Raw genomic sequence first — 51,414 nt, 5'->3', positions numbered from 1 at the left:
CTTCGGTGGCCGACCGGTGGCCCGGAGCGGCCGTCCGTCCGCCGCACGCCGGACCGGCCCGCCCGGGGGTCGCCCCGGCCGCCGCGGCGGCCCCCGCGCCGCAGCCGGGTGCGGTCGCCCCGCCGGCCCCGCTCGCGCTGCTCGCCGCGCTGCCGGAAGGGGCGGCCGTCGTCGCCGCCCTGCCGCAGGGCGTGCTGCCGCAGGGGCTGCTCGCCCAGTACGGCACGCAGTTCGGTGCGAACGGGAGCCCGCTGGTCGGGTACCTGGTGCTGGTGCCCGCCGAGAGCTCGGCGGCGGGGGACCCGGGCCTGCCCGGTGTGCCCGTCACCCCGACCCCGCCCGGGCCCGGCGTCCAGGCCCAGGCGGGTGTCCGCCCGGTGCGTCCCGCGGGCCGCGGCATCAGCGTCGATACCGAGCGGCGCAACGCCTACGTCGACGGGCGGCTGCTCGACCTCACCTACCTGGAGTTCGAGCTGCTGGCCCACCTCACCGAGCACCCGCAGCGGGTGCACACCCGGGATCACCTGGTCTCCGCGGTCTGGGGTTACGGCCACGTCGGGGACGGCCGGACGGTCGACGTGCACGTGGCCCGGCTGCGCCGCAAGCTCGGATCCGTCTACCGCGACACGATCGTGACGGTCCGCCGGGTCGGCTACAAGTACACCCCGGCCGTCGTCTGATCGCTGCCGCCGACTCCAGTGGCCGGTCGCCCGTGCCCCCTGAAGGGGCGGGCGGCCGGCCGCTGTGCATTGTGTGACGAGTGACGAGTCGTCAGGCCCGCTGGCCGGGTGGCAGCAGGAGTACGGAGAGGGCGTCGGCGCAGGTGCGGGCGTGGCCCAGGAACCAGTCCAGCCGGTCGTCGGTGAGGTGCGCCGGGGTCGAGCGGACCGCGAGCGCGAAGCGGGCCTGCCCGGCGCCGTCCAGGACGGGGATGGCCACCGTCCGCACCCCGTCGGCCGACTCGCCGTCGTTGAGGGCGTACCCGGCCACCCGGACCCTCGCCAACTCCTCGTCCAGGACGGCTGGTTCGGTGATCGTCCGGTCGGTGAAGGGGCGTAGCGGACCGAGTGCCGAGGTCGCCGCCCGGCCCGGGCGCGGCCAGGCCAGCAGGACCTTGCCGAGCGCCGTGGAGTGCAGCGGGCGGCGCAGGCCCAGCCCGGTGTCGGGGCGGACCGATCCGCCGACCAGGATCACCGCGTGCGGGCCGCTGCGGATCGCGAGGTCCGCCGTCGCCTTGGTGCGCCGGGAGAGCAGCTCCAGCTCGGGCGCGGCCAGGTGCAGTCCGCGCTGGTGGAAGGTGAGTTGGCCGAGTTCGGCGACGGCCGGGCCGAGCCGGTAGCGGGCGTTCTGCCCGTCCTGCTCCAGGAACCCGGCGCTGACCAGCGTGCGGGCCAGCCGGTGCGCGGTGGAGACCGAGAGGCCCATCCGGCGGGCCAGGTCGGAGGCGCTCAGGTCGGGGCCGTTGTCGTGGAAGCAGTGCAGCAACCCCAGCGCGCGCTGGACCGCCTGCGCACCGGCCGGCGGGTTCTGGACGGCGGTGGCGGCCTCGGCCATGACACCTCGCGTTTCGGTTCGGGTTCCGGTCGGACCGCCGGAGGGAGTCTCAGCGTAGGGCAGCCGGTGCTGCGGGAACGTGTCGATGACGTTGCAATGGAATGGCATTGATGAACAACTGATCCCACCATGTGGCAAAGGCTTGATTCCGGATCGACGGCCGTGGAACGCTCCTCGCAACGCACCGAACGGCACCAAGGACCGGGCGGCGCGGATGGCCCGACTCGCGGGAAGGAGCAGTGCCGTGACGTTCCGCCGGTGTCTCCCCTCCCGTGCGTGTTGTCGCTGATCCGCTGACCGGCTGATCTGTCGACCCGGTGATCCGCTGACCGGCTGATCCGCTGACCGGTTGATCGGCCGACTCTGCGTCGCGCCACCACCGTTCCCGCGGTGCGCGATCCTTCCGCCTCCCGGCGGCGCGCTCGCCGGGGGCGTGCCCGGATCCGCTCCCTTTCGGCGGCCGTCGGAGTCTGCCGATCGCTTCCGTTGGCTGCCGTGCCTGCCGTGCCTGCCTCGCTCTCCTCGCCTCCATGACCTTCGTAGAGGACCAAGCCCCGTGTCCAGTCGTTCCACCGGCCCCTCCACCGGTCCCTCCGCCCTTCCCGACACCCTGTGGTTCACCCGCTGCCCGGTGCCCACCGCGACCGGGATCGCCGCCGACCGGGGGTGGCTCGCCCGTGAGTTCGCCGCCGACGGGATCGCCGTCCGCTCGCTCCAGGACGCCCCGCCCGAGGAGGCCGCCGACCACCACTACACGCACGCGCTCACCGGCCTCTTCCGGGAGGGCGGCAACGTGCCCGCGCTGTGGGCCCGTTCACGGGGTGCGGCGACCCGGCTGATCGGCCTCACCTGGATCGAGGAGCGCCAGGTGGTCCTGGTCCGGGCCGGCAGCGGCATCACCGGGCCCGGACAGTTGCGCGGGCTGCGGCTGGCTCTCCCACATCATGGAATAGGCATCGACTTCTGGCGGGCCATGGCCCTGGCCGGCTTCCGCGGCGCCCTCGCGCTCGCCGGACTCACCCTCGACGACGCCGTACCCGTCGACGTCCCGGCCGTGCCCGGCGGTGGGCAGTGGTCGGCCGAACTGGCCGCGCTGCGGGACGGCACGGTCGACGCGGTGTACGTGAAGGGGGCGCTCGCCGTCGAGGCGGCCCGCCGGATCGGCGCGGAGGTGGCCGTGGAGTTGGATGCGGCGCCGGACCGTCGGGCCAGGGTCAACAACGGGACGCCCCGGCCGGTCACCGTCCACCAGCGTCTGCTCGACGAACACCCCGAGCTGGTCGCTCGCTTCCTCGCCGTCCTGCTGGAGGCCGCCGACTGGGCGGCCGAGCGGCCGGCGGAGGTGGCCCGGATCCTCCGGGCCGAGACCGGGGCCGGCGCCGAGGGCGTCGCCGGGGCCTACGCGGCGGGCAGCCACCGCACCCTGCACCTGGACCTGTCGGCGGAACGGCTGGAGCTGTTGGCACTGCAGGAACGCTTCCTGCGGGAACGGGGCTTCCTCGTCGCGCCGGTGGACGTCCAGGCGTGGGCGGACCCGGAACCGCTGCGCGCGGCCCGTGAGCTGCTCGACCGGCGGCGGCGGGCGGGCGTGGCGGCGGGCCTCCGCGGTCCCCTCGACGTCCCCGCCCGCGCCGCCGGCCTTCAGTGAACGGCCCTCAGTGAACGGCTTTCAGTGAACCGCCTTCGGCGAACGACTTTCAGATGTCGACTTTCAGCTTTCAGATAACAGCTTTCAGATAACAGATTTCGAAAGTTGTCAGTTGTCATCCGGTACCCCATTGGAGATCCCCGTGAAGACCCACCGCCTGGCCCTCGCCGCCACCGCGCTGCTCGCCTCCACCACCCTGGCCGCCTGCGGCTCGTCCGCCGGCGGCACCGAGGCCTCCGCCGGTGGAGGGGCCGACGGCAATGCCGATGTGGTGCTCCGCCTGCCCGACCCGGGGAACAACGGGTTCCTCGCCCTGGGCAAGAAGGACGGCTCGCTGGACCGGGCCTTGGCCGCCGTCCACGCCAAGGTCGCCTGGACCGGCAGCGCCGGTCCCTTCGCTCCTGCCGCCCAGGCCCTCTCCGCCGACCAACTGGACGTCGCCCAGGGCTCGATCACCTCGGCCGTGGCCGCGCTCGCCCAGAAGCCCGGCTTCAAGCTGTTCGCCCAGACCGCGCCCGACGGCGTCGGCGAGGGGATCCTGGTGAAGAACGGCTCGCCCGTCACGTCCGTCCGGGACCTGGTGGGCCGGAAGGTCGCCGTCTCCCAGGGCGGAACCAGTGAGTACCTGCTGCTCAAGGCGTTGGCCGAGAACGGCGTCCCCGCGGACAAGGTGGAGCGGGTCTACCTGCGGGCCGACCAGACCTCCGGCGTGTTCAACTCCGGCCAGGTGGACGCCTGGGCGACCTGGAACACCTTCTCGACGCCCGCCGTCGCGAACGCCGGCGCGCACTTCCTGGTCAACGGCCGGGAGGTGGGCTCCGACAACTACGCCGTCTGGGCCGTGCGCAACGGCTTCGCCGACAAGCACCCCGGGGTGGTCAGGGCCTTCTACGCCTACCTGCGTGAGAACGGCCGGAAGGAGAAGGCCGATCCGGCCGCCTACCTCAACGTCTTCACCGACTCCGGCCCCACCGCCGTCACCCCCGCGGAGAAGGACGTCGCGGTGAACGTCGGCAAGCAGAGCGCCCCGGCCGACGCCATCTCCGACGCGGACACCGTCCGGTTCGGCACGGTCGCCCGGTTCTTCGCCGAGCAGAAGGTCACCAAGCAGCTCGTGGACGTCAAGCCGTACCTGATCGACATCGACACGCTCGGGGACGGTGCCAAGTGACCACCGCAGCATCGGACGTGGCCGCCGGCCGCGCAGGCGGACCCGAAGCCGGGCCCGCAACCGGCTCCCCCGCCTCGCCCGCAGCCGGGTCCCCAGCCTCGCCCGCAGCCGGACCCGCATCCGGCGGTGCGCCGGGAAACGTGCCCGGCGACACCCGGGCCGCACTGGACGCCGGCCTGGTTGCCCCGCGCGGCAGACGGCACCGGCCCCGCCCGCGGGCGCTCGCCGCCACCCTGCGCGCGCTCGGTCCGCTGGCCCTGCTCGGAGGTTGGGCACTCGCCTCCGCCACCGGCGCGCTGACCCAGGACGTGCTCGCCTCGCCGGCCCAGGTCGCGGAAGCGGTGGGGGAGTTGTGGAGCAACGGCCAGTTGGCCGACGCCCTGGCGGTCTCCCTCACCCGGGCCGGACTCGGCCTGCTCTTCGGGGCGTCCGCCGGTCTGGTGCTCGGGGTGATCACCGGATTCACCCGACTCGGAGAGGAGTTGCTCGACTCAGCCGTCCAAGTCCTGCGCACCGTACCGTTCCTGGCGCTCGTCCCGTTGTTCATGGTGTGGTTCGGCATCACCGAGACCGCGAAGGTCGCCCTGATCGCCGTCGCCACCAGCTTTCCGATGTACGTGTCCGCCTCCGGTGGGGTCCGCAGTACGGATCGCAAACTGGTCGAGGCGATGCGCAGTTTCGGCCTCGGCCGCTGGGCGATCGTCCGGACGGTCGTGTTGCCCGGCGCGCTGCCGTCCCTGCTCTCCGGGCTGCGCCTGTCCATGACGCTCAGCGTGATCGCCCTGATCGCTGCAGAGGAGATCAACTCCACCGAGGGGATCGGGTACTTGATGGCCCAGGCCCAGAACTACTCCCGCACCGACGTCCTCGCCGTCTGCATCCTGGTCTACGGGGTGCTCGGCCTCACCGCGGACGGCATCGTCCGGGTCCTGGAGCGGGTGCTGATGCCGTGGCGCCAGGCCGTCCAGGGGGCAGCCCGATGACCGTGACCGCAGCCCGTACGACGTCCGCCGCCACGGCCGACGGCGCACCCGCCGCCACGGCCGACGGCGCACCCGTCTCCGCACCCGCCGCCACGCCCGACGGCGCACCCGCAGTCGGCGCGTCCGGGGAGGCCGTCCCGGCGGTCCATCTGTGCGGCCTGCGCCGGGTGTTCGGCACCCGGGCGGTCCTCGACGGAGTCGACCTCTCCATCGCCCGCGGCGAGTTCGTCGCACTTCTGGGCGCCAGCGGCACCGGGAAGACCACGCTGCTGCGCATCCTCGGCGCGCTCGACCAGGCCGACGAGGGTACGGTGCTCGTCCCTCCGGCCCGTACGGTGGTGTTCCAGGAGCCCCGACTCGTCCCGTCCAAGCGGGTGTTGGCCAACGTCACGGTCGGTCTGCCGCGCGGCGCCGAGACCCGGGGCACCGGGCTGAAGGCGCTCGCAGAGGTCGGTCTGGACGGGCACGCCGACGCCTGGCCGGCCACCCTCTCGGGCGGCGAGGCGCAGCGCGTCGCACTCGCCAGGGCGCTCGTCCGTGAGCCCCGACTCCTGCTGCTGGACGAGCCGTTCGCCGCCCTGGACGCGCTCACCCGGCTGCGCATGCAGGACCTCGTCGGCGACCTGGTCCGCCGCCACCGCCCGGCCGTGCTCCTGGTCACCCATGACGTGGACGAGGCCGTCCGGCTCGCCGACCGTGTCGTGGTCCTGCGCGACGGTCTGGTGGCCCGGGACGAGGCGGTGGCCGTCGACCGCCCGCGCGACCCCGCCGACCCGGCCTTCGCCGAACTGCGCCGACGGCTGCTGGCCGACCTCGGCGTCCACTGACCACCCGACCTCCCCGCTCCCGTCACCCGACCTCCCCGCTCCCGTCGACCTCCCCGGCCGAACCGAGCCCGTACCACCGGAGTTGAACAGATGACCGTCACCCTCGGCGTCCACGCAAGCAACCCCTCGCTCTACTACCTCGCCCGGCTCCCCTACCTGGACGAGGAACTGGCGCCGCTCGGCGAGACCGGTGCCTTCCACCACTACGCCGACGGCACCCGCACCGGCGCACTGCTCGCCGACGGCACCATCGACTTCGGAGGCACCGGCTCCACCCCGCCGATCACCGCACAGGCGGCCGGCCACGACCTGGTCTACGCGGCGGTGTCCGCGCCGCGCCCGGACCACGGCGCCCTGCTGGTGTCGGCCGCGGGCCCGGTCCGGACGGTCGCGGACCTCAGGGGCGGCACCGTCGTCCTCGGCGTCGGCTCCTGGCAGACCCACCTGCTCGCCAAGGCCCTGCACGGGCAGGGGCTGACGTACGGCGGGGACGTCACCGCGGTGCGCCCGGCGGCGGGTGAGGACCAGGCCCGGAGGCTGCGCGAGGGCGAGATCGCCGGCTGGATCGCGCAGGGCGCCGAACTCGCCGCCGCCCGGCGCAGCGGGGACCTCCGCGAGCTGATCCGCACCGGTGACGTCATCACCGACCGCTCGGTGTTCTTCACCCGGCGCGAGTTCGCGACCGGGCGTCCCGAGGTGGTCGCCGCGATCACAGGCGCGCTGCGCCGCGCGGACGCCTGGGCGGCCGCGCACCCGGCCGAGGCCGCCGCGATCGCGGCCGGGGAACTGGGCGGCACGGTCGCCGACTGGCGGACGGCGCTGGCCGCACTGCCGTGGCGACTGGAGCCCGCCACCGCCGGGTTCGTCGCCGAGCAGCAGGAGGCCGCGGACATCTTCCGCACGGTGGGCTTCATCGACCGCGCGCTGACCGTAGCCGACGCCCACCTGCCCGCCCTGGAGGCCCCGGTGGCCGCCGCGCTCGCGAAGGCGGTCTGACGCGTGCCCTCCGAAGTCCTCTGGTACATCATCCCGCGCGAGGGTCACTACCCCTGGGAGCCGGCCGGCCGCCGCCCGGTGGACCTGCGTTACCTGCAGCAACTCGCCGGCAGTGTGGAGCGGTTGGGCTACACGGGTGCCCTGCTGGCGACCGACCTCCACGACGTCTGGACGCTCGGCAGCGCGCTCGCGGCGGCCACCACCCCGGCCTTCAAGCCGCTGCTGGCCGTTCACCCCGGGCTGATCTCGCCCACCCTGCTGGCCAAGATGGCGCTCAGCTTCGACCGGCTGCACGGCGGCCGGCTGCGCTTCAACGTGGTCAACGGCTCGACCGCGCAGCTGCGCGAGTACGGCCTGGACGTCGAGCACGACGACCGGTACCGGCTCAGCGGTGAGTACTGGTCGATCGTCAAGCGCCTCACGGCCGGTGAGGTCTTCGACCACAAGGGCGAGTTCTACGACCTGAAGAACGCCGGCGCGAGCCTGCGCGAGCTGATCCCGGAGCAGCCCGGTGGCATCCCGCTCTGGTTCGGCGGCAGTTCGGCGGCCGGGATCGAGATGGCCGCCGAGCACGTGGACGTGTACCTGACCTGGGGCGAGCCGCCGCACCTGCTGAAGGAGAAGCTGGACCTCGTGCGCGAGCGTGCCGCCGCGCACGGCCGGACCCTGCGGATCGGGCTGCGGCTGCACCTGATCGTGCGGGACACCGAGGACGAGGCCTGGGCGGCGGCCGACCGGCTGCTGAACGTCACGAGCGAGGCGACGTACGCGCGCCGACTGGGCGACGCGACGGGGGAGGACGGGGTCGGCTGGCAGCGGCAGTTCCGCCAGCACGGTGGCAGGGTGCCGGCCCGGGCGCGGGAGCTGGAGGCCCACCCCAACCTGTGGCCGGGGATGAGCCTGTTCCGGCCCGGTCCCGGAACGGCGGTGGTGGGCTCGACCGCCCAGGTGATCGAGCGGCTGCAGGAGTTCGAGGCGCTGGGCGTCGACACCTTCATCCTCTCGGGGAACCCGCTGCTGGAGGAGGCCCACCGGGTTGCAGAAACGGTTCTGCCCGGCTTGGGCATCGGCCGGAGCTGATGGGCCGACGGATGTCGGCCGACAGCTGACGGATCACAGCCGACAGCTGACAGACGACAGCTGACAGACGACAGCTGACAGACGACAGACGACAGCTGACAGATTTCGAAATCTGTCAGCTGTCATCTGTCACGTCGACACAGCCTGGTGAATCAGCAGCTCACCGGCTCAGTCGGTCGATCTCTGCCAGCTGCTCCGCCGTCAGCGGCCCGCCGGCCAGTGCGTCGAGGTTCTGGTCCAGCTGGGCCACACTGCTCGCACCGATGATCACCGACACCACCCGCGGGTCCCGGAGCACCCAGCTCAGCGCCAGCTGCGCCAGCGTCTGCCCGCGCTCCTCGGCGATCTTGTTCAGTGCCCGCAGCTGCTCCAGCTTCGGCCCGGTGAGCGCCTCCTCGGTCAGGAACTTCCCGACCGACATCCGGGAGCCCGCCGGCACGTCGCCGGAGAGGTAGCGGTCCGTCAACAGTCCCTGGGCGAGCGGCGAGTAGGCGATCAGGCTGGTCTGGGTGTCGCCCACCGCGTCCAGCACGCCGGCCTCCTCGACGTGCCGGTCGAGGATCGAGTACGCCGACTGGTTCATCAGCACCGGCGTCCCCAGCTCGCGCAGGATCCCCACCGCCTCCCGGTGCTGCTCCGCCGGGTAGTTGGAGATCGCGGCGTACAGCGCCCGGCCCGAGCGCACCGCGGTGTCCAGCGCCCCCATCGTCTCCTCGACCGGGGTGTCCGGGTCGTAGCGGTGCGAGTAGAAGACGTCGACGTAGTCCAGCCCCATCCGGTCGAGCGACTGGTCGAGGCTCGCCAGCAGGTACTTGCGGCTGCCGCCGTTGCCGTACGGGCCGGGCCACATGTCCCAGCCGGCCTTGGTGGCGATGAACAGCTCGTCCCGGTACGGCCGGAAGTCCTGGGCGAACAGGTAGCCGAAGTTGCGCTCGGCACTGCCGTACGGGGGGCCGTAGTTGTTCGCCAGGTCGAAGTGCGTGACGCCCCGGTCGAAGGCGCGGCGCAGCACCGCCCGCTGCACCTCCAGCGGCTGGGCGTCACCGAAGTTGTGCCAGAGCCCGAGCGAGACGGCGGGCAGCTGGACGCCACTGCGGCCGGCCTTCCGGTAGGTCATCGAGGCATAGCGGTCATCCGCGGCGAGGTAGCTCATGCCGGACATCCTGCCAGTCGGCACCGGCGGATCAAGCCCTTGCCCCGTTCCTTGGCCGGTGCCTACGCTTGCGGAGGATCGTGTGCGTGCGGGGTGGGGGGAGGCGTGATGGCAGTCCGGGGCGTGTCCGCCGGGTCCGCCGTGCCCGTTGCTCCCGGCTCGCCCGCGGTGCAGTCGGGGCTGCCGGCGCAGTCCGGGCCACCGACACGTGCCGTCCGTGTATCGCACGCCGTGCCCGTGGCGCGCGCCGTGTCCGTGGCGCGCGCCGTACCCCGCTGTTGTTGTCGCCCCCGCAGCAGCACCCGGCGCTGACGCCACGCCCGAGCGGTCCGCGGGCCCCGGGTTCCCGGTCCCGACCCCCGTCAGCGATTCCGTCGGTGCCGCCCGTGCGAGCGCAGCCCGGCCACCGCCTCACGCCCCTGCGCTCCGCGCGGCTCACCGGCCTCCTCCCCGCGAGCCCCGGGCCCTCCGGCCCGCCCCGAGCGCCCCAAGGAGATCACCGTGCGGTTCACCGTGTCGTCCCTCGTCGCCAACGCCCCCGACCCCGTCACCGGGGTCCGGCGCACCCCACAGCAGAAGCTGCGCAACGTGATCGACCAGGCGGTCCTCGCCGAGCAGCTTGGCTACGACGGCTACGGAGTGGGGGAGCGACATGGCGAGCCCTTCCTCTCCCCGGCGCCGCCCGTCCTGCTGAGCGCCGTCGCCGCCCGCACCTCCACCATCCGGCTGTTCACCACGGTGACGGTGCTCAGCATCCTCGACCCGGTCCGGGTCGCCGAGGACTACGCCATGCTCGACCAACTCTCGGGCGGCCGCGTCGAATTGATCATCGGCAAGGGCAACGACCCGCGCCACTTCGGCCTGTTCGGTCTCCCCGAGGAGCGTCAGTGGCAGGCACTGGCGGAGAACTACGAACTCCTGCGCCGCCTCTGGCGCGAGGAGAAGGTGACCTGGAAGGGCTCGACCCGCCCGCCGCTCGACGATGCCACCGTGTCGCCCCGCCCGCTGCAGAACCCGATCCCGGTCTGGCACGGCAGCGCGACCAGCCGGCAGTCCACCGACCTCGCGGCCCGTCACGGCGACCCGCTCTTCTCCGCGAACTCCTTCCACCCGCTGGAGAAGTACCGTTCGCTGGTCGAGCACTACCGCGAGCGCTGGGCGCACTACGGGCACGATCCGGAGCGGGCCCGGGTCGGCGCGGGCTTCGGCGGACTGTACGTCGCCAAGCGCTCGCAGGACGCCGTCGAGGGCTACCGCCCCTACTGGAACGCCCTGTTCGGCTCGGCAGCCGGCCGTCACAACAACTCCCCGTTCGGCTCGCTGGAGGACGCGCTGGACCGCGGATCGGCGCTGGTCGGCAGCCCGCAGCAGGTGATCGAGAAGATCCACCGCTACCACGAGGCCTTCGGCAACGAGGTGGTCGGTATCGGCGTGGACGCGCTCACCGAGGGGGCGCAGCGCGAGCAACTGGAGCTGTTCGCGGGTGAGGTGGCTCCTGTGATCCGGCGCGAACTCCGGTGACGGCCGGTCCGTCGCCCGCCCGCGCAGCGCGCCGTGCACCCCCTACGCGGTGTGACGCCGACAACCGTGCGTGACGTGACGCGCGCCACCGATCGCGCCGGAATGCCGCTCGGCGGCGCGGGGGATGACGAACCGTCGAGGGGCCGTGGCCGCCGGGGGGCGGCGCACGGCCCTCAGTCGGCCGGGCGACCGTCGAACGCCCCGGCCCCCGGCCCAGCTGACCGCCTGCTCACCTGCCCGCCTGCTCACCTGCCTGACTGCTCCCGGGCTCGTGTCCGCGTCGGCCGCCGGGCGCGTCTCAAGGCAACGGGATCCGGAAGACCACTGGCCTTCTGTACCTACTGGTATGTACAGTGATCTGCATGAGCACCCAGGACCGCCTCATCGAGAGCACCCAGGCCCTCCTCTGGGAACGCGGCTACGTCGGCACCAGCCCCAAGGCCATCCAGCAGCGCTCCGGGGTCGGCCAGGGCAGCATGTACCACCACTTCGCCGGCAAGCCCGACCTCGCAGCCGCCGCCCTGCGCCGCAGCGCCGAGCAGATGCGGGGCATCGCCGAGGCCGACCTCGCCGCCCCGGGCAGCGCCTACGACCGCATCGCCGCGTACCTGCGCCGCGACCGTGACGTCCTGCGCGGCTGCCGGATCGGCCGGATGGCCCAGGACCCGGACGTGGTCGCCGACCCCCAGCTGCGCGCCCCCGTCGAGGAGACCTTCGACTGGCTGCGCGGCCGGATCGCCGAACTGGTCGCCGAAGGCCGGGCCGACGGCGAGTTCGCCCCCGGCCTCGACCCGGACGACACCGCCGCCGCCGTGGTCGCCGTCGTCCAGGGCGGCTACGTCCTCGCCCGCGCCGCCGACAGCACCGAGCCCTTCGAACGCGCCGTCCGTGGCGCCCTCGGCCTGCTCGCGGCACACCGGGCGGCCTGAGGAACAGGACGGACCGGACGCGCAGGTCGGACCGGACGCGCAGGTCGGCCAGGCCGTGGGTGCGGACCGCACCGGACCCCACCCACGGCCCCCGCCGCCGGCACAGCCCGACGCCGCCCGGCACAGCCCGACGCCGCCCCACCGATCCCGAGGAGCCCCGCCGTGCACGCCATGCAGTACGAGATCACCCTCCCCGCCGACTACGACATGGGCATCATCCGCAAGCGCGTCGCCGACAAGGGCCACCTGCTCGACGCCCACCCGGGCCTCGGCCTCAAGGCGTACCTGATCAGGGAGCGCGGCCACCAGGGTGCGCCGGTCAACCAGTACGCGCCGTTCTACCTCTGGCGCACCGCCGAGGGCATGAACGGCTTCCTCTGGGGTCCGGGCTTCCGGAGTCTGAGCGCCGACTTCGGCCGTCCCGTCGTCCGCCACTGGCTCGGAGCGGGCCTCGTCGGCGGCACCGTGACCGGAACGGCGGGGACCGCCCCGACCACCGCCACCCGCCACACCGTACGGCTGCCGGAGACCGCCGATCCGGCCGAGGCCGTCGAGCGGGCGCTCGCCGAACTCCCCGTGCACCCGGCCCTGCACACCGCCGCCGTGGCCGTCGATCCGAGCCGGTGGGAACTGCTCACCATCGCCCTCTGGCACGGCCGGGCACCGGAGGAGGCGGCCGGCACCCGCTACCGGGTGCTCCACCTCTCCCGCCCCGAACTCGACCGGCTGCCGGCCGGCCGCCACTGGTGAAAGGACCAGCCGTCCCGATGACCTCCGCCCCGCCGCCCGACCTCACCCCGGCCCCGCTCGACCGCGAAGCCGGGTACGCCCTGCTCGGCGACCTCGCAGGCCCGGCCGCCGCGACCGTCCTCGGCGGCCTGGACGCCCTCGCCCCCGGGTTCCCGGACTGGATCGTCACCAGCCTCTTCGGCGGCACCTACCAGCGCCCCGGCCTCGCCCTGCGCGACCGCCAGATCGCCAACCTGGCCGCCCTCACCGCCCTCGGCGGCGTGGAACCGCAGCTCGCCGACCACGTCCGCTACAGCCTGCGGATCGGGATGACCAGGGAGGAGATCACCGAGGTCATGGTGCACCTCGCCCCGTACGTCGGCGTCCCCAAGGCCCTGGCCGGTCTGCGCGTCGCGACCGCCACCATCGCCGATGCCACCGCAGCGACCGCAGCCACCACCGTTGCCGCAGCCACCGCAGCGACCGCAGCCACCGCCACCGGCGTTACCGAGGAGCAGGCATGAGCCGCACCGTCCGCACCGTCCTCGGCGACCTCGACCCCGCCGAACTGGGCGTCACCGACTCCCACGACCACCTCTTCATCCGCAGCCCGCTGCTCCCCGGGCAGGAGCTGGACGACCCGGCCGCCGCCGAGGACGTCCTGCGCGCCTACGCGGCCGCGGGCGGCAGCGCCCTCGTCCAGTGGACCCCGTTCGGGATGGGCCGGGGCGCGGACTCCCTGGCCGCCCTCTCCCGCGCGACCGGCGTCCACGTCGTCGCCGCCACCGGCACGCACCAGGCGGTGCACTACGGACCGGGCACCGATCCCGCCCCCGACGACCTCGCCGAACGCTTCGTCACCGAGCTCACCACGGGTCTGCCGGGAACGGCGCACCTGCCGGGTGCCACGGGCCTGCCGGGTGCCCACGGCACACCCCGGGCCGTACGGGCCGGGCTGATCAAGGTCGCGGACGACGCGGGCCGCACCACCCCGCACACCCGCCGGACGATGGCCGCGGCCGCCGAGGCGCACCACGCCACCGGTGCTCCGATCGCGGTCCACCTCGAACCCGACGGCGATCCGTACGAGGTCCTGGGCCGGCTCAGCGGCCGCAACGGCGTCCGGCCGGACCGGATCATCCTCGGGCACCTCACCCGCTTCCCCGACCGCTCCGTGTACCGCGGCCTCGCCGCCGAGGGCGTCCGCCTCGCGCTGGACAGCCCCTCCCGGGCCGGTCACCCGGCCGACCTCCAGGCCTTCGAGGTCATCGCCGACCTGGTCGAAGCGGGCCATGCCACCCAGGTACTCCTGGGCGCCGACACCACCACGCGCACCGCCCGGCAGGCCGGCGGCCCGACCCGGCTGCTCACCGACCTCGCCCCGCGACTGGCCCGGGCCTTCGGCCCCGAGCTGCCCGAACTCCTCCTCACCACCAACCCGGCGGCCGCCTTCGCCGCGGACTGGCGCTCCCCGTGAGCCCCGAAGGTCCGGCCTCCGCGCGGGCCGCGTCCACCCGAACCGCCACCGCCTGAACCGCCACCGCCTGAAGCGCCACCGCCCGAAGCGCCCCGGCCCGAAGCGCCACCGCCCGAACCGATCCCGCTCCTGTGGCCGACTGCTCCCACCCGGGTTTGAATCCGAGTAGCCCTCCTGCCGGATGAGGGGCTCCCCCAGAGAGGCGGACCCGTCGATGCCCGCACCCCCGGCCCACCCGTGGCTCGCCCCCGCCCGGCTCGCGGTCGCGGCCTTCGTCGCCGTCGCCCTCTGCTTCTCCGGTTACCGAGCGGCGAGCGGCCCCACCGGGGTGGTGAACTACTTCAGCTACTTCACCGTCCTCAGCGACCTCGCCGGTGTCGCGGTCCTGGGCTACGGCGGCTGGGCGGGCCTGACCGGCCGCCGCCCGGTGCCGGACGAGGTGCGCGGGGCGGTCGTGCTCTACCTGGTGATCACCGGGCTGTTCTACGGCACGTACCTCGCGAGCTACCCGGACCAACTGGTGATCCCGTGGGTGGACGACGTCCTGCACCGGGTGATGCCGCTCCTGGTGCTCGCCGACTGGCTGGTCGACCCGCCCGCCCGGCGCGTGCGCCCGGCCGCGGTGCTCGGCTGGCTGGCCTTCCCGCTGCTGTACCTGGTGTACGCACTGCTGCGCGGCCACGCCGTCGACTGGTACCCGTACACCTTCCTCGATCCCGGGCGGCACGGCGGCTACCGCCGGGTGGCCGGGGCCGGCTTCCTGATGACGGTGACCGTCATCCTGGTGGGGGCGGCCGTCGCCGCGGTGGGCAACGCCCTCGCCACCCGTCGGGACGTGCGCAGCGGTGCGGTCCCGAGGGGGCGCCACGCCCGGGCCGGAACGGGCTGACAGCCGACGGCGGCCCTGCGGCGCGTCCTACGGTGGGGTCATGCCCACGCTCCGAACCCTGACGTCCGCCGACTGGCCGCTCTGGCGCGACCTGCGCCTCGCCGCCCTGACCGAGGCGCCGAACGCCTTCACACACGGGCTCGCCGAATGGCACCGGGGTGGTGAGCAGCGCTGGCGCGACCGCCTCCACCTCCCGGGTGCCCATCACGTCGCCGCCTTCCTGGACGAGGACCCCGTCGGCCTCGTCGGCGGCCTGCGCGGATCTCCCGACGGCGTACGGGAGTTGCGCTCGCTGTGGGTCGCCCCGAAGGCGCGCGGCCGGGGTGTCGCGGACCGCCTGATCGAGGAGGTCGAGCGCTGGGCCCGCGTCACCGGCGGCACCACCCTCCGTCTCGCCGTGCTCCCCGGCAACACCCCCGCGTTCGCCCTGTACCGCCGCCACGGCTTCGCCCCGGTCGTGTCCGCGGGGGAAGCCGCACGGGAGGTCGTCCTGTCCAAGCCCCTCCGCTGAGTGACGCGGCCGGGACCGTGCCCTGCGCGGCCTGTGCCGTACGCGGCCCGTGCCCTGCGCGGCCTGTGCCGTACGCGGCCCTTGCCGTACCGGGGCCTGTGCCGTAACGGGGGACGGCACGGGCCCCGGCGTTGCGGGCCGCGACGGGCGGTCACATGTGGGTGCCGCCGTCGATGCGCAGCTCGGTGCCGGTGACGAAGGCGCCGTCGTCGGAGGCGAGCATGGCGATCACGCCGGCCACCGTCTCCGGGCCCGCGAAGCCCTGGCCGAGGGCGGGGGAGAGCTTGGCGAGCAGGCCGAGGTCGGCGTCGGCGGGGAGACCGGGATCGTTGGTCATGCCGCTGTCGATGCTGCCCGGCGCCACGCAGACCGCGCGCAGGCCCTGTCGGGAGTACTCCGAGGCGATGGCGTGGGTGAAGGACTGGATGCCGCCCTTGGTCGCGGCGTACGCGGCCATGTAGGGGTGGGCGAAGCTCGCGGAGGTGGAGCTGAAGTTGACGACCACGCCGTTGCCGCCGGCGAGGAGCGCGGGGAGCGCCTCGCGGGTCATCAGGAAGGTGCCGGTCAGGTTCACCGCGAGGAGCTTGTTCCAGAACTCCAGGGTGGTCCCGTGGGTGTGCGAGGACCGCAGGATGCCGGCCGCGTTGACCAGGACGTCGAGTCCGCCCAGGTCGGCGATCGCACCGGCGACGCCCGCGACGACGGCGGCCTCGTCGGAGATGTCCAGGACCCGGACGGTCAGGCGCTCCGCGGTGCCGTCGGCGGTTGCGCGGTCGAGGGTCTCCTTCAGGCCGTCCTCGTTGACGTCGACGGCGACGACCTTCCCGCCCTCGGCGAGGATCCGGTGCACGGTGGCCCGGCCGATGCCCGAGCCGCCGCCGGTGATCAGGACGTTCCGCCCGCTGAAGCGCTCCATGGTGGTACTCCGTTCGTTCGTGCGTGGTCTCTCGACCTCGGGAGGCACGGTACGCCCATGTGGCACGTTGTGCCAATAAGTCTTGTCGTGCCACTCATGCGCAGCGTGCCACTGTGGCACCACCCCGCGTAGGCTGACCCCGTGACCGGACGCCCGACCCTGAACCAGCGCCGCCGTGACGCCACCCGGCTGGAGATCGCCCGCACCGCCGCCGCGCTCTTCGCCGAGAAGGGCGCGGAGGCCACCACCGCCGAGGAGATCGCCCTCGCCGCAGGCATCTCGCTGCGGACCTTCTACCGGTACTTCTCCGTCAAGGAGGACGCCGTCGCCCCGCTGCTCGCGGCGGGCGGGCGGCAGTGGGTCGAGCGGCTCGCCGACAGTCCGGCCGACCTGCCGCTGCGCGAGGCGCTGGAGAGCGCGGCGGTCGCATCGCTGACGCCGGCCGACGAGGCGGGGGCCGAGATGATGCGGTGGACCCGCAGCCTGCTGCGAGACCCGCAGCTGGAAGGAACCTGGCAGCGTGTCCACGCCGACTCGGAGGTGCGGCTGCGCGCCGTCCTCGCCGAGCGGTGCCCCGCGGGCGCGGATCCGCTGGAGATCCGGCTGGCCGCCGCCGCCGCGACCGCGGCGATCCGGGTCGCCCTGGAACAGTGGGCCGCCTCCGGCGCCCCCGCCACCGGACCGGGCTCCCCGCGCGACCTGGGCGCCCGCTGCATGCGTGAACTCACGGCGGGGCTACGGCTCTGGGAGCGCCTGTCCTGAGCCCGGCGGGTGGCGGTCGACGGTCGGCGGCTCGTCCGTCCTCGGGTCGCCGGTGGGCGGGGACGGGTCCTGGGGCGGAGGAGTTCGGTGTGCGTGCTTCAGCCGGCGGATGACAGATGACAGATGTCGAAATTTGTCAGCTGAAATCTGTCGGTTGAACTCTGTCACCCGAAACCGGGCATCCGCTCCCCGTGACCTCCCAGCTGTCATCAGCGGGCTCCCAGCTGGCGTTAGGGTTGATCTTCGCGCCCCGGTGGGGGGAACCGGGGTCGACTCCTCGGATGTCCCCAGCGGAGGGGGCTGGAGTTCGAGGCGTGGGAGCAAGTAGGACATGGGTCTGACGAGCCACAAGGTGCTGGCGCTGACCGTATTGATCGCCGTCGTGGTGATGGGGGGAACGGTCTGGCTTTGGCCGAGACTGGCGGGGAAGACCTGGCAGGCGGTGTTGGGCCGGATCGGTGCGCTGCTCGCCTCCCAGCTCGCCGTCCTCGCGGCGCTCGGGCTGGTGGCGAACAGCTACTTCGCCTTCTACAGCAGTTGGGACGACCTGCTGGGCACCGGGGACACCGGCCCGGTGGTGATCCACAACAAGGCGGACGCCTCCGGACGGCTCCTGGTGGAGACGATCGGCCACGCCTCGGTCAAGGGCGGCGGCGCGATGGGTCGCGAGCCCGGCCAGTCGGGCGAGATCCGCAAGGTCCGGATCGACGGCGCGGTCAGCCGGCTCTCCACCGAGGGCTACGTCTACCTGCCCCCGCAGTACTTCCAGCCGGAGTACGCGCAGAAGCAGTTCCCCGCCGTGATCGTCAGCACCGGCTTCCCCGGGATCGCCGAGAACCTGATCACCCGGTTCAACTACCCGGGTGCGGCGCTCAAGCTGCTGCAGGAGGGCCGGATGCAGCCGACCGTCATGGTCCTGGTGCGCCCCTCGCCCGCTCTGCCGCAGGACACCGAGTGCGAGGACGTCCCGAACGGGCCGCAGTCCGACACGTACTTCACCAAGGACGTGCCCTCGGCGATCCAGGCCAGCTTCCGGGTCTCCTCCGACCCGCAGGCCTGGGCCTTCATGGGCAACTCGACCGGCGGCTACTGCGCGCTCAAGCTGGCCATGCGCCACCCGGACGTCTTCCCGACGGCCGTCGCACTCTCCGCCTACTACGACGCCGCCGACGACCCGACCACCGGTGACCTGTTCGGCGGCAGCAAGCAGCGCCGCGACGAGGCCAACCTGATGTGGCGGCTGAAGAACCTGCCGCAGCCGAACGTGTCCGTGCTGCTGGCCGGCACCAAGCGGGGCGACGGCGACTACCGGCGGGAGACCGAGGCCTTCGTCGAGTCGGTGCGGAGCCCGATGAAGGTCTCCTACAGCATGCTCGAGAACGGCGGCCACAACTTCGAGACCTGGAGCGCGCTGCTGCCGTCCTCGCTGGAGTGGCTGTCCCAGCACCTCAGGGTGCCGAACCCGACCGCCTGACGGCCGAACCGCCGAACCGCCGAACCGCCGAACCACCGAACCCCCGAACCCCCGGAGCCCATGGGCTCCGGGGGTTCGGTCGTCACGCGGTCGTCGCGCGGCTCAGGCCACCCGCTCCAGCGTCCCGGTGTGCAACTGCCCGACCCGGCCGCCCTCGCCCTCGAAGGTCCAGAAGGCCCGCACCGTCAGCTTGTTGAGGTCCATCACGTGGCTGACGGTGATCCCGCTCTGCTCCGTCCAGCTGACGAAGTAGATCTCCGGTGCGACCTCGGCGACGTGCAGCCGCACGTCCTCCCACTGGCCCGCGGACTCGCCGAGACCCTCCCAGCGCAGCCGCGTGCCGTCGGCCGAGTAGGTGTTGCGGAAGGCCGCGCCGGTGTCGGCCCGGAAGACGTAGGTACGGCCGGCGAAGGCGGGCGGGGACGCGGTCATGGTGGGGCGGCTCCTCGTTTCGTGGTGGAGGCGGTCTTGTGCACGGCGGAACATCTCGGAACTCCAATTTATCCGACCGGGTGCACTCGGTCAGATCTTTGCCGCGGTCGGGATCACCGACGCGCCGCCGGCCGGGGCCCGGGGTCCGGGGCCCGGGGGCCGGGGCTCGGAGCTCACCCGGGCGCCGGGCGCCACACCCGAGTCGGCGCCCAGCTCGCCCGACCGGCCCGTCCGAGCCGCCCTGTCCGAGCCGCCCCGCCCCCGGCGTCGGGCCGGGCGCCCCGCAGGTCATCTGCGGATCATCCCGCCGGGCAGGAATATTGATCAACTCGGCCGCCACGCAGCGTCGTTGATCGACACCGCTGTGACCTGCGCGACAACCGGCCCGGGGGAGTTGTCCGTTCACGTACGGCCTGCCTAGCCTGCAACGGTCGTCCGCCGTCGCGGACCCCGCCGCCGGGACGCCGAGTCCCGTCCACCCGCCGGCGGGTCACCGAGCACCACAGCGGACGGGAGCGGGGGAACCAAGGTCGGCGCCCGGCCCGTGCGCTCGCGCACACGGGTCGAGGCTAGGGGTGAAGCCGCGCCACGGGCGGCCGGGCAACTGCAGCCCGAACCCGACAGCTCACCTCGCAGGCGTCGCAGAGGTCGCCCATGCCCCAGCCTGCCGCCCGGCGCAGCGCGCCGCGCCACGCCCGTCCCTCCCGCCGCGGTCGCAACGCCGCCTTCGCCGCCACCGGGGCGCTCGCGATCAGCGGCGCCGGCCTGCTCGGACTGCCGTCCGTCGCCGGTGCCCAGGCCGCCACCGCGCCGACCGTCACCCAGGACCGCCTCGCCCCCGCCGCCATGGTCGCGGGCAAGGCCTCCACCGCCTCGTTGAGCCTGCACTCCTCGGCCTGCTTCACCGCGAAGACGGTGGGGGTGGGTGTGCGCGACGCGGGCGGCACCAACCTGGACTTCCCCGGCAACGCCTCCAACGTGCAGATCTGCCCGAGCGGCGTGAACTTCACCAGCGGCGCCCGCACCCTGCCCGCCGGCACGTACAGCCAGTTCGGCTTCTGGCAGGACGTGGCCGGTGCCTGGCACAACCTGCCCGCGCAGCAGCTGGTGGTCTCGGCCACCGGCACCACCGCGCCGACCCCGGCGCCGACGGCCACCCCGAAGCCGACGGCCGCCCCTTCCCCGAGCGCCACCCCCACTCCGAGCGCCACCGCCACCCCGACCGCCCCGGCACCGTCCACCTCGGCCCCGTCGTCCCCGGCCCCGTCGTCCCCGGCCCCGTCGTCCCCGGTCGCCGGCAAGTCGCTGACCTGGTCCGACGAGTTCAACGGCTCGATCTCCTGGGGCCAGCGCTGGGTCGGCGACAAGAGCACCGCCTACAAGTACGGGAACCACAACCCGGACGACAACAAGCTGGACTGGCTGAACAAGAACAACGTCAGCGTCGCCAACGGGGTCGCCACCTTCACCGCCACCCCCGGCGGCCCGGCCCTGGAGAACGGCAAGCAGTCCTGGAACACCGGCTTCCTGACCACCGAGGGCTCCAGCGAGGGCTTCCAGGTCAAGACCGGCGACTACGCCGAGACCCGGGTCAAGCTGCCCGCCGGCACCGGCGCCTGGCCGGCCCTGTGGACCTGGAAGAACGGCAACGGGGAGGTCGACTCCTTCGAGTACCACCCCGACAACCCGAACCTGCTGGAGCTGACCAACCACGTCAACCCCGGCAACGGCACGTACTACACCGACGCGAGCGCGATCGCGAAGGACCAGTGGGTCACCATCGGTACCTACTACGGCGCCAACTCGGTGGACTGGTACGTCAACGGCGTCAAGGTCTTCTCGGACGGCAAGGGCGTCGGCGCCAACTGGTCGGCGTACCTGATCCTCAACCTCTCCCTGAGCGCGGGGCAGTACCACCCCGCGCCGCAGGGCACCGCCCCGATCACCATGGCGGCGGACTACGTCCGCGTCTACCGCTGACGGGTAACCCGTAGGACCGTCCCACCGGGCGCCGGAGGCCGGCAGCCGCTCGCCGGCGCCCGGTGCCCGGTGGGACACCGCGGCTCAGGCGTCGCCGGACGTCTCGACGACCTTGATCTCGTACGGCTGCCGGTGGTTCTTCCCGAACGGGTCGTCCGCGCTGCGCACCGCGACCGACCCGCCCTCCAGGAGCCCGAGCGGCACAGCGGGGGAGAGCCGGACCGGGACGAGGGCCGTCGCGCTGCGCCCCTCCTTCAGGCCGGGACCGAACACGCAGCTGACCTGCCGGCCGAGCGCCACGACCTGGCAGTCCTCGGGGAAGTACGGGCCCTCCGCGGTCACCCCTTCCGGAAGGGTGACGGTGACCGTGAACGGGGACGCGGTGGTGTCCGGGCCGTAGTCGGCGACGAAGGCGTGGATCGTCGTCGTGCCGCCGGGCACCGCCGGATCCGGGTCGAGCCGGACCACCTCCAGGTGGGAGTGGGACGGCGCGGCGACCACGGCCGGCAGGGTGGACGCCTCGGGCGCGCCCGGCGCCGGGACCAGGGCCGGCAGGGTGGACACCCCGGACGTGCCCGGCGCCGCGACGTCGACCGCGGGCCGCGGCTCCGGCCGCTGCTGCAGCGCCCAGGACGGGCCGGAGCCCAGGACGGCCACCGCGCAGCCCGCCGTCACCGCCGCGACCAGTCCGGCAGTGCCGGACCTCCGCTTCCTCACGCCGCTCCGTGTGCTGCCGCGCACTTCCCGGTGCTCCATGCCGCTCACCCTGCTCCCGTGCTCCGGCAGCCCGCGCCGTCGCGGGCCGCGTCCGCACCAGGGTGGCCGAGCCGCCGTCGGGCGAGAGTGGCAACCCGCCCGTCGTGCGCCCGAACGGAGGACACCGGCGGCTGCGGGGATCCACGGCTGTCCGGATCCACGGCTGTCCCGGATCGGCGTGGAATGCAGGCGGGTTGAGGGGGCGTCAGGGGGCGAGGACCTGCCCGAGCCGGGTCGCGATCTGCTGCATCACCGGGACCAGCGAGGCGGCTCCGGCCTGCTCCTCCAGGGCCCGGATGCGGGCCTCCGGGCCGGAGACCGAGAGCGCGGTGGGCGTCGGCGCGCCCGGGACGGCGAGTGCGATGCAGCGGACGCCGATCTCCTGCTCCTGGTCGTCGACCACGTAGCCGCGTTCGCGTGCCTCGGCGAGCTGGCGCAGCAGCTCCTGCAGGTCGGTGACCGTGTACTCGGTGTGCGCCGCCAGCGGGTTGGGGCCGAGGACGGCGCGGGCCTCCTCCTCGGGCAGCTGGGCGAGCAGGGCCTTGCCGACGCCGGTGCAGTGCGGCTGCACCCGCCGGCCGACCTCGGTGAACATCCGCATCGAGCGGCGTGACTGCACCTGGCCGACGTAGACCACCTCGCCGCCCTCCAGCACCGCCAGGTTGGCGGTCTCGCCGGTGGCCTCCATGAGTTCGGCCAGGTAGGGGCGGGCCCAGCTGCCGAGGAGCCGGCCGGCGGTCTCGCCGAGGCGGATCAGTCGGGGGCCGAGGGTGTAGCGGCGGGCGGTGTCCTGGCGGACATAGCCCTGCTGGACGAGGGTACGAACCAGTCGGTGGATGGTCGGCATCGGGAGGCCGGAACTGGTGGAGAGTTCGCTGAGCGTGGCCACGCCGCCCGAGTCGGCCAGTGCCTCCAGGAGTTGGAAGGCGCGCTCGACGGACTGCACGCCGCCGCTCGCGCGGTCGGCGCCCGTCGTCGATGCTGTGTCGGGGGTCGCAACCACCGGCGTTCCCTTCGCTGTCGGGGAGGAGTAGAGTCCCGGCGACCTCATCAACAAACCGTTGAAATTCTGTATCGCGGAAACTAGTCTCCACCTTACAGAATCGAGCTCGCCGACAGGTGGGTATCGATCGAGGAAGTTCCCGAGGGGGCTCCCACCGGAGTTCCCTTCGCCAGGCTCAACCGTCTTAGGAGTGTCCTGCTCATGGCTGCAGATCAGGGGTCCTCCCCCAGCCTCCGGCCGGGGGTACCGCCAACCGCCTCCTCTCCTACCGCTCCGGTCGTCACCGTCGCCGGTCCGCGCGTCCACCGGGCGGAGGAGGTGCTCACTCCGGAGGCGGTCGCCTTCGTCGTCGGCCTCCACCGGGCCTTCGAGGGGCGACGGCAGGAACTCCTGGCCAGGCGGAAGGCCCGCCGCGCCGAGATCGCGGCAGCCGGCACGCTGGACTTCCTCCCCGGGACCGCCGACGTCCGGGCCGGTGACTGGAAGGTCGCCGAGGCGCCCCGCGCCCTCCAGGACCGCCGGGTCGAGATCACCGGTCCCACCGACCGCAAGATGGTCATCAACGCCCTCAACTCCGGGGCGCGGATCTGGCTCGCCGACTTCGAGGACGCCACCTCCCCGACCTGGGAGAACGTGGTCAGCGGCCAGATCAACCTGATCGACGCCTTCGAAGGCCGGATCGACTTCACCACGGCGGCCGGCAAGGGCTACACCCTCAAGCCCGCCGCCGAACTCGCCACCGTCGTGGTCCGCCCGCGCGGCTGGCACCTGGACGAGAACCACCTGCTCGTCGACGGCACCCCGGTCGCCGGTGCCTTCCTCGACTTCGGCCTCTACTTCTTCCACAACGCCGCCCGGCTGCTCGCCAAGGGCGCCGAGGACCCCAACTCCGGGCCCTACTTCTACCTGCCGAAGACCGAGAGCCACCTCGAAGCCCGGCTCTGGAACGACGTGTTCACCCACGCCCAGGCCGAACTCGGCATCCCGTACGGCACCGTCCGGGCCACCGTCCTGATCGAGACCATCACCGCCGCCTTCGAGATGGACGAGATCCTCTACGAGCTGCGCGACCACGCGGCCGGCCTCAACGCCGGGCGCTGGGACTACCTGTTCTCGATCGTCAAGAACTTCCGCGACGCCGGCGCGCACTACATCCTGCCGGACCGCAACAGCGTCACCATGGCCTCGCCGTTCATGGCCGCCTACACCCGGCTGCTGGTGCAGACCTGCCACAAGCGCGGCGCGCACGCGATCGGCGGCATGGCCGCGTTCATCCCCAGCCGCAAGGACCCCGAGGTCAACGCGGCCGCGCTGGAGAAGGTCAAGGCCGACAAGGACCGTGAGGCCGGCAACGGCTTCGACGGTTCCTGGGTCGCCCACCCCGACCTGGTGCCGGTCGCCCGGGCCTCCTTCGACGCGGTGCTCGGCGAGCGGACCGACCAGAAGGACGACCCCGGTCCGTCCGAGCCGGTCACCCCCGCCCAGCTGCTCGACATCGCCGGCGCCGGCGGCACCTGCACCCACGCGGGGCTGCACAACGCCGTCCAGGTCGGCATCCGCTACATCGAGGCGTGGCTGCGCGGAATGGGGGCGGTCGGCATCTTCAACATGATGGAGGACGCCGCCACCGCCGAGATCTCCCGCTCGCAGATCTGGCAGTGGATCCACAACGGGGTGGTGCTCGCCGACACCGGTGAGAAGGCCACCGCCGAGCTGGTCCGCACCCTGGTCGCCACCGAACTGGCCGAACTCCTCGCCGAACTGGGTGAGGAGACCTACAGCACCGGCCGCTGGCGCGAGGCCGCCCGGCTCTTCGAACAGGTCGCCCTGGCCGAGGAGTTCGCGGACTTCCTGACCCTCCCCGCGCTGCCCCTGCTGGACTGAGCCCAACCTGGTCCGCCGCCGCCGCCGTCGCCACCGCAGGCGCCTGCCGGGCTGTAGCACTCCGGCGGCCCGTTACTCCGTTCCGTACGGCGACGAATCCACCTGTCCTCTCGTCGCCGTACGGAACGGCCTTTTCCCCCTGAGGAGTTCACCCATGCCGCGCATCTTCTTCAACGGCCAGGCGATGGTCGGCGGCCCGTTCCACGCCAAGGTCGCCGACGCGCTGATCGGGCCCGTCCGGACCGCCCCCGGCTACCGCTTCTTCTCCATCGACCACAGCGGCGGCACGGACGTCTGCCCGGGGCTGCTGCCCGACCCGGCCGTCGACACCGCCATCGAGGGCGAGCTCTACGACATCAGCCTGGAGCGGTTGCGGGACGTCGTCCTGCCCGGTGAGCCGCGTGAGCTGGAGCTGGGCGTGATCACGTTGGAGGACGGCTCCGCGTGCTTCTCCATGCTGCTCGCCCGGGGCGAGGTCGAGCGCGGCGTCCACCGCGAGATCACCCACCACGGCGGCTGGCGCGCCTACCTCGCGACGATCGGGCGCGAGGCCTGAGGCCTGAGGCCCGAGGCCTGAGGCCCGAGGCCCGAGGCGCGGGGATCGCGCCGGCGGGCGAACAGGTGACGGCGAACGAATGGCAGCTGACAACGTTCGTCATCTGTCATCTGTCATCTGTCATCTGTCATCTGTTCGCTGAAAGCCGTCAGCCGTCAGCCGTCAGCCGCCGGCCCTCACCCTGGCCGTCAGCCGACGGCCGACGGCCGCGGTGCGACGGCGCCTGCCACCAGCCCGTCGCCCAGCGGGCTGCGCCCGTACAGCACCCGGCGGCCGTGCCGGTTGCGCTCCAGCAGCCCCGCCGCCGCGAGCGCGCCGAGGTGGCGGCTGACCGCGCCCGGGGTGACCCCGAGCCGCTGTGCCAGTTCCGTGGTGCTCGCCGGCGTCGCCAGCATCGTCAGCAGTCGCGCCCGTGGTGCCCCGATGAGTCCCTGCAGCGCCGCGTCCGCCCGCGTCGGCTGCTGCGTGCCCAGTCCCTCGGCCATGGTCGCCCTGCCGCGCGCCGGGTAGCAGACCAGCGGCGGCCCCGCCTGGGTGACGTCGGTCTGCGCGCCCAGCCCGAACAGGGTCGGGATCAGCACCAGCCCCCGCCCGGCGACGTCCACCGTGGTGCCCACCGCCTTGACGGCCGGGTTCGGGTCGACGAGCCGCAGCACCCCGGCGTGCCAGGTCAGCCTGGCGTCGAGGTCCGCGAACAGCCCCTCCGCCCCGCGTTCGGAGAGCATCCGCCCGCGGTAGGCGATGTCCGCCTCCAGTACCGATCGGGCGCGCGGCCACCAGGCAGGGGCGAGGCAGTGCGTCCAGTAGGCGTCCAGTGCCTGGGCCGCCCGGGCGGCCAGTGCCTCCGGGTGATCGATCAGCGCGGCCAGCACCGGTGGCAGCGGGCTCGGCTTCCCGCCGCCGCGGTACGCCTCCAGCACGTCGGACCGCACCACCTCCGCGGGGGTGGCTGCCAGTCGCGCCACCTCGGCCGCGAAGTCCGGGCGGGGGCCGAGCGGGCGCGGCGTGAGGAAGTCCGGCACGAAGCCGACGGGCGCGATCATCGACTCCAGCAGCGCGGTGTCCAGCCTCTCGTAGCGGTCCTGCCAGCGGGCGATCCACGGCTGCTGCTCGGGGTAGCGGGTGGGCGAGCGGCGGGCGCGCAGGCTCAACACCGCCTCCTGCAGGGCGGAGTAGCCGAACCAGGTGGCGGCGAGGTCGTCGACGCCCAGGTGGAACTCGAACATTGACCGTAACGGTAAAGGAATTCCGCCGATCGCAAAACACCGGTGTCCTTCTGCCATGTCCTCCACCGCCGTGCGTCCGCCCAGTTCCGGACGCCTCCTCCGTCATGACCCGTTGGTCCGCAGGCTCGCCCTGATGGGCCTGGTGACCAATCTCGGCAACGGGCTGTTCGTGACGGTGAGCGTGCTGTTCCTCACCCGTTCCGTCGGCCTGACGCCGGGTCGGATCGCGGTCGGGCTCACGGCGGCCGGTGTCTGCGGGGTGTTCGCCGGGTTGCCGGTCGGGCGGCTCGCCGACCGGGCCGGCAGCAAGCGGCTGCTGCTCGTGGTCGGGCCGCTGGAGGCGCTGGCCGTCCTCGGGTACGCCTTGGTGCACTCCTTCGCGGCCTTCGTGGTCCTGGCCTGCGTGGCGACGGTGCTGGAGCGGGGCGCCGCGGCGGTGCGCAGCGCGTTGATCGCCCGGGTGCTCCCGGCGGGGAACCAGGTCCACTCGCGGGCGCTGCTGCGATCGGTGTCGAACGTCGGCCTGGTGGTCGGCTCCGGTGGCGCGGCCCTGGCCCTGCAGGCCGACAGCTACGCCGGGTACGTCGCCGTGATGGTCCTGGACGCGGTCAGCTTCCTCGGTGCCACGGCGCTCCTGGCCGGTCTTCCGGCAGGCGGACTGACTGAGCGTCAGGGTATCGACACGGAAGGGGGGAAGGAGGGGCGGGGAGTCGCCCTGCGGGACCGCCGCTATCTGCTCGTGGCCGCCCTGCATGCCGTCCTGGAGCTCCAACTCGCGGTGCTCACCGTGGGGATACCGCTGTGGATCGTGCTGGGGACGGACGCGCCCCCGGCCGTGGTCGCCGCCGTCAGCGTGGTCAACTGCCTGCTGGTGGTGGTGTTCCAGGTCCGGGCGAGCCGGGGCGTCGTGGACGTTCCGACGGCGGCGCGGGCCTGCCTGCGGGGCGCGCTGCTGCTGACCGGTGGCTGTCTGCTCTACGCGACCGCCCGCTGGGGCCCGGCCGCGGTCGCCACGGTGGCGGTCCTCGTCGGCGCACTGGTCCACAGCCTGGGCGAGCTGCTCACCTCGGCCGGCGGCTGGACGCTGAGCCTGGACCTGGCCGACCCGCGGTCCCACGGCGAGTACCAGGGCGTCTTCATGAGCGGCCAGGCGGCGGCCCATGTGATCGGCCCGCTGGTGATCGGCCTGACGGTCGTCGACCACGGCGCCCTCGGCTGGGCGGTCCTCGGCGCCCTCTTCGCGGTCGCGGGCGCCGCGCTCCCGGCGGCCGTCGCCGGTGCCGCCCGGCCGGCCGGCACCCGGGCCCTGCCGGGCTGACCCCGTCGGGCGGCCGGGCCTCGGAGCCTCGGAGTCGTCGGGCCGTCGAGCGCCGAGCCGTCGAGGAACTGATCTTCGAGGGGCCCCTTCCCCACGGGGGTGGGAGCGGGCCCTTCGTCGGGCGCGCCACTGCCCCGGACCCTCGCCGTGGGTCCGGGGCAGCGGTCCGCGCACCCGCCTCGGCGTGCGCGGAGCCCGGGGGCGCACCGTCCCTGGGCGCCCCCGGAGTCTGTGATCAGCCTGAGTGGGGGTCAGACCGGCCGGGACGCCAGCTCCCTGGCGGCGCGGGCGCAGTCGCGCGCGATCCGGTCCTCGTTGACGGTGGTGAGCCGGCCCTTCTCGACGACGGCGTTGCCGTTGACGAACAGCACCGCCAGCGGCGGCAGCGCGCCGAAGGTGAGCGCGGCGACCGGGTCGGCGATGGAGGAGTGCATGACGCCGTCGATCTTCCACAGGGCCAGGTCGGCGAGCTTGCCGGTCTCGATCGAGCCGATCTCGTCCTGCCGGCCGAGCACCCGGGCGCCGCCCATGGTGCCGAGGCGCAGCGCCTGCCGTCCGGTGAGGGCGGTGGGGGAGCCGTGCAGCCGGTTGATCAGCAGGGCGTTGCGCAGTTCGGTGCCGAGTTCGCCGGACTCGTTGGAGGCGGTGCCGTCGACGCCGAGGCCGACCGGGACGCCGGCTCGGAGCATGTCGGGCACGCGGGCGATGCCGGCGGCGAGACGGGCGTTGGAGGACGGGCAGTGGGCGACACCGGTGCCGGTCTCGGCGAACTTGGCGATGTCGGAGTCGTTCATGTGGACGCAGTGCGCCATCCAGACGTCTTCGCCGAGCCAGCCGACCGACTCGAAGTAGTCGGTCGGTCCCATGCCGAACAGTTCCTTGCAGAACTGCTCCTCCTCGGCGGTCTCGGAGCCGTGGGTGTGCAGCCGGACGCCCTTGCGGCGGGCGAGTTCGGCGGACTGGCGGAGGAGGTCGGTGGAGACCGAGAAGGGCGAGCAGGGCGCGATGGCGACGTGCAGCATCGAGCCGAACGAGGAGTCGTGGTAGCGGTCGACGGCGGCCTCGGAGGCGGCCAGGATGTCGTCCAGCTCCTCGACGGCGTGGTCCGGCGGGAGGCCGCCGTCCTTCTTGCTGCGGTCCATGGAGCCGCGCAGCGCGGTGAACCGCAGGCCGAGTTCCCGGACGGCCTCGACGGAGGCGCCGAGGATGTCGCCGCCGTCCTTCGGGAAGACGTAGTGGTGGTCGGAGGCGGTGGTGCAGCCGGACTTGAGCAGCGCGGCGGCGGAGCCCTGGCTGGCGGCGTGGACGAGCTTGTCGTCGATCCGGGCCCAGGTCGGGTAGAGGGCGACCAGCCAGTCGAACAGGATGTCGTCCTGGGCGAGGCCGCGGGTGATCCACTGGTAGAAGTGGTGGTGGGTGTTGACCAGGCCGGGGGTGACGAGGTGGCCCTCGCCGTTGATCCGGCGTACGACGTTGTCCAGCCACGCCGGGGCGGGGCCGTCGCCGACCGCCTCGATCGTGTTGCCGAGGATGACCACGTGGCCGCGGGCGTACTCGGTGTCGTTCGCGTCGACGGTGGCGATCGCGACGTTCTCGATCACGATCCGCTGGTCGGCGGGCGGGGGCTGGACTGCCATGGTGTCACTCCTAGGGGGGAGGGCCGGGAGGAGTGCGTGCCACCGAGGGGGCGCACTCCTCCCGGACCGGTCAGGACGGTGTCGCCGTCGGCACCGTCGCGCCGGAACCCTGGCCGGATCTGGACCGGCGGGCGGTTCCGACGTGGTGGAAGAGCAGGTTGAGCAGGACGGCCATCACGCAGCCGGCCGAGATCCCCGAGTGCATCAGGGTACGGACGGCCTCCGGGAAGGAGTCGTAGAACGTCGGTACGGCGATCGGGATGATGCCGACGCCGAGCGAGACCGACACCAGGATGGTGTGGGAGCCGGACTCCATGCCGGCCTCCGCGAGGGTGCGGATGCCGCTGGCCGCGACCGTGCCGAAGAGCACGATCCCGGCGCCGCCGAGGACGGGTTGCGGCACCAGGGAGACGACCGAGCCCAGTACGGGGAACAGCCCGAGCAGGACCAGGATGCCTCCGCCGGCCGCGACCACGAAGCGGCTGCGGATCTTCGTCAGCGCCACCAGCCCGATGTTCTGGGCGAAGGCGCTGGCGGCGAAGCCGTTGAAGACGGGGCTGAGCGCGGTGGCCAGGCCGTCGGCCCGCAGGCCGGCGGCGAGCGTGGGCTCGTCCGCCTCGCGGTCGACGATCTTGCCGAGCGCGAGCATGTCGGCGGTGGACTCGGTCATCGAGACCACCATGACGATGCAGAGCGAGACGATCGCGGCCGCGTCGAACACGGGCGCGCCGAAGTGGAACGGGGAGGGGAGCGCGAAGACCTTCGCGTCCCGGACCGCGCCGAAGTCGGTCAGCCTCAGCGGGAAGGCGATCAGGGTGCCGATCGCCAGACCGATGAGCAGGGACATCTGCTGCCAGAAGCCGCGCAGCAGACGGTTGCAGAGCACCACCGCGACGAGGGTGATCGCGGCGAGGCCGATGGCCCGCATGGAGCCGTACCCGGGGGCGCCCGGCGAGCCGCCACGCGCCCAGTTGACCGCCACCGGGAGCAGGGACACCCCGATGAGGGTGATCACGGTGCCTTGGACGACCGGGGGGAAGAACCGGATGAGTTTGCAGAAGTACGGCGCCGCGAGGAAGCACAGGGCCCCTGCGACGATCACCGCTCCGAAGATCACCGGGAGGGCGTCCTTCGGTCCCCCCGTCCTCTCGATGGAGCTCTTGGCGATGGCGATCATGGGCGCGACCCCCGCGAAGGAGACGCCGTTCACGAACGGCAGTCGCGCGCCGATCTTCCAGACGCCGAGGGTCTGGAGGAGGGTGGCCAGTCCGGCGGTGAACAGGCTGGCCGAGATGAGCAGGGCGAGTTCGCCGGGGGAGAGCCCGACGCCGGCGCCGACGATGAGCGGGGGTGCGACGACTCCCGCGTACATCGCGGCGACGTGCTGGAGTCCGGTGGTGAACAGCTTCACCGGGGGCAGCAACTCGTCCACGGGGTGGGGCGCGGGCCCGGACGGCTCACCGGGGAGGTGGGCCGGTGCGCCGTCCGGGCCGTGCGTTCTTTCCGGGGTGGAACCGCCGTCTGTACTGCTGGTGTTGCTGGGTGCCATGTCGAGCCCCTCTTGTGCCCGTGGCTCCCGGCGCGCCCGTGGCGCTGGAGACCCCCCGAGGACGGGACGGCGGAGCAAGGATTCCTCGGGGCGCTTCTCCAGTGCCCCGGGCCGGCCGCCGCGAGGCAGACACGAACTCCGGTGGGTGGGGGTGGAGAAACAGGTGGTGCGGGTCGTGCGGGTGGTGCGGGTGGTGCGGCCCGCCCGGACTCGACCGGCCCGCGGGGGCCGGAGGGTGCGGCGATTCGGGGCGGAGTCCACGGTGGTGGGGGAGGTCAGGCGACCGGGATGACCGGGATGACGCCCTCGCGGTGCACGGTGCCCTCGATCAGGCCGTACATCCGGTCCGCGGCGTAGTAGACCTCGTTCTCGTTCTTGAGGCCGAAGGGCTCCAGGTCGACGAGGAAGTGGTGCTTGTTGGGCAGTTCGAGGCGTACCTCGTCCACCTCGGCGCGGTTGTTGAGGACCCGGGTGCCCATCGCGTGCAGGGTCTGCTGCAGCGAGTAGGAGTAGGTCTCGGCGAACGCCTCCAGCATGTGGCGCTTCACGTGGGCGTAGGAGCGGTTCCAGTTGGGCTGGGCCTCGCCGTCCCGGCCGCTGTAGCCGTACTTCCAGCGGGCGGTGACCTGGGTGGCGAGGATGCGGTCGTACGCCTCCTGCAGGGTGGTGTACTTGTCCTTGATGTAGCCCCAGAACTCCGAGTTGGTGGAGTTCATCACCACGAGGTCCTTCAGGCCGGAGATGACCCGGACGGTCTCGCCGTCGTAGCTGATCTCGGTGGTGCGGACCTCCTGGCCGGTGCGGACGAAGGAGTGGCCGACCTCCTCCGAGCCGATGAATCGGGCCGAGCTGTCCGGCGTCCTGATCCGGTCCCAGGAGTACTCCTCGATCCGGATCCGGGCGCCGTGCACGACACCGCGCTCGGTGTTGTCGACGAAGTGGCGCGCCAGGACGATGCCGAAGGCCTCGGCCGACTCGATGCCGTACTCCTTGGCGAAGGCGTAGACGGTGTTCTTGGTGGTGTCGGTGGGGAGGCAGTTGGCGTTGGACCCGGTGAGGTGGACGTCCTCGAACTCACCCTGGAGGGAGACCGAGACGTTCAGGTCCTTGATCTCGTGCCGGGTGGAGTCGCGGGAGATCCGGACGATGCGGTTCTCCGCCTTGCCGTACTGGTTCTGACCGAGCACGTGGGCCATGACGGGGCTCCTAGAGCTTCCAGGTCGGTCTACTAGCTTCCGCGGTAGACCGAGTATCCGAACGGGTTGAGCAGCAGCGGCACGTGGTAGTGGTGCTGTTCGGGCGCGACCGTGAAGACGATCGAGACCTCGGGGAAGAACGGCGGCTCGGCGGACCCGGGCGCCTGGTAGGCGCCGGTGTCGAAGAGCAGCCGGACGACCGAGCCCGCCTCCACGGCCGGCAGGTCCTTGACCCGGCCGTCGGAGTCCGTGGCGGAGGTGCCGAGCACCTGCCAGCCACCCTCGGTGTGCAGTGCGAGCTCGACCGGGACGCCTTCGGCCGGGCGGCCGAGGCTGGTGTCGAGCACGTGGGTGGAGATGCCAGTCATGGGTGAAGTGACCTTACTGATGGCAGAGGTGATGGTGCGTCAGTTCTCCGGCGAGGCGGCCGCGGGGTGCGGGTGGGACCGCATCCGACGGTACGCCAGGGAGGGGGTCAGGAGCCGTCGAGCAGGCGGCCGAGGCGAATGTCGTTGATCTTGCGCAGCTCCCCGCGGACGATCTCCGCCTCGGTGGCGGCGTCGTTGGGGTGGCGCTCGCGCAGGGCGGCGAGCATGCCGGCCGCGGTACGGCCGGTCGCGCAGATCAGGAACACGTGGCCGAACTTCGCCTCGTAGGCGGCGTTGGCTTCGCCCAGTTCGTCGAGGACGGCCCGGTCCACGCCCCGGATGCCGGCCTGTTCGCGCTCGGAGGTGGCGTCGCCGCTCCTGGGCTTGCCGATCCGGGCGTGGCCGGCCATCGCGTCGCGCAGGTCGTCGGCCGTCAGCGACGCCGTGGCCGCCGCGTTGGCGGCGAGCAGGGACTCGCGGTCGGCCCAGGGCCGGGCCTGCGCGACCGCGGCGGCCCACCGGGGGCTGGAGCATACCTCCAGCAGGATCGCTTCCAGCTCGGCGGCATCGGCCGCGGCCAGGGCGTCAAGGGTGTGGGGGTGGTTGGTCACGGGTGGACCTCCTGAAGAGTGGTGCCACCCGGAAAAGCTAGATCGACCCCACCCGGTCGTCAACACTTTGTTGAACGGTTGGTGGTTACGTTTTGAACCGGCCCGCGATGCCGGGCCCTTTCGTGTGCGATTCGCCAAGTGTGCCCCGCCGTAGGCCGATCCGGACTGGCCGAAGCCGCGTCCGGACCGGGCCGAACCGGCGGGGTCACCCGTTCGGAAGCCCCCGCAGGGGCTCCTCAGGAGGACTTCGAGCCGTCCTGGCGGTTGAGGTAGTTGTACACCGTGAAGCGGCTGACGCCCAGGGCCGAGGCGACCGTCTCGACGCCGTGGCGGACGGTGAAGGCGCCGCGCTCCTCCAGCAGGGCGACGACCCGCTGCTTCTCCAGCCGGTCCAGCTCGGCCAGCGGGCGGCCGTCGAACTGTCGGGTCATCTCGGCCAGCAGCCGGTCCAGCGCGCTGCTCAGGTGCGGCAGCCGGACGGCCAGGGCCGGCACGCCCTCCCACTCCAGGACGACGTCCTCGACCTTCGCCTCGTCCAGCGGGACGGGCGTCGCGCCGACCGCGTCCAGCAGCGGCTTCACCGCCGCGGCGAGCGGGTGTTCCACGTGCTCGGTCACGGCGCACCGCCCTCGTCGTCCAGGACGCTGACCTGGACCGAGATGCGGGTCGCCCCGGCGTCCAGGGTCTCCCGGAGCAGCTTGGTCACCGCGTCGAGGACCTGCTGGGCCTCGCCCTCGGCGCCGGTCCCGAAGGGGCCGACCGACACGGCCAGGCCGGCCTCGTCGACCACCTGGCGGGCCGCCGCGGCGTGCTCCGGGAACGTGTCCAGTTCGAACGGTTCTGTCGTGAACTCCACCATCAATCGCACGGGATCACTGTATCGAGCGGGGGTGCGGACGGGCAGGGGCCGGGCGATCGAACAGTCGGGGCCGGGCAGGTGGGGCGCCCTCCGGGTATCTTCAACAAATTGTTGCGACTCCCTTGACACCCGCTTCGCCGGCCGGAGATGCTTCCACCACACAGAATCCCTCTTCCGGATCGTGGAAGTTGCGGATGACGGAAGAGAGATGAGAGGTGATGGACGTGACGGCCGCTGCCAAGCACCACTACACGGTCAACCTGTCGATCCTGTTCGGCGAGCTGCCCCTCCTGGAGCGCCCCGCCGCAGCCGCCGCGGCCGGCTTCACCGCCGCCGAACTCTGGTGGCCCTTCGGTGAGGAGCACGACCCCTCCGGGGCCGAGCTGGACGCGCTCCGCAAGGCGTTCACCGACGCCGGGGTCCGGCTCACCGGCCTCAACTTCCTGGACGACCTGAGCAGGGGCGCCCGCGGCACCGTCTCGGTGCCGTCCGAGCGGGACCGCTTCCGGGCCAACGTCCCGGTCGCCGCGGAACTCGCCGGCTCGCTCGGCGCCAAGGCGCTCAACGCCCTGTACGGAAACCGGGTCGAGGGCGTCGAGCCCGCCGAGCAGGACGCGCTCGCACTGGAGAACCTGGTCCTCGCGGCGAAGGCCGCGCACGGGATCGGCGCGGTCCTGCTGATCGAGGCCCTGAACGGGGTCGAGTCCCCGGACTACCCGCTGGTCTCCGCCGCAGCCGCGGTCGAGGTGGTGGACAAGGTCAACGCCGCCACCGGCCTGGGCAACGCCCGGTTCCTGTGCGACCTCTACCACCTGGCCAAGAACGGCGAGGACCTGGCCCGGGTCATCGACACCCACGCCGACCGCATCGGCCACGTGCAGATCGCCGACGACCCGGGCCGCAACGAGCCCGGCACCGGCGACCTCGACTTCGAGGACCTGTTCGCCCGGCTCACCGCCGCCGGCTACACCGGCCCGATCGGCCTGGAGTACCGCCCCTCCACCGGCGTCAGCGCCGACAGCTTCGGGTGGCTGCCGCGCGAGCTGCGCGCGGCCGAGTAGCGCCGCCGAGCAGCACCGCCGAGCAGCGCGGTCGGCCGGGCGATGTCCGGCCGGGCAGGCGCGCCGCCGACCCACCCGACCTCCCACCCCGCACACGTAAGGAACTCGACGCGATGAGCCGCAAGATCGCCTTCATCGGCCTCGGCATCATGGGCAGCCCGATGGCCGCCAACCTGGTCAAGGCCGGCCACCACGTCACCGGCTTCAACCTCACCCGGCCGCAGATCGACGCCCTGGTCGCGGCCGGCGGCCACGGCGCCGGCTCCATCGCGGAGGCCGTGAAGGACGCCGAGGTCGTCATCACCATGGTCCCGGCCGACCCGCAGGTCGAGCAGGTCATCCTGGGCGAGGGCGGCGTGCTGGAGAACGCCGCGCCCGGCACCCTGGTGATCGACATGTCCTCGATCACCCCGCAGACCTCGATCAGGGTCGAGGCGGCCGCCAAGGAGAAGGGCGTCCGGACGCTGGACGCGCCGGTCTCCGGCGGCGAGGCCGGCGCCGTCGAGGCCGTGCTGTCGATCATGGTCGGCGGTGCCGCCGAGGACTTCGCCGAGGCCAAGCCGCTGTTCGACGCGCTGGGCACCACGGTCGTCCACGTCGGCCCGGCCGGCGCCGGCCAGACCGTCAAGGCCGCCAACCAGCTGATCGTCGCCGTCAACATCCAGGTGCTGGCCGAGGCCGTGGTGTTCCTGGAGAACGCCGGCGTCGACCTGCGGGCCGCGCTGGACGTGCTCGGCGGCGGCCTGGCCGGCTCGACCGTGCTCAACCGCAAGAAGGCGAACATGCTGGACCGCGAGTTCGCCCCGGGCTTCCGGATCGACCTGCACCACAAGGACATGGGCATCGTCACCGACGCCGCCCGCGCCGTGGGCGCCGCGCTGCCGGTCGGCGCCGTGGTGGCCCAGCTGGTCGCCTCCGCCCGGGCCAACGGCGACGGCTCCCTCGACCACTCGGCGCTGCTGCGCGGCGTCGAGCGGCTCTCCGGCCGCGAGGTCGCGTAACACCGCCGGGGGCTCCCGCGCGGAGCCCCCGGCCCACGAACTCCTCCTGGCGGCGTGTACCCATCCGGTCGTGCCCGCGCCGCCAGGAGGTCCGACCCGACCGGCGCGCGGGCAGGGGCTCATCCGCCCGCCCGCCGGTCGATCCAGCCGGTGATGCGCACTCCCTCCCAGGGGGCACTTCGGTCGTGCCTGCGCGTCGCCTGGCCCCCTCCCCGCCGAGGGGAGCCCCCCGGTACGTCGGAAGCGGGACCGGTGGGGGTACTTCCCGGCCGAAGGCCGAGGGAGAACGGCGGGGAGGGGGTCGCACCCCACCCGGGAGGGGGTCGCACCCCACCCGGCAGGGGGCCGCACCCCACCCGGACCGCACCGTCCGAGGGCTCGCACCCCCGGAGCACCGGGCCCATGCTGGACGCACGTCGCAGAACCACCGCCACACCCGTACGGAAGCGAGGACCCCACGATGCTCCCCACCCCCCGCCAGGGCCATGTGGTCGTCGCCCCCGACAAGTTCAAGGGCAGCCTGGAGGGCGCCGAGGTGGCCGCCAGGATCGCGGCCGGCATCCGGCTCGCCGTGCCCGGCACCGAGGTCCGCGAGCTGCCCGTCGCCGACGGCGGCGAGGGCACCCTGGCCGCGGCCCTCGCGGCGGGCTTCGACCGGGTGCCGGCCAAGGTGGCCGGCCCGACCGGCCTGCCGGTGGACGCCGCGCTCGCCGTCCGGGGCGACACCGCCGTGGTCGAGCTGGCACAGTCCTCCGGACTCGCCCGGCTGCCCGGCGGCCGGACCGCCCCGCTCGCGGCCGGGTCCTACGGCGTCGGCCAGCTGATCGCCCGGGCCGTCTCGCTCGGCGTCGAGCGGATCGTGCTGGGGCTCGGCGGCAGCGCCTGCACCGACGGCGGCGCGGGCATGGTGCAGGCGCTCGGGGTGCGCCTGCGCGACGCCGACGGCGCCGAACTCCCGCCCGGCGGGGCCGCGCTGCGCCGGCTCGCGGAGATCGACCTCGGCCGGCTGGCCGACGCGCTGGGCGGCGTCGAGGTCGTGGTCGCCTGCGACGTGGACAACCCGCTGCTCGGGCCGCGCGGCGCCACCGCCGTCTACGGCCCGCAGAAGGGCGCCGACGGCGACGACCTGCTGGTCCTGGAGGAAGGGCTGACCCGGTTCGCCGACCTGGTCGCCGAGGCCACCGGACGGGACGTCCGGCAGGCCCCCGGGGCCGGCGCCGCCGGCGGGGTGGGCTTCGCCGCCCTCGCCCTGCTCGGCGCCACCATGCGACCCGGCATCGAGCTGCTGCTCGACCTGCTGGGCTTCGACGAGGCCGTGCGTGGGGCACGCCTCGTCGTGACCGGCGAGGGTTGCCTGGACGCGCAGACGCTCCACGGCAAGGCCCCCGCCGGAGTTGCCGCGGCGGCCGCCCGGGCGGGGGTTCGGGTGGCCGCCGTGGCGGGCCGGCTGGAGCTCGCCGAGCCCCAGTGGCGGGCCGCCGGCTTCACCGCCGCGATCGCGCTGACCGACCTGGCCGAGCAGCCGGGGGACAGCATGACCAAGGCCGCCGAGCTGGCCGAGGTCGCCGGACGGAAGCTGGCCGACGAACTGCTGGCGCGTTGAACCCTCGTACGTTCATCCATTGACGTTTTGTTGAAGGCGGGCCTAGGCTCCCGGCAATCCCTCGGCTCCTCCCCGCATACGGCCCCCTGCGAACCGCCCCGGGCCGCGCCCGGACCCACCCCCGACTCGCTCCCGACTCCCAGGTTCCGGAGGTCTCCCATGCCTTTCAGCCAGCCCACGGTGATCCGCTCCCGGCGGGTGGTCCTGCCCGACGGCGAGCGCCCCGCGGACGTGCTGATCCGGGACGGGAGGATCGAGCAGGTCGTCGCGCACGGCTCGCTCACCGTCGGCGACCGCGAACTCGCCGACCTCGGCGACACCGCCCTGCTGCCCGGCCTGGTCGACACCCACGTGCACGTCAACGAGCCCGGCCGCACCGAATGGGAGGGCTTCGCCACCGCCACCCGGGCCGCCGCGGCCGGCGGCGTCACCACGATCATCGACATGCCGCTCAACTCGATCCCGCCCACCACCACGGTGGAGGGGCTGCTGGTCAAGCGGAAGACCGCCGAGGGCCAGGCCTGGGTCGACCTCGGCTTCTGGGGCGGCGCCGTCCCCGGCAACGTCGCCGACCTCGAACCCCTGCACCGCGAAGGCGTGTTCGGCTTCAAGAGCTTCCTCGCCCCCTCCGGCGTGGACGAGTTCCCGCACGTCGAGGCCGCCGACCTGGAGGCCGCCCTGGCCGAGCAGGCCCGGATCGGGGCGCTGGCGATCATCCACGCCGAGGACCCGGCCGTCCTCGACGCCGCACCGCAGCAACCCGGCGTCCACTACCGGGACTTCCTGGCCTCCCGCCCCGCCGACGCGGAGACCGCGGCCGTCGCCCGGCTGCTCGACACCGCGCGGCGCACCGGCGCCCGGGTCCACATCCTGCACGTCTCCTCCGCCGCCGTCCTGCCGCTGCTGCGCCGGGCGCGCGAGGACGGCGTCCGGGTGACCGCCGAGACCTGTCCGCACTACCTGACCCTCGCGGCCGAGCAGGTGCCCGACGGCGACACCGCCTTCAAGTGCTGCCCGCCGATCCGCGACGAGTCCAACCGCGACGCGCTCTGGCAGGCCCTGGCGGACGGCGAGTTCATCGCCGTCGTCTCCGACCACTCGCCGTCCACCCCCGACCTCAAACTGCTGCCCGAGTACGGCGGCAGCGGGGACTTCGCGGCCGCCTGGGGCGGCATCGCCTCGCTGCAGCTCGGCCTGCCCGCCGTCTGGACCGAGGCCCGCCGCCGCGGCCACACCCTGTCCGACATCGTGCGCTGGATGTCCGCCGGACCGGCCGAACTGGTCGGCCTCACCGGCACCAAGGGCGCCATCGCGCCCGGCCACGACGCGGACCTGGTCGCGTTCGACCCCGACGGCGAGTTCGCCGTCCGGGCGAGCGGCCTGCACCACCGCAACCCGGTGACCCCGTACGCGGGCCGGACCCTCACCGGCGCGGTGCGCACCACCTGGCTGCGCGGCCGCGAGGTGGACACCGCGGCCCGCCCCTTCGGCCGGCAGCTCACCCGGCCCGCCACCCGTACCACCACCCCGCCCGATCGCGCCTAAAGGAGAGTCAGTGACCACTGCCGACACCCCGAGTGCTCCCTTCACCGAGCTGGTCAACCTGGCCTCCCGACTGCTCGGCGCGGGCGTCGTCGCCACCAACGAGGACACCTTCGCGGACGCCGAGAACCTGCTGGTCGCCAAGCCGGCCGAGTTCCGTCCGCACACCTTCGGCCACAAGGGCCAGATCATGGACGGCTGGGAGTCCAAGCGCCGCCGCGGCGTCTCGGCCGGGCAGCCGCACCCCACCGACCAGGACCACGACTGGGCGATCGTCCGGCTCGGCGTCGGCGGTGTCGTCCGCGGCGTGATCGTGGACACCGCCCACTTCACCGGCAACTACCCGGAGTCCGGCTCCGTCGAGGCCGCGTCCGTCCCCGGCCACCCCTCGCCCGCGGAGCTGCAGGACGCCGAGTGGACCACGCTCGTGCCGCGCACCCCGCTGCGCGGGAACACCGCCCACGAGTTCGCCGTCGAGGACGCCACCCGGTACACCCACGTACGGCTGAACATCTTCCCGGACGGCGGCGTCGCCCGCCTGCGCGTGCACGGCGAGGTGGTGCCCGACCCGCGCGAACTGGACGGCCTCACCTTCGACCTGGCCGCCCAGGAGTACGGCGGCGTGGCCGAGGCGGCGTCCGACCGCTACTTCTCCTCCCCGCACAACCTGAACGCTCCCGGTCGCGCCTCCGTCATGGGCGAGGGCTGGGAGACCCGGCGTCGGCGCGACAAGGCCAACGACTGGGTGCAGATCGCCCTGGCCGGGGGCGGCGAGGTCCTGGCCGCCGAGGTGGACACCACCCACTTCGTCGCCAACGCCCCCGGCTGGGCCGACCTGATCGGCTTCGACGCCTCGACCGGGGCCGACCCGGCCGACGGCGAGTGGTTCGAGCTCCTTCCGCGCACCAGGCTCCAGCCCGACACCCGGCACCGCTTCCGGCTCGACGCCGGCCGCCCGGTGACCCACGTGCGGATCAACGTCTACCCGGACGGCGGGCTCGCCCGCCTCCGGCTCACCGGCCGCCTCACCGAGGCCGGCCGCGCGGCCCTCGCGCTGCGCTGGTTCGACGCCGTCCCGGCCGCCGAGGCCGCCGCGGCCCTCACCGGGGCCGGGCTGACTGCGGACGACGCCGCCGCGCTGACCGCCGCCCGCCCGCTGGCGGACCCGGCCGCGGCCCGCGCCGCCGTCGCGGCGCTCCGGCCGGCCGACGGCCCCGACGGCGAGCACTCCTCCCGCCGCCGCTCGGCCGTCTGGCGCCTGCTCGGCGTCTGAGGCCCGCCCGGCGTCGCGGCCACCGATCCGACGAACCGTCAGAACACCCTTCACGCACCGCCCTTATCGACACCTGAAGGACCCTCCATGTCCAAGATCCTGACCACGGAGTCCGGCGCCCCGGTCGCCGACAACCAGAACTCGGCCTCGGCTGGCGAGTACGGCCCGCTGCTGATCCAGGACCAGCAGCTGCTGGAGAAGCTGGCCCGGTTCAACCGCGAGCGCATCCCGGAGCGCGTGGTGCACGCCCGCGGCTCCGGCGCGTACGGCTACTTCGAGGTCACCGACGAGGTCTCGCAGTACACCCGGGCGGACTTCCTCTCCGAGGTCGGCAAGCGCACCGAGGTCTTCCTGCGCTTCTCCACCGTGGCCGGCAACCTGGGCGCCAGCGACGCGGTCCGCGACCCGCGCGGCTTCGCGCTGAAGTTCTACACGGGCGAGGGCAACTACGATCTCGTCGGCAACAACACCCCGGTGTTCTTCATCAAGGACCCGATCAAGTTCCCCGACTTCATCCACTCGCAGAAGCGCGATCCGTACACCGGCGTGCAGGAGGCGGACAACGTCTGGGACTTCTGGGCCCACTCGCCGGCCTCGACCCACCAGATCACCTGGCTGTTCGGCGACCGCGGCATCCCGGCCTCCTACCGCCACATGAACGGCTACGGCTCGCACACCTACCAGTGGGTCAACGCCGCCGGCGACGCCTACTGGGTGAAGTACCACTTCAAGACCAACCAGGGCGTCCGCTCCCTGGACGGCGGCCAGGCCGCCGAGGTGGTCGGCGCCGACGCCGACTCGCACCAGCGCGACCTGCACCAGGCCATCGAGCGCGGGGTCTTCCCGTCCTGGACCCTCCACGTCCAGCTGATGCCGGTCGCCGAGGCCGCCGACTACCGCTTCAACCCCTTCGACCTCACCAAGGTGTGGCCGCACGCCGACTACCCGCTGGTCAAGGTCGGCCGCCTGGTGCTCAACAAGAACCCGGAGAACGTCTTCGCCGACGTCGAGCAGTCCGCGTTCTCGCCGAACAACTTCGTGCCCGGCATCGGCCCCTCCCCGGACAAGATGCTCCAGGGTCGCCTGTTCGCCTACGCCGACGCCCAGCGCTACCGCCTCGGCGTCAACCACACCCTGCTGCCGGTGAACGCCCCGCGCGCCACCGCGGCGAACAACTACGGCCGGGACGGCCTGATGGCCGTCAACACCGCCGGCCGCGGCAAGAACTACGAGCCCAACTCGTACGACGGCCCGGCCCAGACCGACACCGCGCTCGCCGCGCCGGTCAAGGTCGAGGGCCACACCGGCACCTACACCACGCCGGCCCACAGCAAGGACGACGACTTCTTCCAGGCCGGTGAGCTCTACCGGCTGATGTCGGCCGGCGAGAAGACCCGCCTGATCGACAACATCGCGGGCTTCCTGGCGCAGGTGACCCGCGACGACATCGTCGAGAAGAACCTCGCCCACTTCCACGCCGCGGACGAGGAGTACGGCGCCCGGCTGGCGGCGGCCGTCGCCAAGCTGCGTGCGGGCGAGGAGAGCTGACCCCACCTCACTGAACCCCCGCGGACCGCGGCACCCGCAGGCCGCACCGCTTGCGGACCGCGCCGTCCGCAGGCCGCACCACCCGCGTACCGCGCCACCGGCACGGCTGTCGGGCCCGCACCCGGCGGCCCCGCGACGGGCCTCTCCCCCCTGGGCAGTGGGGGAGGGGCCCGTCGCGGCGTCCGGGGCGGCCGCGTCGGCGGGCCGCGGTCGCCGACCGTACCGGCCGGGCCGCGTCCGCCCGGGTCGACCGGAGGTTGCTCCACGGAATGTTCACGGATATTCACGGACGGCAGTCGCCGGAGCCACCGGGTCGATAGGCTGGTGCGTGCCCGCGGTCGCTCCGTGGGGGGACATCGGAAGGGGACGACATGTCGACACCAGCCCCGGGTCGTCACGCCGCGCTGGACCAGGGCCCCACGGGCCCGTTCACCTCCCTGCAGCACGCCCTCAGACTGCTGGAGGCGGTCGACCGCCACCCCGACGGCGCCACCCTGGTGGGCCTCGCGCGGGAGACCTCGCTCGGGCTGCCCACCGTGCGGCGGCTCGCGGAGATCCTGGAGATCGAGGGCTACCTCCAGTGCCAGGACGGCGGTTGGGTGCTCGGCGGCACCTTCGCCCTGCTCGGACAGCACAACCGCGAGCAGCTGGTCAAGGCCCGTCTCAACCGCAAACTCGCCGAACTCCGGGACGAGTTGGGTGCCGCGGTGTACTTCACCCGTTACCACGACGGCGAGTTGTCGGTGGAGGCGGTCTCGGCGGCCGACTACGCGCCGGCGGTGCAGGAGTGGGTGGACTTCCGGGCCACCGCGCACGCCAGTGCGATCGGCAAGTGTCTGCTCGGCCAGCTGGACGCGGACGCCCGGCGCGACCACCTCTCCCGGCACCCGGTCGCCCGGCTCACCTCCCGCACGGTCACCGACGCCGACCAGCTGATGCACCGGCTGGAGCGGCAGCCGGCCACCGTGCCGGTGCTGGACATCCAGGAGTACGCGCTGGGCACGGTGTGCGCGGCCGTGCCGATCACGGCGGGCAGCACCGTCGGCTGCCTGGCCACCTCGATGCCGGTGGACAACATCCACAAGCTGAAGGCCGCCGCCGAGCTGCTGGCGGCGCGGGCGGCGCCGCTGATGCTGGCGATGGCGGTCTGACCGCACGGCAGTCCGCCCCGTGCAGAGCCCCGTCGGGATCCGGCGGGGCTCGCGCGTTTCCCGGGGTGTTCCGCGGCGCACATCACTTATTAGACTCGATGTCGATAAGGGTCGCCGAAACCCTTGTCCGCACAGCTACCCGCGAGTACGTTTCCCTGAGCCGAGCCGCCGCCCCCAGGTCAGGAGCGCCTGCCATGCCCCGTCCCACCCCCGTCCCCGCCCTCGTCGCCCCCGCCGCGCGCGTCCACGACAGCCTCGTCCTGGAGCCCCGGGACGTCCGCTTCGACTGGGCCGGGCTGCCGCTGCACTGGGTCCCGGACGAGCCGATGGCCACCCACATCCTCAACGTGCTGCACCTGCTGCTCCCCGAGGGCGAACGCTGGTTCGTCAAGGTGTTCAAGGAAGCGCTGCCGCTCGTGCGGGACGAGCAACTGCGCGAGGAGGTGCTCGGCTTCATCGGGCAGGAGGCCATCCACGCCGAGGCCCACCAGGAGGTCCTCGACCACCTCCTCGGCCAGGGGCTCGACCCCCGGCCCTACGTCCGGCAGGTCGCCTGGGTCTTCCAGCGCGTGCTCGGCGAGCGGCCCGGACTGTCCCCCGCCCGGCAGCGCGAAGCGCTCATCGAGCGGGTCGCCGCCATCGCGGCGATCGAGCACTACACCGCCTTCCTCGGCAACTGGATCCTCAACTCCCCGGGGCTGGACCGCGCCCAGGCCGACCCGACGATGCTCGACCTGCTGCGCTGGCACGGCGCCGAGGAGGTCGAGCACCGCAGCGTGGCCTTCGACCTGCTGGTCCACCTGGACCCGGGGTACGTGCGCCGGGTCCGCACCATGGCGGTCGCCGGCCCGCTCCTGGTCCGCCTCTGGGTGCGCGGGGTGCGGTTCCTGCTGGCCGCGGACCCGACGCTGGACGGGCGGCTGCGCCCGAGCTGGCGCGAGGCCTACCGGATCACCAGGCGCGGCCTGCTGCCCGACCCGGTCAAGTCGATCCGCTCCGGCCTGCGGTACCTCAAGCCCGGCTACCACCCGACCCTGGAAGGCTCCTCCAGCCAGGCCCTCGGCTACCTCGCCACCTCCCCGGCCGCCCGCGCCGCCGCCGGGACCGGCTGACGGGCGGCAGCGGACACCCGAACCCCGGTCACCTGCAGCCGGACCCGCCACCCGTCGCCCGCCACCCTCCCCCGACGCCAAGGAGCGCGGATGGACCTGCTCACCCCGCCCCCCGACCTCTACGGACGCCCCCGCGCGGACCGCTTCCTGCGCCGCCTCACCGCCTTCCAGGACCGCTACGTGCAGGCCCTCGGCGGCCCGTTGCTGCGCCGAAACCCCCGCCGCCCGCTCAGCCGGCCCACCCCGCGGCTGCAGCTGGTCGTCACCGCCCGCCGCCGACTCACCCCCGACGTCGTCGAGTTGAAGCTCACCGACCCCTCGGGCGGCCTGCTCCCGCCCTGGCAGCCCGGCGCCCACCTGCGCCTCCACCTGCCCTCCGGCCGCGAGCGCCACTACTCCCTCAGCGGCGACCCGGCCGACCGCGCCGCCTACCGCATCGCCGTCCGGCGGCTGCCCGGGGGCGGCGGCGGGTCCGTCGAGGTCCACGACACCCTGCACCCCGGCGCCCGCCTCACCGCCCGCCGCCCGCGCAACGGCTTCGCCTTCTGCGCCGAGCCCGCCGTCCTCCTGCTGGCCGGCGGCATCGGCATCACCCCGCTGCTCCCGATGGCCCGCGAGGCGCAGCGGCACGGACTGGACTGGCGCCTGGTGCACGTCGGCCGCAGTGCCGACACCCTCCCGTACACCGAGGAGCTGCGCGCCCTCGACCCGCACCGGGTGGTGCTGCGCACCGACGACGAGCACGGCGGCGTCCCCACCGGCGCCGAGCTGCTCGCCCACGCCCCGCGCGACGCCGCCGTCTACTGCTGCGGGCCGGCCCCGATGCTGACCGCCGTGCAGCGGGCGCTGGACGGCGGTCCGGCCGGGTCCGGCGGGCCGGCCGCCGCCCTGCACTTCGAGCGCTTCGGCGCCGCCCCGATCACCGGCGGCGCGTCCTTCGCCGTCCGCCTCGGCGGCGACGGACCGACCCTCGACGTCCCCGCCGACCGGTCCGCCCTGGACGTGCTGCGCGAGGCCCGCCCGGACCTCCCGTACTCCTGTCACCAGGGCTTCTGCGGCACCTGCGAGGTCCGTCTGCTGGCCGGCTCGCCCGATCACCGCGACCGCCGCCTCACGCCCGAGCAGCGTGCCACCGGTGCCCTGCTGCCCTGCGTCTCCCGGGCCGCCGAGGGTGAGACCCTCGTGCTCGACCTCTAGAAGGAGTCCCCGCCATGGCGAAAGCGACCCCCGCCTTCCGCTACACCGAGCGCGACCTCGACCGTTTCCGCGAGACCCAGCAACTCGCCTACGACTGCGCCGAGCAGGTCGCCGCCTGGATCGAACCCGGCGTCACCGAACGGCAGGCCACCGCCGAGCTGCGCCGCCGCCTGGTCGCCGCCGGGGTGCAGGACTTCTTCCACGTCCCCTTCGCCTGGTTCGGCGACCGCACGGCGTTCCGGCACTTCCACACCCCGCTGCAGTTCTTCGCCGGCAACCGCCGCCTGGAGGAGGGCATGCCGTACGTCCTGGACTGCGCGCCCGTCGTGGACGGCTACACCGCCGACATCGGTTACGGCGGCAAGGTGGGCGAGAACCGGATCTGGGACCGGCTCGCCGCCGACCTGAAGGTCTACCGCGAGCTGATCCTCGCCGAGGTCCGGGCCCGCAAGCCGCTCGACCAGGTGTACGCGGCCGTGGACGCGCAGCTCGCCGCGCACGGCTACGACAACCGCCACCAGGTCTACCCGGGCCGGGTGATCGGCCACCAGGTCACCCGCACGGTGACCCGCGGTCCGGCCGGGGTGAACGTCTTCGGCTTCGGTGTGCGCACCCTGCAGACCCTCGGCCGTGAGCTCGTCTCCGAGCGCCTGCACGGCCGTTCACCGCTCTGGGCGGACGGCCGGTCGTCCCGGCACGCGCCCACCCCGGGGCTGTGGGCGGTCGAGCCGCACATCGGATTCCGCGGCGTGGGTATCAAGTTCGAGGAACTGCTGGTGGTCACCGAGGACGACGCCTACTGGCTCGACGACGACCTGCCCCACGTCCGCCGCTGGACCGGGACCGCCGAGCAGCCCGCGGCCGCCGACCAGCGCACCGCCGACCACTGCACCGCCGACCACTGCACCGCCGACCAGCGCACCGCCACCGAGCCGACTGCCGAGCCGACCGCCCTGGAGGCCACCCGATGACGACCCCGACCCGCCGCCGGACCGTCCACTCCGGCGGTCTGCCGCTCGCCGTCTTCGAACAGGGCGACCCGGACGCCCCCACCGTCCTCCTCGTCCACGGCTACCCCGACACCCACACCGTCTGGGACGACGTCGCCGCCGACCTGGCCCGCGACCACCACGTGGTCCGCTACGACGTGCGCGGCGCCGGCGAGTCCGGCGTCCCCGCGGACCGCGCCGGCTACCGGCTGGAGCGGCTGGCCGAGGACCTGTTCGCGGTCGCCGACGCGGTCAGCCCGGACCGCCCGGTCCACCTGGTCGCCCACGACTGGGGCTCGGTCCAGTCCTGGGAGGCCGTCACCGCCCCCGGAGCCGGGCGCCGGATCGCCTCGTACACCACGATGTCCGGCCCCAGCCTCGACCACCTGGGGTTCTGGCTGCGCCACCGGCTGCGCCGCCCCACTCCCCGCCACCTGAAGCAGCTGCTGCACCAGGGCCTGCACTCCTGGTACATCACCGCCTTCCACCTGCCTTACCTCGCTCCCGGCGTCTGGCGCCTCGGCCTCGCCCGGGCCTGGCCGCGGGTGCTGCGCGACCTGGAGCACGTCGCCCCGCGGGCCGACCACCCGCAGCCCAGCCTGCGCCGCGACGCGGTCCGCGGCATCGAGCTGTACCGGGCCAACTTCCGTCCCACCATGGGCAGTCCGCGTGAGCGGCCGACCGAGGTGCCGGTCCAGCTGATCACCCTCACCCGGGACCGCTACGTCGGCACCTACCTCTCCGACGGCCTGGAGCGCTGGGTGCCCGACCTGACCCGCAGGACGCTGCACGCCGGCCACTGGTCGGCGCTGCTGGAGAAGGGAGCCATCGTGGCCGGCATGGTCCGCGAGTTCACCGCCCGCAACGAGCCCGGGGCCGAGGGCGGTTCCGCGCAGGACCGGCCCGCGCTGGACGACGGCCGGCTGGTGGTCGTCACCGGCGGCGGCAGCGGCATCGGACGGGCCACCGCGCTCGCCTTCGCTGAGGAGGGGGCCCGGGTCGTCGTCTGCGACCTCGACCTCGCGGCCGCCGAGCGGACCGCCGAACTCGCCTCGCTGATCGGCCCGTCGGCGCACGCCTACCGGGTGGACGTCTCCGACGGCGCGGCGGTGGAGGCCTTCGCGCAGACCGTTGCCGCCGAGCACGGGGTGCCCGACGTGGTGGTCAACAACGCGGGCATCGGCCACTCCGGAACCTTCCTGCAGACCACCGAGAAGGAGTGGCAGCGGGTCCTGGACGTCAACCTCTGGGGCGTGATCCACGGCTGCCGCGCCTTCGGCACGCTGATGGCCGACCGCGGCCAGGGCGGCCACATCGTCAACGTCTCCTCGGCCGCCGCCTACCTGCCCTCCAAGGCGCTCACCGCCTACGCCACCAGCAAGGCCGCGGTGTTCATGCTCTCCGACTGCCTGCGCGCCGAGTTCGTCGGCCACGGCATCGGCGTCTCCACCATCTGCCCGGGGATCGTCAACACCAACATCACCCGCACCTCCACCTTCTCCGCCACCACCGCCGACGAGCAGGCCGCCAAGCAGGCCCGCGCCGCCAAGCTCTACGCCCGCCGCGGCTTCCCCCCGGAGAAGGTCGCCGCCGCGATCCTCGGTGCCGTCCGCACCGGCAGGCCCGTCGTCCCGGTCACCCCCGAGGCCAAGGTCGCCCGCTTCCTCTCCCGCCTCAGCCCGGGCCTGCTCCGCCTCGCCGCCCGCCTCAACGTCACCTGACCGGGTGAACATCGCCGAAACGGACCAGCGGGGCCTGTGATATCAGCTACGCTTGATTTTGATATAAGCAGTCCCCGCTTCGTTCCGGGAGGTCGACCATGACCCGTACCGTGATAGACGTCAACGACGAACTGCTCGCCGAGGCTGCCGGGATCTTCGGTACGACGACCAAGGTCGCCACTGTCAACGCCGCCCTTGAGGACGCGGTGAAGCGCCGCAAAGGCCAGGAGTTCCTCGACTGGCTCGCCGAGGGTGGGCTGCCGGATCTGACCGGGCCGGTGGACAAGGGTGAGTGAGCGTTTCCTCATCGACAAGTCGGCCTTCGCCCGCCATTCCAAGCCGCCGGTTCGAGCCCTGGTCGACCGGTTGTTCCGTGAGGGGCGGCTCGCGATCTGCGGTGCTGTCGAGCTTGAGATCATGCACAGCGCCCGGTCCAAGGGCGACGCTCTTCAGATTCGAGAGGGCTTGAGCGGCTTCGACCGGCTGCCCACGCCCGACGAGGTGTGGGACCGGGCCATCGAGGTGCAGGCGCTCCTCACGGCCGAGGGCAACTGGCGGGCGCTCTCCGTGCCGGACCTCGTCATCGCGGCGACCGCCGAGCGGCACGGTGTCACCGTGCTCCACTACGACGGCGACTACGACATGATCGCCGCCGTCACCGGTCAGCCGACGGAGTGGGTCGTTCCGCCCGGCACCGCGGACTGAACACCGCCCGCGGCCCCGTCCGGGGCCTGTGAGAGCATCGAGGTCCATGGAGATGACAACTGCTCTGTGGTCCTTCGCCCTCGTCGTGGGGCTGCTCACCCTGACGCCCGGTCTGGACACCGCCCTGGTCCTGCGGACGTCCGCGCTGGCCGGGAGGCGCCAGGCCTGGGGGGTCGTGCTCGGGATCCAGACCGGCACGCTGATCTGGGGGACGCTCACCTCCGCGGGGGTGACGGCGCTGCTGACCGCCTCACAGGTGGCCTACGAGGTCCTGCGCTGGGCGGGCGCCGCCTACCTGGTGTGGATGGGCATCGGGATGCTGCGCGACCGGGGCGCCCCGGCGGCGGCCGAGGAGGAGCCGCAGGTCGGCGGGTTCCGGTACGGCTGGCGGCGGGGCACGCTGACCAACCTGCTGAACCCCAAGGTCGGGGTCTTCTACGTGGCGGTGCTGCCGCAGTTCATCCCGGCGGGCGTCCCGCACTTCGCCGCCGGCGTGGCACTGACCTGCGTCCACGTCGTCGAGGGCCTGCTCTGGTCGACGGTCCTGGTGGGCTTCGCCCGGGTGCTGCGCGGCTGGCTGCGCCGGCCGGCCGCGCGCAGGCTGATGGACCGGGTGACCGGCGCGGTCGTGGTGGGCTTCGGCGTGAAGCTGGCGGTGGGCGACTGAGCGGGCCGCTGACCGCCCCGCTGAGCGTGGGCCTGAGCGGGTGGCCGGTCAGGCGGACTGGCGGGCGAGCCGGGACAGCCCCTCCTGCAGTTCCTCGGCGTTCATGCAGACGTGTAGCTGGACGTCGGCGTTGAACCGGAGCCAGAACGGCTCGCAGGCGGTGACGACGGAGGCCTCGTCCGGGACGTCCAGGGCGAAGAGCATGGTCCGACGGCCGTTGCGGGCGAAGAAGTAGGCCGCCTCCGGCTTGAGTTGGCTCATGACCCCTTCCAGGGTCGGACCGACCGTGCCGTCCGCGATGAGCTTGTTGGAGGCTTCGGTGTCGAGGGTGACTTCCAGCAGGGCGCGCATGGTGCCCGCTCCTTTCCCGGGCTCGGGACGAGTCCGCACGTCCAGCGTCCCGCTGCCCCGGTGGCCGTGCAACGGCACGCTCAGGCGGCGTGGGTCCGCGACGGCCTCGACTGCGCCGCGGCGGTCTCCCGGTCGCCCTCCGCCGCCGGTGACACGTCGTGGTGGATCGGCCCGTCGCCGGCGCTCAGCGGCAGGCAGCTGCCGCCGCGCCGGTGGGCGATGATCTCGGCCGCGACCGAGACGGCCGTCTCCTCCGGGGTGCGCGCGCCCAGGTCGAGGCCGATGGGGGAGCGCAGCCGGGCGAGTTCGGCGCCGGTGAGGCCGGCCTCGCGCAGCTTCGCCAGACGGTCCCGGTGGGTGCGGCGCGAGCCCATCGCGCCGACGTAGCCGACCGGCAGCCGCAGGGCACGTTCCAGCAGCGGGATGTCGAACTTGGCGTCGTGGGTGAGCACGCAGAGCACGGTGCGCCCGTCGATCCGGCCGAGCTGGGAGTCCAGGTAGCGGTGCGGCCAGTCGACCACGACCTCGTCGGCCTCCGGGAAGCGGCGGGCGGTGGCGAAGACGGGCCGGGCGTCGCAGACGGTGACGTGGTAGCCGAGGAACCTGCCGATCCGCACCACCGCGGCGGCGAAGTCGATCGCGCCGAACACCAGCATCCGCGGCGCGGGCACGTAGGACTCGACGAAGCAGGTGACGGTGCCCTGCTCGTGTTCGTCGCAGGGGCGCCCGTCGAGGCCGAGGACGATCCGGCCGGTGCGTCCGGCGTCCAGCATGGCCCGGGCCTCCGCGACGATCGCCCGTTCCAGGGCGCCGACGGTGGACGGCCCGACGGACAGTGCTCCGGTGACGCCGTCGGCGGTGACCGCGAGGGTGGCGCCGACCAGTCCGCCGGGCCCGGCGATCACCCGCACCAGTGCCACCGGTGTGCCGGCGGCGATGTGCGCGATCCCGGTGTCCAGGCCGGTGTCGGCCCCGGGCACGACCGGCTGGACGAACACGTCGAGGACCCCGCCGCAGGTCAGCCCGACCGCGAAGGCGTCCTCGTCGCTGTACCCGAAGCGTTCCAGCACCGGTTCGCCGCTCGCGATCGCGGCCTGGCACAGCTCGTACACCGCGCCCTCGACGCAGCCGCCGGAGACGCTGCCGACCGCCTCCCCGTCCGCGTCGACGGCCAGGGCCGCGCCCGGGTCGCGCGGCGCGCTGCCGGAGACCCCGACGACGGTGGCCACGGCGAAGGCACGCCCGGCCGCGTGCCAGGCCTGCAGCTGCTCGGCGATGTCCTGCATGGCGGTGGCTCCTTACACGGTTTCGACAGTAGCGGGGACGCCGCCGTACGGGAAACGATCCCGTACGGCGGCGGTGTCGCAGGAGTGGTGGGGGCGCGGCCCGGGGGGCGACCGGCGGGGCCCCCGGCGGGGTGTGCGGGGCGGGGGGGGCGGGGCGGGGGCGGGAGGGCCCTGAGGGCACCGCCGCGCCGGGCTGTTACGGGGGTATGGGG

General features: G+C 73.3%; 49 protein-coding genes, 1 pseudogene and 1 riboswitch. Of the genes and pseudogenes, 34 read left to right on the top strand and 16 right to left on the bottom strand.

Annotated features, from left to right (window positions below; all coding sequences use genetic code 11):
* Positions 1 to 5: 5 nt before the first annotated feature.
* Positions 6 to 680 carry a winged helix-turn-helix domain-containing protein gene (locus ACFV04_RS18035; protein WP_380530039.1) on the top strand — a complete coding sequence of 225 codons (675 nt, stop codon included), beginning with the start codon at positions 6 to 8 and terminating at the stop codon, positions 678 to 680.
* A 91-nt stretch (positions 681 to 771) separates the two neighbouring features.
* On the opposite strand, the gene ACFV04_RS18030 is transcribed toward ACFV04_RS18035, so the two are convergent.
* On the bottom strand, positions 772 to 1,554 hold the full coding sequence (locus tag ACFV04_RS18030; protein ID WP_380530036.1) for an IclR family transcriptional regulator: 783 nt from the start codon (positions 1,552 to 1,554) through the stop codon (positions 772 to 774).
* A gap of 556 nt (positions 1,555 to 2,110) precedes the next feature.
* Here ACFV04_RS18030 and ACFV04_RS18025 point away from each other — a divergent pair.
* The 6 genes from ACFV04_RS18025 (at position 2,111) to ACFV04_RS18000 (ending at position 8,259) form a co-directional block, all read left to right on the top strand.
* Entirely contained in the window at positions 2,111 to 3,202 is a 1,092-nt protein-coding gene (locus ACFV04_RS18025; RefSeq protein ID WP_380530035.1) for an ABC transporter substrate-binding protein, read from the top strand.
* Positions 3,203 to 3,344: 142 nt separating this feature from the next.
* Positions 3,345 to 4,373 (top strand): NrtA/SsuA/CpmA family ABC transporter substrate-binding protein, encoded by a 1,029-nt coding sequence (locus ACFV04_RS18020; protein ID WP_380530033.1) that lies wholly within the window; start codon positions 3,345 to 3,347, stop codon positions 4,371 to 4,373.
* A gap of 140 nt (positions 4,374 to 4,513) precedes the next feature.
* Positions 4,514 to 5,356 carry an ABC transporter permease gene (locus tag ACFV04_RS18015; RefSeq protein WP_380530031.1) on the top strand — a complete coding sequence of 281 codons (843 nt, stop codon included), beginning with the start codon at positions 4,514 to 4,516 and terminating at the stop codon, positions 5,354 to 5,356.
* Positions 5,353 to 6,183: an ABC transporter ATP-binding protein gene (locus tag ACFV04_RS18010; RefSeq protein WP_380530030.1), complete on the top strand. Its 831-nt coding sequence runs from the start codon at positions 5,353 to 5,355 to the stop codon at positions 6,181 to 6,183. Before ACFV04_RS18015 ends, ACFV04_RS18010 begins: the two co-directional genes overlap by 4 nt.
* 90 nt (positions 6,184 to 6,273) lie before the next feature.
* Complete coding sequence (locus tag ACFV04_RS18005) at positions 6,274 to 7,179, top strand: ABC transporter substrate-binding protein (protein ID WP_380340163.1); 906 nt, start codon at positions 6,274 to 6,276, stop codon at positions 7,177 to 7,179.
* Between the two features lie 3 nt (positions 7,180 to 7,182).
* The gene (locus tag ACFV04_RS18000) at positions 7,183 to 8,259 is read left to right on the top strand and encodes an LLM class flavin-dependent oxidoreductase (RefSeq protein WP_380530028.1); all 1,077 of its coding nucleotides are present in this window, start codon (positions 7,183 to 7,185) and stop codon (positions 8,257 to 8,259) included.
* Between the two features lie 160 nt (positions 8,260 to 8,419).
* On the opposite strand, the gene ACFV04_RS17995 is transcribed toward ACFV04_RS18000, so the two are convergent.
* Positions 8,420 to 9,412: an aldo/keto reductase gene (locus tag ACFV04_RS17995; RefSeq protein ID WP_380530026.1), complete on the bottom strand. Its 993-nt coding sequence runs from the start codon at positions 9,410 to 9,412 to the stop codon at positions 8,420 to 8,422.
* 501 nt (positions 9,413 to 9,913) lie between these two features.
* Here ACFV04_RS17995 and ACFV04_RS17990 point away from each other — a divergent pair.
* From ACFV04_RS17990 to ACFV04_RS17960, 7 genes are all read left to right on the top strand, one after another.
* Positions 9,914 to 10,933: an LLM class flavin-dependent oxidoreductase gene (locus tag ACFV04_RS17990; protein WP_380530025.1), complete on the top strand. Its 1,020-nt coding sequence runs from the start codon at positions 9,914 to 9,916 to the stop codon at positions 10,931 to 10,933.
* Between the two features lie 362 nt (positions 10,934 to 11,295).
* On the top strand, positions 11,296 to 11,862 hold the full coding sequence (locus ACFV04_RS17985) for a TetR/AcrR family transcriptional regulator (RefSeq protein ID WP_380530023.1): 567 nt from the start codon (positions 11,296 to 11,298) through the stop codon (positions 11,860 to 11,862).
* Positions 11,863 to 12,024: 162 nt separating this feature from the next.
* Complete coding sequence (locus tag ACFV04_RS17980; RefSeq protein ID WP_380530021.1) at positions 12,025 to 12,612, top strand: DUF4865 family protein; 588 nt, start codon at positions 12,025 to 12,027, stop codon at positions 12,610 to 12,612.
* A 17-nt stretch (positions 12,613 to 12,629) separates the two neighbouring features.
* Positions 12,630 to 13,115, top strand: a complete 486-nt coding sequence (locus ACFV04_RS17975) for a carboxymuconolactone decarboxylase family protein (RefSeq protein ID WP_380530020.1) — start codon at positions 12,630 to 12,632, stop codon at positions 13,113 to 13,115.
* The gene (locus tag ACFV04_RS17970) at positions 13,112 to 14,068 is read left to right on the top strand and encodes a phosphotriesterase (protein WP_380530018.1); all 957 of its coding nucleotides are present in this window, start codon (positions 13,112 to 13,114) and stop codon (positions 14,066 to 14,068) included. Before ACFV04_RS17975 ends, ACFV04_RS17970 begins: the two co-directional genes overlap by 4 nt.
* 214 nt (positions 14,069 to 14,282) lie before the next feature.
* Entirely contained in the window at positions 14,283 to 14,957 is a 675-nt protein-coding gene (locus ACFV04_RS17965) for a Pr6Pr family membrane protein (protein ID WP_380530016.1), read from the top strand.
* A 40-nt stretch (positions 14,958 to 14,997) separates the two neighbouring features.
* Positions 14,998 to 15,468, top strand: a complete 471-nt coding sequence (locus ACFV04_RS17960; protein WP_380530014.1) for a GNAT family N-acetyltransferase — start codon at positions 14,998 to 15,000, stop codon at positions 15,466 to 15,468.
* Positions 15,469 to 15,619: 151 nt separating this feature from the next.
* Here the strand turns inward: ACFV04_RS17960 and ACFV04_RS17955 are convergent, their stop codons facing one another.
* Entirely contained in the window at positions 15,620 to 16,384 is a 765-nt protein-coding gene (locus ACFV04_RS17955; protein ID WP_380340191.1) for an SDR family NAD(P)-dependent oxidoreductase, read from the bottom strand.
* A 141-nt stretch (positions 16,385 to 16,525) separates the two neighbouring features.
* Between ACFV04_RS17955 and ACFV04_RS17950 the strand changes: the two genes are divergently transcribed.
* Together ACFV04_RS17950 and ACFV04_RS17945 are read left to right on the top strand one after the other, a co-directional pair.
* Positions 16,526 to 17,146 (top strand): TetR family transcriptional regulator, encoded by a 621-nt coding sequence (locus tag ACFV04_RS17950; protein ID WP_380340194.1) that lies wholly within the window; start codon positions 16,526 to 16,528, stop codon positions 17,144 to 17,146.
* Between the two features lie 331 nt (positions 17,147 to 17,477).
* Positions 17,478 to 18,620 (top strand): alpha/beta hydrolase, encoded by a 1,143-nt coding sequence (locus ACFV04_RS17945; protein ID WP_380340197.1) that lies wholly within the window; start codon positions 17,478 to 17,480, stop codon positions 18,618 to 18,620.
* 102 nt (positions 18,621 to 18,722) lie between these two features.
* Here the strand turns inward: ACFV04_RS17945 and ACFV04_RS17940 are convergent, their stop codons facing one another.
* Positions 18,723 to 19,052, bottom strand: coding sequence for a MoaF N-terminal domain-containing protein (locus tag ACFV04_RS17940; RefSeq protein ID WP_380340199.1), 330 nt, complete (start codon positions 19,050 to 19,052; stop codon positions 18,723 to 18,725).
* Positions 19,053 to 19,540: 488 nt separating this feature from the next.
* A riboswitch (cyclic di-AMP (ydaO/yuaA leader) is annotated at positions 19,541 to 19,704 on the top strand.
* Positions 19,705 to 19,706: 2 nt separating this feature from the next.
* Between ACFV04_RS17940 and ACFV04_RS17935 the strand changes: the two genes are divergently transcribed.
* On the top strand, positions 19,707 to 21,032 hold the full coding sequence (locus tag ACFV04_RS17935) for a hypothetical protein (RefSeq protein WP_380530011.1): 1,326 nt from the start codon (positions 19,707 to 19,709) through the stop codon (positions 21,030 to 21,032).
* A gap of 84 nt (positions 21,033 to 21,116) precedes the next feature.
* Here ACFV04_RS17935 and ACFV04_RS17930 read toward each other — a convergent pair whose 3' ends face one another.
* Entirely contained in the window at positions 21,117 to 21,749 is a 633-nt protein-coding gene (locus tag ACFV04_RS17930) for a hypothetical protein (RefSeq protein ID WP_380530009.1), read from the bottom strand.
* A gap of 244 nt (positions 21,750 to 21,993) precedes the next feature.
* Entirely contained in the window at positions 21,994 to 22,839 is an 846-nt protein-coding gene (locus ACFV04_RS17925) for an IclR family transcriptional regulator (protein ID WP_380530007.1), read from the bottom strand.
* 153 nt (positions 22,840 to 22,992) lie between these two features.
* Here ACFV04_RS17925 and aceB point away from each other — a divergent pair, with 153 nt between their 5' ends.
* Positions 22,993 to 24,675: a malate synthase A gene (gene aceB, locus ACFV04_RS17920; protein WP_380530006.1), complete on the top strand. Its 1,683-nt coding sequence runs from the start codon at positions 22,993 to 22,995 to the stop codon at positions 24,673 to 24,675.
* Between the two features lie 154 nt (positions 24,676 to 24,829).
* A complete protein-coding gene (locus tag ACFV04_RS17915; protein ID WP_380530004.1) occupies positions 24,830 to 25,231 on the top strand; it encodes a gamma-glutamylcyclotransferase in 402 nt (133 codons plus the stop codon).
* Between the two features lie 188 nt (positions 25,232 to 25,419).
* Here ACFV04_RS17915 and ACFV04_RS17910 read toward each other — a convergent pair whose 3' ends face one another.
* A complete protein-coding gene (locus ACFV04_RS17910) occupies positions 25,420 to 26,457 on the bottom strand; it encodes a winged helix-turn-helix domain-containing protein (RefSeq protein WP_380530002.1) in 1,038 nt (345 codons plus the stop codon).
* 55 nt (positions 26,458 to 26,512) lie between these two features.
* Here ACFV04_RS17910 and ACFV04_RS17905 point away from each other — a divergent pair, with 55 nt between their 5' ends.
* Entirely contained in the window at positions 26,513 to 27,775 is a 1,263-nt protein-coding gene (locus tag ACFV04_RS17905) for an MFS transporter (RefSeq protein WP_380530000.1), read from the top strand.
* Positions 27,776 to 28,026: 251 nt separating this feature from the next.
* Here ACFV04_RS17905 and ACFV04_RS17900 read toward each other — a convergent pair whose 3' ends face one another.
* The 7 genes from ACFV04_RS17900 to ACFV04_RS17870 form a co-directional block, all read right to left on the bottom strand.
* On the bottom strand, positions 28,027 to 29,412 hold the full coding sequence (locus ACFV04_RS17900) for an 8-oxoguanine deaminase (RefSeq protein ID WP_380529999.1): 1,386 nt from the start codon (positions 29,410 to 29,412) through the stop codon (positions 28,027 to 28,029).
* A 70-nt stretch (positions 29,413 to 29,482) separates the two neighbouring features.
* A complete protein-coding gene (locus tag ACFV04_RS17895; protein WP_380529997.1) occupies positions 29,483 to 30,961 on the bottom strand; it encodes a nucleobase:cation symporter-2 family protein in 1,479 nt (492 codons plus the stop codon).
* Positions 30,962 to 31,236: 275 nt separating this feature from the next.
* Complete coding sequence (gene pucL / locus ACFV04_RS17890) at positions 31,237 to 32,157, bottom strand: factor-independent urate hydroxylase (protein WP_380340228.1); 921 nt, start codon at positions 32,155 to 32,157, stop codon at positions 31,237 to 31,239.
* Between the two features lie 32 nt (positions 32,158 to 32,189).
* Complete coding sequence (gene uraH / locus ACFV04_RS17885) at positions 32,190 to 32,525, bottom strand: hydroxyisourate hydrolase (RefSeq protein WP_380529995.1); 336 nt, start codon at positions 32,523 to 32,525, stop codon at positions 32,190 to 32,192.
* 107 nt (positions 32,526 to 32,632) lie between these two features.
* Positions 32,633 to 33,136: a 2-oxo-4-hydroxy-4-carboxy-5-ureidoimidazoline decarboxylase gene (uraD, locus tag ACFV04_RS17880; protein ID WP_380340234.1), complete on the bottom strand. Its 504-nt coding sequence runs from the start codon at positions 33,134 to 33,136 to the stop codon at positions 32,633 to 32,635.
* A 236-nt stretch (positions 33,137 to 33,372) separates the two neighbouring features.
* Complete coding sequence (locus ACFV04_RS17875; RefSeq protein ID WP_380340237.1) at positions 33,373 to 33,753, bottom strand: helix-turn-helix domain-containing protein; 381 nt, start codon at positions 33,751 to 33,753, stop codon at positions 33,373 to 33,375.
* Positions 33,750 to 33,995 carry a thiamine-binding protein gene (locus tag ACFV04_RS17870; RefSeq protein ID WP_380530037.1) on the bottom strand — a complete coding sequence of 82 codons (246 nt, stop codon included), beginning with the start codon at positions 33,993 to 33,995 and terminating at the stop codon, positions 33,750 to 33,752. Before ACFV04_RS17870 ends, ACFV04_RS17875 begins: the two co-directional genes overlap by 4 nt.
* Before the next feature lie 218 nt (positions 33,996 to 34,213).
* On the opposite strand from ACFV04_RS17870, the gene ACFV04_RS17865 reads away from it, so the two are divergent.
* The 14 genes and pseudogenes from ACFV04_RS17865 to ACFV04_RS17800 all read left to right on the top strand — a co-directional run bounded on the left by ACFV04_RS17865 (position 34,214) and on the right by ACFV04_RS17800 (position 49,565).
* Complete coding sequence (locus ACFV04_RS17865) at positions 34,214 to 35,056, top strand: TIM barrel protein (protein WP_380340240.1); 843 nt, start codon at positions 34,214 to 34,216, stop codon at positions 35,054 to 35,056.
* A 113-nt stretch (positions 35,057 to 35,169) separates the two neighbouring features.
* Positions 35,170 to 36,057, top strand: a complete 888-nt coding sequence (locus ACFV04_RS17860; protein ID WP_360250216.1) for a 2-hydroxy-3-oxopropionate reductase — start codon at positions 35,170 to 35,172, stop codon at positions 36,055 to 36,057.
* A 460-nt stretch (positions 36,058 to 36,517) separates the two neighbouring features.
* A complete protein-coding gene (locus tag ACFV04_RS17855) occupies positions 36,518 to 37,660 on the top strand; it encodes a glycerate kinase (RefSeq protein WP_380529992.1) in 1,143 nt (380 codons plus the stop codon).
* Between the two features lie 159 nt (positions 37,661 to 37,819).
* Complete coding sequence (allB, locus tag ACFV04_RS17850; protein ID WP_380529990.1) at positions 37,820 to 39,205, top strand: allantoinase AllB; 1,386 nt, start codon at positions 37,820 to 37,822, stop codon at positions 39,203 to 39,205.
* Positions 39,195 to 40,262, top strand: a pseudogene (gene alc / locus ACFV04_RS17845) (allantoicase); the annotation flags it as partial. The gene allB and the pseudogene alc, both read left to right, overlap by 11 nt.
* Before the next feature lie 300 nt (positions 40,263 to 40,562).
* The gene (locus tag ACFV04_RS17840; RefSeq protein WP_380529988.1) at positions 40,563 to 42,023 is read left to right on the top strand and encodes a catalase; all 1,461 of its coding nucleotides are present in this window, start codon (positions 40,563 to 40,565) and stop codon (positions 42,021 to 42,023) included.
* A 371-nt stretch (positions 42,024 to 42,394) separates the two neighbouring features.
* The gene (locus ACFV04_RS17835; protein WP_360250204.1) at positions 42,395 to 43,174 is read left to right on the top strand and encodes an IclR family transcriptional regulator C-terminal domain-containing protein; all 780 of its coding nucleotides are present in this window, start codon (positions 42,395 to 42,397) and stop codon (positions 43,172 to 43,174) included.
* Positions 43,175 to 43,368: 194 nt separating this feature from the next.
* Complete coding sequence (locus ACFV04_RS17830) at positions 43,369 to 44,286, top strand: metal-dependent hydrolase (protein ID WP_380529986.1); 918 nt, start codon at positions 43,369 to 43,371, stop codon at positions 44,284 to 44,286.
* A 90-nt stretch (positions 44,287 to 44,376) separates the two neighbouring features.
* Positions 44,377 to 45,483: a PDR/VanB family oxidoreductase gene (locus ACFV04_RS17825; RefSeq protein WP_380529984.1), complete on the top strand. Its 1,107-nt coding sequence runs from the start codon at positions 44,377 to 44,379 to the stop codon at positions 45,481 to 45,483.
* A gap of 14 nt (positions 45,484 to 45,497) precedes the next feature.
* A complete protein-coding gene (locus ACFV04_RS17820; RefSeq protein ID WP_380529982.1) occupies positions 45,498 to 46,454 on the top strand; it encodes a M24 family metallopeptidase in 957 nt (318 codons plus the stop codon).
* Entirely contained in the window at positions 46,451 to 48,193 is a 1,743-nt protein-coding gene (locus ACFV04_RS17815) for an SDR family oxidoreductase (protein WP_380529980.1), read from the top strand. The genes ACFV04_RS17820 and ACFV04_RS17815 overlap by 4 nt, the downstream gene beginning before the upstream one ends.
* Positions 48,194 to 48,291: 98 nt before the next feature.
* Positions 48,292 to 48,489 carry a type II toxin-antitoxin system VapB family antitoxin gene (locus tag ACFV04_RS17810; protein WP_380340264.1) on the top strand — a complete coding sequence of 66 codons (198 nt, stop codon included), beginning with the start codon at positions 48,292 to 48,294 and terminating at the stop codon, positions 48,487 to 48,489.
* Entirely contained in the window at positions 48,482 to 48,898 is a 417-nt protein-coding gene (locus ACFV04_RS17805) for a PIN domain nuclease (protein WP_380529978.1), read from the top strand. Before ACFV04_RS17810 ends, ACFV04_RS17805 begins: the two co-directional genes overlap by 8 nt.
* 46 nt (positions 48,899 to 48,944) lie before the next feature.
* Complete coding sequence (locus tag ACFV04_RS17800) at positions 48,945 to 49,565, top strand: LysE family translocator (protein WP_360250172.1); 621 nt, start codon at positions 48,945 to 48,947, stop codon at positions 49,563 to 49,565.
* Between the two features lie 48 nt (positions 49,566 to 49,613).
* On the opposite strand, the gene ACFV04_RS17795 is transcribed toward ACFV04_RS17800, so the two are convergent.
* Positions 49,614 to 49,916: a hypothetical protein gene (locus ACFV04_RS17795; protein ID WP_380340270.1), complete on the bottom strand. Its 303-nt coding sequence runs from the start codon at positions 49,914 to 49,916 to the stop codon at positions 49,614 to 49,616.
* Between the two features lie 80 nt (positions 49,917 to 49,996).
* Positions 49,997 to 51,202 carry an XdhC family protein gene (locus ACFV04_RS17790; protein WP_380340273.1) on the bottom strand — a complete coding sequence of 402 codons (1,206 nt, stop codon included), beginning with the start codon at positions 51,200 to 51,202 and terminating at the stop codon, positions 49,997 to 49,999.
* Between the last annotated feature and the right edge of the window lie 212 nt (positions 51,203 to 51,414).

Origin of the sequence: Kitasatospora sp. NPDC059599 (assembly GCF_042735125.1) — a bacterium.
Taxonomy (GTDB): Bacteria; Actinomycetota; Actinomycetes; order Streptomycetales; family Streptomycetaceae; genus Kitasatospora.
Note: the sequence above shows the minus strand (reverse complement) of the source record. Positions and strands in the feature narration are given on the sequence as shown.

Bases quoted from the DNA above. Each gene is read 5' to 3' on its own strand.
- ACFV04_RS18030 (WP_380530036.1), bottom strand. From the start codon at position 1,554: ATGGCCGAGGCCGCCACCGCCGTCCAGAACCCGCCGGCCGGTGCGCAG.
- ACFV04_RS18010 (WP_380530030.1), top strand. From the start codon at position 5,353: ATGACCGTGACCGCAGCCCGTACGACGTCCGCCGCCACGGCCGACGGC.
- ACFV04_RS18005 (WP_380340163.1), top strand. From the start codon at position 6,274: ATGACCGTCACCCTCGGCGTCCACGCAAGCAACCCCTCGCTCTACTAC.
- ACFV04_RS17995 (WP_380530026.1), bottom strand. From the start codon at position 9,412: ATGAGCTACCTCGCCGCGGATGACCGCTATGCCTCGATGACCTACCGG.
- ACFV04_RS17985 (WP_380530023.1), top strand. From the start codon at position 11,296: ATGAGCACCCAGGACCGCCTCATCGAGAGCACCCAGGCCCTCCTCTGG.
- ACFV04_RS17975 (WP_380530020.1), top strand. From the start codon at position 12,630: ATGACCTCCGCCCCGCCGCCCGACCTCACCCCGGCCCCGCTCGACCGC.
- ACFV04_RS17970 (WP_380530018.1), top strand. From the start codon at position 13,112: ATGAGCCGCACCGTCCGCACCGTCCTCGGCGACCTCGACCCCGCCGAA.
- ACFV04_RS17965 (WP_380530016.1), top strand. From the start codon at position 14,283: ATGCCCGCACCCCCGGCCCACCCGTGGCTCGCCCCCGCCCGGCTCGCG.
- ACFV04_RS17960 (WP_380530014.1), top strand. From the start codon at position 14,998: ATGCCCACGCTCCGAACCCTGACGTCCGCCGACTGGCCGCTCTGGCGC.
- ACFV04_RS17955 (WP_380340191.1), bottom strand. From the start codon at position 16,384: ATGGAGCGCTTCAGCGGGCGGAACGTCCTGATCACCGGCGGCGGCTCG.
- ACFV04_RS17945 (WP_380340197.1), top strand. From the start codon at position 17,478: ATGGGTCTGACGAGCCACAAGGTGCTGGCGCTGACCGTATTGATCGCC.
- ACFV04_RS17940 (WP_380340199.1), bottom strand. From the start codon at position 19,052: ATGACCGCGTCCCCGCCCGCCTTCGCCGGCCGTACCTACGTCTTCCGG.
- ACFV04_RS17935 (WP_380530011.1), top strand. From the start codon at position 19,707: ATGCCCCAGCCTGCCGCCCGGCGCAGCGCGCCGCGCCACGCCCGTCCC.
- ACFV04_RS17925 (WP_380530007.1), bottom strand. From the start codon at position 22,839: ATGAGGTCGCCGGGACTCTACTCCTCCCCGACAGCGAAGGGAACGCCG.
- aceB (WP_380530006.1), top strand. From the start codon at position 22,993: ATGGCTGCAGATCAGGGGTCCTCCCCCAGCCTCCGGCCGGGGGTACCG.
- ACFV04_RS17915 (WP_380530004.1), top strand. From the start codon at position 24,830: ATGCCGCGCATCTTCTTCAACGGCCAGGCGATGGTCGGCGGCCCGTTC.
- ACFV04_RS17910 (WP_380530002.1), bottom strand. From the start codon at position 26,457: ATGTTCGAGTTCCACCTGGGCGTCGACGACCTCGCCGCCACCTGGTTC.
- ACFV04_RS17905 (WP_380530000.1), top strand. From the start codon at position 26,513: ATGTCCTCCACCGCCGTGCGTCCGCCCAGTTCCGGACGCCTCCTCCGT.
- ACFV04_RS17900 (WP_380529999.1), bottom strand. From the start codon at position 29,412: ATGGCAGTCCAGCCCCCGCCCGCCGACCAGCGGATCGTGATCGAGAAC.
- ACFV04_RS17895 (WP_380529997.1), bottom strand. From the start codon at position 30,961: ATGGCACCCAGCAACACCAGCAGTACAGACGGCGGTTCCACCCCGGAA.
- pucL (WP_380340228.1), bottom strand. From the start codon at position 32,157: ATGGCCCACGTGCTCGGTCAGAACCAGTACGGCAAGGCGGAGAACCGC.
- uraH (WP_380529995.1), bottom strand. From the start codon at position 32,525: ATGACTGGCATCTCCACCCACGTGCTCGACACCAGCCTCGGCCGCCCG.
- ACFV04_RS17870 (WP_380530037.1), bottom strand. From the start codon at position 33,995: ATGGTGGAGTTCACGACAGAACCGTTCGAACTGGACACGTTCCCGGAG.
- ACFV04_RS17865 (WP_380340240.1), top strand. From the start codon at position 34,214: ATGGACGTGACGGCCGCTGCCAAGCACCACTACACGGTCAACCTGTCG.
- ACFV04_RS17860 (WP_360250216.1), top strand. From the start codon at position 35,170: ATGAGCCGCAAGATCGCCTTCATCGGCCTCGGCATCATGGGCAGCCCG.
- ACFV04_RS17855 (WP_380529992.1), top strand. From the start codon at position 36,518: ATGCTCCCCACCCCCCGCCAGGGCCATGTGGTCGTCGCCCCCGACAAG.
- allB (WP_380529990.1), top strand. From the start codon at position 37,820: ATGCCTTTCAGCCAGCCCACGGTGATCCGCTCCCGGCGGGTGGTCCTG.
- ACFV04_RS17840 (WP_380529988.1), top strand. From the start codon at position 40,563: ATGTCCAAGATCCTGACCACGGAGTCCGGCGCCCCGGTCGCCGACAAC.
- ACFV04_RS17835 (WP_360250204.1), top strand. From the start codon at position 42,395: ATGTCGACACCAGCCCCGGGTCGTCACGCCGCGCTGGACCAGGGCCCC.
- ACFV04_RS17830 (WP_380529986.1), top strand. From the start codon at position 43,369: ATGCCCCGTCCCACCCCCGTCCCCGCCCTCGTCGCCCCCGCCGCGCGC.
- ACFV04_RS17825 (WP_380529984.1), top strand. From the start codon at position 44,377: ATGGACCTGCTCACCCCGCCCCCCGACCTCTACGGACGCCCCCGCGCG.
- ACFV04_RS17820 (WP_380529982.1), top strand. From the start codon at position 45,498: ATGGCGAAAGCGACCCCCGCCTTCCGCTACACCGAGCGCGACCTCGAC.
- ACFV04_RS17815 (WP_380529980.1), top strand. From the start codon at position 46,451: ATGACGACCCCGACCCGCCGCCGGACCGTCCACTCCGGCGGTCTGCCG.
- ACFV04_RS17810 (WP_380340264.1), top strand. From the start codon at position 48,292: ATGACCCGTACCGTGATAGACGTCAACGACGAACTGCTCGCCGAGGCT.
- ACFV04_RS17800 (WP_360250172.1), top strand. From the start codon at position 48,945: ATGGAGATGACAACTGCTCTGTGGTCCTTCGCCCTCGTCGTGGGGCTG.
- ACFV04_RS17795 (WP_380340270.1), bottom strand. From the start codon at position 49,916: ATGCGCGCCCTGCTGGAAGTCACCCTCGACACCGAAGCCTCCAACAAG.
- ACFV04_RS17790 (WP_380340273.1), bottom strand. From the start codon at position 51,202: ATGCAGGACATCGCCGAGCAGCTGCAGGCCTGGCACGCGGCCGGGCGT.